The organism is Sinorhizobium fredii NGR234 (assembly GCF_000018545.1).
Lineage (GTDB): Bacteria > Pseudomonadota > Alphaproteobacteria > Rhizobiales > Rhizobiaceae > Sinorhizobium > Sinorhizobium fredii_A.
In genome coordinates, this window is sequence record NC_012587.1 from 3682672 (window position 1) to 3740342 (window position 57671).

General features: G+C 64.2%; 44 protein-coding genes and 3 pseudogenes (1 of these 47 running past the window's edge). 23 read left to right on the plus strand and 24 right to left on the minus strand.

Annotated elements, in window-relative coordinates; genetic code table 11:
- Positions 1 to 126: 126 nt before the first annotated feature.
- The 3 genes from NGR_RS28490 to NGR_RS28500 all read left to right on the plus strand — a co-directional run bounded on the left by NGR_RS28490 (position 127) and on the right by NGR_RS28500 (position 2986).
- Positions 127 to 1518, plus strand: a complete 1392-nt coding sequence (locus tag NGR_RS28490) for a leucyl aminopeptidase family protein (RefSeq protein WP_012709945.1) — start codon at positions 127 to 129, stop codon at positions 1516 to 1518.
- A gap of 263 nt (positions 1519 to 1781) precedes the next feature.
- Positions 1782 to 2126 (plus strand): MarR family transcriptional regulator, encoded by a 345-nt coding sequence (locus NGR_RS28495; protein ID WP_012709946.1) that lies wholly within the window; start codon positions 1782 to 1784, stop codon positions 2124 to 2126.
- An 8-nt stretch (positions 2127 to 2134) separates the two neighbouring features.
- A complete protein-coding gene (locus NGR_RS28500; RefSeq protein ID WP_012709947.1) occupies positions 2135 to 2986 on the plus strand; it encodes an NlpC/P60 family protein in 852 nt (283 codons plus the stop codon).
- 365 nt (positions 2987 to 3351) lie between these two features.
- Here the strand turns inward: NGR_RS28500 and NGR_RS28505 are convergent, their stop codons facing one another.
- From NGR_RS28505 to NGR_RS28525, 5 genes are all read right to left on the minus strand, one after another.
- Entirely contained in the window at positions 3352 to 4311 is a 960-nt protein-coding gene (locus NGR_RS28505) for a 2-hydroxyacid dehydrogenase (RefSeq protein WP_012709948.1), read from the minus strand.
- A gap of 9 nt (positions 4312 to 4320) precedes the next feature.
- Positions 4321 to 5949, minus strand: coding sequence for an ABC transporter ATP-binding protein (locus NGR_RS28510; protein ID WP_012709949.1), 1629 nt, complete (start codon positions 5947 to 5949; stop codon positions 4321 to 4323).
- An 8-nt stretch (positions 5950 to 5957) separates the two neighbouring features.
- Entirely contained in the window at positions 5958 to 7091 is a 1134-nt protein-coding gene (locus tag NGR_RS28515) for an ABC transporter permease (RefSeq protein ID WP_012709950.1), read from the minus strand.
- A complete protein-coding gene (locus tag NGR_RS28520) occupies positions 7091 to 8173 on the minus strand; it encodes a microcin C ABC transporter permease YejB (RefSeq protein WP_012709951.1) in 1083 nt (360 codons plus the stop codon). The genes NGR_RS28515 and NGR_RS28520 overlap by 1 nt, the downstream gene beginning before the upstream one ends.
- Positions 8174 to 8342: 169 nt before the next feature.
- Positions 8343 to 10199: an extracellular solute-binding protein gene (locus NGR_RS28525; protein WP_012709952.1), complete on the minus strand. Its 1857-nt coding sequence runs from the start codon at positions 10197 to 10199 to the stop codon at positions 8343 to 8345.
- Positions 10200 to 10403: 204 nt separating this feature from the next.
- Between NGR_RS28525 and mepA the strand changes: the two genes are divergently transcribed.
- Positions 10404 to 11471, plus strand: coding sequence for a penicillin-insensitive murein endopeptidase (gene mepA, locus NGR_RS28530; RefSeq protein ID WP_012709953.1), 1068 nt, complete (start codon positions 10404 to 10406; stop codon positions 11469 to 11471).
- A 92-nt stretch (positions 11472 to 11563) separates the two neighbouring features.
- On the opposite strand, the pseudogene NGR_RS33285 reads toward mepA, so the two are convergent.
- Positions 11564 to 11854: pseudogene (locus NGR_RS33285) on the minus strand (GIY-YIG nuclease family protein).
- Positions 11855 to 12101: 247 nt separating this feature from the next.
- Here NGR_RS33285 and NGR_RS28540 point away from each other — a divergent pair.
- From NGR_RS28540 to NGR_RS28560, 5 genes are all read left to right on the plus strand, one after another.
- The gene (locus NGR_RS28540; RefSeq protein ID WP_012709954.1) at positions 12102 to 12482 is read left to right on the plus strand and encodes a methylglyoxal synthase; all 381 of its coding nucleotides are present in this window, start codon (positions 12102 to 12104) and stop codon (positions 12480 to 12482) included.
- Between the two features lie 43 nt (positions 12483 to 12525).
- On the plus strand, positions 12526 to 13545 hold the full coding sequence (locus NGR_RS28545) for a glucokinase (RefSeq protein ID WP_012709955.1): 1020 nt from the start codon (positions 12526 to 12528) through the stop codon (positions 13543 to 13545).
- A 368-nt stretch (positions 13546 to 13913) separates the two neighbouring features.
- Complete coding sequence (locus NGR_RS28550) at positions 13914 to 15719, plus strand: ABC transporter ATP-binding protein (protein WP_012709957.1); 1806 nt, start codon at positions 13914 to 13916, stop codon at positions 15717 to 15719.
- A gap of 18 nt (positions 15720 to 15737) precedes the next feature.
- Entirely contained in the window at positions 15738 to 16556 is an 819-nt protein-coding gene (gene dapB, locus NGR_RS28555; RefSeq protein WP_012709958.1) for a 4-hydroxy-tetrahydrodipicolinate reductase, read from the plus strand.
- Positions 16557 to 16584: 28 nt separating this feature from the next.
- On the plus strand, positions 16585 to 17220 hold the full coding sequence (locus NGR_RS28560) for a 2,3-bisphosphoglycerate-dependent phosphoglycerate mutase (RefSeq protein ID WP_012709959.1): 636 nt from the start codon (positions 16585 to 16587) through the stop codon (positions 17218 to 17220).
- A gap of 240 nt (positions 17221 to 17460) precedes the next feature.
- On the opposite strand, the gene NGR_RS28565 is transcribed toward NGR_RS28560, so the two are convergent.
- Positions 17461 to 18333 carry a methylated-DNA--[protein]-cysteine S-methyltransferase gene (locus tag NGR_RS28565; protein ID WP_012709960.1) on the minus strand — a complete coding sequence of 291 codons (873 nt, stop codon included), beginning with the start codon at positions 18331 to 18333 and terminating at the stop codon, positions 17461 to 17463.
- A 64-nt stretch (positions 18334 to 18397) separates the two neighbouring features.
- A complete protein-coding gene (locus NGR_RS28570) occupies positions 18398 to 18895 on the minus strand; it encodes a DUF2244 domain-containing protein (protein ID WP_012709961.1) in 498 nt (165 codons plus the stop codon).
- Between the two features lie 22 nt (positions 18896 to 18917).
- Here NGR_RS28570 and nth point away from each other — a divergent pair, with 22 nt between their 5' ends.
- Positions 18918 to 19694: an endonuclease III gene (gene nth, locus NGR_RS28575; RefSeq protein ID WP_164924547.1), complete on the plus strand. Its 777-nt coding sequence runs from the start codon at positions 18918 to 18920 to the stop codon at positions 19692 to 19694.
- Positions 19695 to 19810: 116 nt separating this feature from the next.
- Here nth and NGR_RS28580 read toward each other — a convergent pair whose 3' ends face one another.
- Positions 19811 to 20404 (minus strand): TetR/AcrR family transcriptional regulator, encoded by a 594-nt coding sequence (locus NGR_RS28580; protein ID WP_164924548.1) that lies wholly within the window; start codon positions 20402 to 20404, stop codon positions 19811 to 19813.
- Between the two features lie 67 nt (positions 20405 to 20471).
- Between NGR_RS28580 and NGR_RS28585 the strand changes: the two genes are divergently transcribed.
- Both NGR_RS28585 and NGR_RS28590 read left to right on the plus strand, forming a co-directional pair.
- Positions 20472 to 20897, plus strand: coding sequence for a VOC family protein (locus NGR_RS28585; protein ID WP_012709964.1), 426 nt, complete (start codon positions 20472 to 20474; stop codon positions 20895 to 20897).
- 165 nt (positions 20898 to 21062) lie between these two features.
- Entirely contained in the window at positions 21063 to 22055 is a 993-nt protein-coding gene (locus tag NGR_RS28590; RefSeq protein WP_012709965.1) for an adenosine kinase, read from the plus strand.
- Positions 22056 to 22236: 181 nt separating this feature from the next.
- Here the strand turns inward: NGR_RS28590 and NGR_RS28595 are convergent, their stop codons facing one another.
- Entirely contained in the window at positions 22237 to 22776 is a 540-nt protein-coding gene (locus NGR_RS28595) for an SH3 domain-containing protein (protein WP_164924549.1), read from the minus strand.
- 303 nt (positions 22777 to 23079) lie between these two features.
- Here NGR_RS28595 and NGR_RS28600 point away from each other — a divergent pair, with 303 nt between their 5' ends.
- Entirely contained in the window at positions 23080 to 24084 is a 1005-nt protein-coding gene (locus NGR_RS28600; RefSeq protein ID WP_012709967.1) for a 2-hydroxyacid dehydrogenase, read from the plus strand.
- 190 nt (positions 24085 to 24274) lie between these two features.
- Here NGR_RS28600 and NGR_RS28605 read toward each other — a convergent pair.
- The 3 genes and pseudogenes from NGR_RS28605 to recF all read right to left on the minus strand — a co-directional run bounded on the left by NGR_RS28605 (position 24275) and on the right by recF (position 26654).
- A pseudogene (locus tag NGR_RS28605) lies at positions 24275 to 24752 on the minus strand (GNAT family N-acetyltransferase).
- Between the two features lie 8 nt (positions 24753 to 24760).
- Entirely contained in the window at positions 24761 to 25522 is a 762-nt protein-coding gene (moeB, locus tag NGR_RS28610; RefSeq protein ID WP_012709969.1) for a molybdopterin-synthase adenylyltransferase MoeB, read from the minus strand.
- A gap of 37 nt (positions 25523 to 25559) precedes the next feature.
- A complete protein-coding gene (gene recF, locus NGR_RS28615; RefSeq protein WP_432654027.1) occupies positions 25560 to 26654 on the minus strand; it encodes a DNA replication/repair protein RecF in 1095 nt (364 codons plus the stop codon).
- Between the two features lie 252 nt (positions 26655 to 26906).
- Between recF and NGR_RS28620 the strand changes: the two genes are divergently transcribed.
- From NGR_RS28620 to NGR_RS28640, 5 genes are all read left to right on the plus strand, one after another.
- Positions 26907 to 27551, plus strand: coding sequence for a DUF47 domain-containing protein (locus NGR_RS28620; RefSeq protein ID WP_012709971.1), 645 nt, complete (start codon positions 26907 to 26909; stop codon positions 27549 to 27551).
- On the plus strand, positions 27551 to 28555 hold the full coding sequence (locus NGR_RS28625; protein ID WP_012709972.1) for an inorganic phosphate transporter: 1005 nt from the start codon (positions 27551 to 27553) through the stop codon (positions 28553 to 28555). The genes NGR_RS28620 and NGR_RS28625 overlap by 1 nt, the downstream gene beginning before the upstream one ends.
- Before the next feature lie 330 nt (positions 28556 to 28885).
- A complete protein-coding gene (locus tag NGR_RS28630) occupies positions 28886 to 29521 on the plus strand; it encodes a DUF1326 domain-containing protein (protein ID WP_012709973.1) in 636 nt (211 codons plus the stop codon).
- Positions 29522 to 29525: 4 nt separating this feature from the next.
- Positions 29526 to 30407, plus strand: coding sequence for a DUF2182 domain-containing protein (locus NGR_RS28635; RefSeq protein WP_012709974.1), 882 nt, complete (start codon positions 29526 to 29528; stop codon positions 30405 to 30407).
- Between the two features lie 239 nt (positions 30408 to 30646).
- Entirely contained in the window at positions 30647 to 31588 is a 942-nt protein-coding gene (locus NGR_RS28640) for an IS110 family transposase (protein ID WP_012707869.1), read from the plus strand.
- Between the two features lie 153 nt (positions 31589 to 31741).
- Here NGR_RS28640 and dnaJ read toward each other — a convergent pair whose 3' ends face one another.
- From dnaJ to NGR_RS28655, 3 genes are all read right to left on the minus strand, one after another.
- Positions 31742 to 32881, minus strand: coding sequence for a molecular chaperone DnaJ (gene dnaJ / locus NGR_RS28645; protein WP_012709975.1), 1140 nt, complete (start codon positions 32879 to 32881; stop codon positions 31742 to 31744).
- A 282-nt stretch (positions 32882 to 33163) separates the two neighbouring features.
- Positions 33164 to 35089: a molecular chaperone DnaK gene (gene dnaK / locus NGR_RS28650; RefSeq protein ID WP_012709976.1), complete on the minus strand. Its 1926-nt coding sequence runs from the start codon at positions 35087 to 35089 to the stop codon at positions 33164 to 33166.
- A 254-nt stretch (positions 35090 to 35343) separates the two neighbouring features.
- Complete coding sequence (locus NGR_RS28655) at positions 35344 to 37563, minus strand: transglycosylase domain-containing protein (protein ID WP_164924551.1); 2220 nt, start codon at positions 37561 to 37563, stop codon at positions 35344 to 35346.
- Between the two features lie 566 nt (positions 37564 to 38129).
- Here NGR_RS28655 and NGR_RS28660 point away from each other — a divergent pair.
- Both NGR_RS28660 and NGR_RS28665 read left to right on the plus strand, forming a co-directional pair.
- Entirely contained in the window at positions 38130 to 39017 is an 888-nt protein-coding gene (locus NGR_RS28660) for a DMT family transporter (RefSeq protein WP_164924552.1), read from the plus strand.
- Between the two features lie 211 nt (positions 39018 to 39228).
- Positions 39229 to 39711 carry a hypothetical protein gene (locus NGR_RS28665; protein WP_012709979.1) on the plus strand — a complete coding sequence of 161 codons (483 nt, stop codon included), beginning with the start codon at positions 39229 to 39231 and terminating at the stop codon, positions 39709 to 39711.
- Between the two features lie 49 nt (positions 39712 to 39760).
- Here NGR_RS28665 and NGR_RS28670 read toward each other — a convergent pair whose 3' ends face one another.
- The 4 genes from NGR_RS28670 to NGR_RS28685 form a co-directional block, all read right to left on the minus strand.
- The gene (locus NGR_RS28670) at positions 39761 to 41053 is read right to left on the minus strand and encodes an IS4 family transposase (protein ID WP_164924553.1); all 1293 of its coding nucleotides are present in this window, start codon (positions 41051 to 41053) and stop codon (positions 39761 to 39763) included.
- 299 nt (positions 41054 to 41352) lie between these two features.
- Positions 41353 to 42300 carry a lysylphosphatidylglycerol synthase transmembrane domain-containing protein gene (locus tag NGR_RS28675; RefSeq protein WP_012709981.1) on the minus strand — a complete coding sequence of 316 codons (948 nt, stop codon included), beginning with the start codon at positions 42298 to 42300 and terminating at the stop codon, positions 41353 to 41355.
- A 294-nt stretch (positions 42301 to 42594) separates the two neighbouring features.
- The gene (locus NGR_RS28680; protein WP_012709982.1) at positions 42595 to 43986 is read right to left on the minus strand and encodes a M20/M25/M40 family metallo-hydrolase; all 1392 of its coding nucleotides are present in this window, start codon (positions 43984 to 43986) and stop codon (positions 42595 to 42597) included.
- 117 nt (positions 43987 to 44103) lie between these two features.
- Entirely contained in the window at positions 44104 to 44547 is a 444-nt protein-coding gene (locus NGR_RS28685; RefSeq protein ID WP_164924694.1) for a MarR family winged helix-turn-helix transcriptional regulator, read from the minus strand.
- A 440-nt stretch (positions 44548 to 44987) separates the two neighbouring features.
- On the opposite strand from NGR_RS28685, the gene polA reads away from it, so the two are divergent.
- Positions 44988 to 48002: a DNA polymerase I gene (gene polA, locus NGR_RS28690; RefSeq protein ID WP_164924554.1), complete on the plus strand. Its 3015-nt coding sequence runs from the start codon at positions 44988 to 44990 to the stop codon at positions 48000 to 48002.
- Between the two features lie 183 nt (positions 48003 to 48185).
- Here polA and NGR_RS28695 read toward each other — a convergent pair whose 3' ends face one another.
- On the minus strand, positions 48186 to 49202 hold the full coding sequence (locus NGR_RS28695; RefSeq protein WP_012709985.1) for a chemotaxis protein CheB: 1017 nt from the start codon (positions 49200 to 49202) through the stop codon (positions 48186 to 48188).
- Between the two features lie 299 nt (positions 49203 to 49501).
- Between NGR_RS28695 and NGR_RS28700 the strand changes: the two are divergent.
- Both NGR_RS28700 and NGR_RS28705 read left to right on the plus strand, forming a co-directional pair.
- Positions 49502 to 52995, plus strand: a pseudogene (locus tag NGR_RS28700) (chemotaxis protein CheB).
- A complete protein-coding gene (locus NGR_RS28705; RefSeq protein WP_012709988.1) occupies positions 52979 to 53365 on the plus strand; it encodes a response regulator in 387 nt (128 codons plus the stop codon). Before NGR_RS28700 ends, NGR_RS28705 begins: the two are co-directional and overlap by 17 nt.
- 23 nt (positions 53366 to 53388) lie before the next feature.
- Here the strand turns inward: NGR_RS28705 and NGR_RS28710 are convergent, their stop codons facing one another.
- From NGR_RS28710 to NGR_RS28720, 3 genes are all read right to left on the minus strand, one after another.
- Entirely contained in the window at positions 53389 to 54021 is a 633-nt protein-coding gene (locus NGR_RS28710; protein ID WP_012709989.1) for a TetR family transcriptional regulator, read from the minus strand.
- 152 nt (positions 54022 to 54173) lie between these two features.
- Positions 54174 to 57320, minus strand: coding sequence for an efflux RND transporter permease subunit (locus NGR_RS28715; RefSeq protein WP_012709990.1), 3147 nt, complete (start codon positions 57318 to 57320; stop codon positions 54174 to 54176).
- A gap of 10 nt (positions 57321 to 57330) precedes the next feature.
- Positions 57331 to 57671, minus strand: the end of a protein-coding gene (locus NGR_RS28720; protein WP_012709991.1) for an efflux RND transporter periplasmic adaptor subunit. It continues 862 nt past the right edge of the window; 341 of the gene's 1203 nt are visible here — the last part of the coding sequence; its start codon lies off the right edge, out of view — the gene reads right to left on this strand; it ends in the stop codon at positions 57331 to 57333.

Consider the following 57671-nt stretch of genomic DNA (forward strand, 5'->3'; position numbering starts at 1 on the left):
CGTCCCAGCAGGCAATTGGCACCGGAACTTTCAACATCAGCGGCGCAACTTTCACTCCAGCAATAATCTGTTAACCCTAACAGAGCGTTAATTGCGATATCGCTTATCCGTCAGTCGAGGACATTCATGGCTCCCTTCCAGTTCATCGAACGGCCGTCGCCGTTCAACACCAGCGCCGGCAAGACGCTCCCTATCTTCGCGGTGACGCCGGCGCATATCGAGACGGGAAGCATCGACCCGATCGCGCTCGACTGGGCGAAGAAGGCGGGCTTCAAGGCGGAATCGGGCGCCGTCCTGCTGGTTCCTTCGTCCGATGGCCATCTCGGCGGCGCTCTGTTCGGTCTCGGCTCGAAGCCGTCGGAGGCCCCGTTCCTGACCGGCAAGCTTGCCCGCACGCTGCCGGCCGGCAAGTGGCATATCGAAACGGCGCCGCTCACCGCCAATCGTCTGGCGCTTGGCTACGGCCTCGGTTCCTACCGCTTCGAGCGCTACAAGTCCGCCAAGCCCGAGGCGCCGACGCTGATGATCCCGGCCGACGCCGACGAGGCCGATATCAAGCGCCAGCTTGCCGGCGTCTTCCTGGCGCGCGATCTGATCAACACGCCGACCAACGACATGGGGCCGGAAGCCTTGGAAGCCGCCTTCCGGGCGCTCGCCGCCCACTACAGGGCGGATGTCTCGGTGATCTCCGGCGAAGCCCTGCTGACCCAGAATTTCCCGCTGGTGCACACGGTCGGTCGCGCCAGTGCCGAGGCGCCACGGCTCCTTGAGATGCGCTGGGGAAAGAAGGGGCACAGGAAGGTGACACTGGTCGGCAAGGGCGTCTGCTTCGATACCGGCGGTCTCGACATCAAGACGGCCGTCTCGATGCATTTGATGAAGAAGGACATGGGTGGCGCCGCCAATGTCATGGGGCTGGCGCTGATGATCATGGACGCGAAACTGAAGGTCGACCTGCGCGTCATCGTGCCGGCCGTCGAGAACTCGATCTCCTCCAACGCTTTCCGTCCGGGTGACATCTACCGGAGCCGCAAGGGCCTGACGGTGCAGATCGACAATACCGATGCCGAGGGCCGGCTGATCCTTGCCGACGCGCTTACCTATGCCGACGAAGAGAAGACCGACCTCCTCGTCGACATGGCGACGCTCACCGGGGCGGCGCGCGTCGCGCTCGGTCCCGACCTGCCGCCCTTCTTCACCGACGACGAGGAACTGGCCCGCGACCTTTGCGAGGCGAGCCTGACGGTCGACGATCCGCTCTGGCGGATGCCGCTCTATATGGGCTACGACAAGGATGTCTCCGCCCGCATCGCCGACCTCACTAATGCGCCCTCGGGCGGCATGGCCGGCTCGATCACCGCGGCGCTGTTCCTCAAGCGCTTCGTGACGAAGGCGAAAAGCTGGTCGCACTTCGACATTTTCGGCTGGGCGCAGTCGGAGCGACCGCACTCGACGATCGGTGGCGAGGCCCAGGCGATCCGGGCGCTGTACCATCACATCGGTCGGATTGCGGGGTAGCCTTTCGTCCGTGTCTGCCCCTCATCCGCCTGCCGGCACCTTCTCCCCGCGAGCGGGGCGAAGGGACAAGCGGCGCGCTCCCCGCCCCGACCGTGTATAGAAGAGAGATGAGCGAGCGCCGCGAATTCCCTTCTCCCCATCAAGATGGGGAGAAGGTGCCGGCAGGCGGATGAGGGGTAGCGCAATCGAGGGCAACCAAAGAAACGCTTGCGTAACGATCGCCTGGCTATGGTGCCTCGACGCGACGTACGCAGGAGTTTGCCGTGCCGGTGGAACTGACACCCTCCAAAGCGCTGGGGCTCTGGCATGCCGTTTCGCTCGAGCAGGTCCGGGTCGACAGCCGCGACCTGACGCTCCGCCAGATGGCGATCCTGCTCGAAATCTATCTGGTGCCGCCGCCGCATACGGTGCGCGGTCTTGCCGCGAGGCTCGGCGTGACGAAACCGGTGATCACGCGCGCCCTCGACACGATGGGCGCCCTCGGCCTGGTCGACCGGGTGCGCGACGAGCGCGACAGGCGGAACGTGATCATCAAACGCACCGTCGAAGGCGCGCTTTATCTTGAAAAATTCGGCGATCTGATCATCAATCAGGGTCGCAAACTGTGAGTCCAGCCATGCCCGATGTACTTGACCGCCGTCTCAATGCCTATCGCGAGGACCTTGCTGAGGAGCGCCTGCGCGGTCTCGTCGAAGCCAAGCGCTTCGTCGGAGGCACGCCGGCCACGGTTTCCGTCCCAGTGGCGCCGCTCAGGAGGGGGCCGGATCTCGCCTGCGGAACCGATACGGAGTTGCTCTATGGCGAAACGGCGCGCGTTCTCGACGTTGCCGACGGATGGGCCTGGGTCAAGTCGGACCTTGACGGCTATGTCGGCTACGTGCCGCAGGATGCAATCGGCGAGCCCGGCGCGCCGGCCACCCATATCGTCGCAGTGCCCCGCACATTCGTCTACCGTGGCGCCGACCTGCGCTTTCCGCAGGCTTTCGCGCTCTCGATGGGCAGCCGGCTCCATGTCGTCGGCGAGGCGGAGACGCGCGGCACGCGCTATTTTCTCCTCGACGGCGGTCTGGCGATTATTGCCAACCATTGCGCGCCGGCCGGCCCGATCGGCGAAGACTATGTGGCGATCGCCACGCGCTTTCTCGAAACGCCTTATCTCTGGGGCGGCCGCTCCGGCTTCGGTATCGATTGTTCCGGGCTCGTGCAATTGGCGATGCAGATGGCCGGCGGGAATGCGCCGCGCGATTCGGATATGCAGGCAAGCGGCCTCGGCACCGTCATCGATCGCAAGGAGCTCACCCGCGGCGACCTTGTCTTCTGGAAAGGGCATGTTGCCCTCATGGAGGATGAGACCACGCTTGTGCACGCCAACGGCCATACGATGACCGTTGCCCGGGAGGGGCTCGAGGATGCGATCCGCCGCATCGGCTGGCTTTACGGGGAGCCCACGGGGTATCGCCGGCCTTAGGTGATTCGGGCTGGATCATCCTCCACACACGCCGTCATCCTCGGGCTTGACCCGAGGATCCAGAGTCAAGACCTCGTCATACTTCGTGCGCAGGGATTGCTTGTGCATGGATCCTCGGGTCAAGCCCGAGGATAACGACGTTTGAGAGTGATGCTCGGTAATATACGGCCGCCTTGCCCGCAGCGGGCTATCTGCATTCGGCCGTTCGATACCGCCAAAATCGGCGCCTTGAAGCGTTTCAGCAGTTTCGCGGCCCGACCGCCGGCCCCAGCCACTCCGTCATCCTCGGCCTGACCCGAGGATCCAAACACGAGCGATCAGGGGTATGCTAACTGCAGCGTCCATGCTCGCTGCCTGCACATAAGTCAATAGCCGGCTACCTTATCCACGACATGCTCCAGAGCCAGCCCGCTTTCGAAGCGCTCGATCTGCTCTTCGACATGGGCAAACAGCGCCTTGACGTCGGAGGAGGCGGCGACGTGCGGCGTCACATAGACGTTCGGGATGTCCCAGAAGCGGCTCTCGCGCGACAATGGTTCTTTTTCGAAGACGTCGAGCGAGGCTCCACCCAGGACGCCCGAATCGAGGCATTCGAGGATGTCGGCCTCCACCTGGCTGCCGCCGCGGCCGGCATTGATGAAGACCGGGGCGCCGAAGGGGCCTTTGCGGCTGAGTTTCTTGAAAAGCGTTGCGTTGAAAATGCCCTTCGTGTCCGCGGTCAGCGGCAGCAGCCCGACCAGAAAATCCGTCCGAGCGAGAAATGCATCGAGGCCGGCGGCGTCGAAGGTCTCGATGCCCTCGACCGCCCGTTTGCTGCGCGACCAGCCGATCACCTTGAAGCCCATCACCGCAAGCTTGCGGGCGGCGTCCTGGCCGAGCACGCCCATGCCCATGATGCCGACGGTGATGTCGGCGGCCTCCGGCTGGCTGAGGTCCCGCCACTCATGCTTCTTGACCAGCGCCTCGTAGGCGCGATGCTGGCGCAGATGCAGGAGGCATTGCATCACCACCCATTCGCTCATCCGCGTCGTCAGCGTCCGGTCGACGAAGCGCACCAGCGGCACGTCGGGCAGGCCCGGCAGCTTCAGGACGTGATCGACGCCGGCGCCGCCGGAAAAGACGACCTTCAAATCCGGCGCCCGCGAGAAGAGATCGGGCGCCGACTTCCACACCACCGCATAGTCGATGCCCGAGAGATCGCGGCCCTTATGGACCGGATCCGCAAGGTTGATTACCTCGCGTCCGGGAAAGGCGCCGTTGAGGGCGGCATCCACTTCCTCCGGAATGAATTTCAGATCGACGATGACGGGGCTTTTGGCGGGCATTCTCGTACTCTACTGACGGATGGCGGACAGGTTGACGGCTTCGAGATTGAAGGCGGCGGCCATCAGCGCCCTGGTGTAGTCTTCGGCGGGCGCCTCGAAGATGCGTTCGGCCGGTCCCTGTTCGACCACCTTGCCGAGCCGCATGACGATCACCTCGTTGGCAAGCGCCCGCACGACCTTCAAGTCGTGGCTGATGAACAGATAGGCGAGGTTGTGCTTGCGCTGCAGGTCGCGCAGGAGGTCGACGACCTGGGCCTGCACGCTCATGTCGAGCGCCGAAGTCGGTTCGTCGAGCATGACGAATTGTGGTTTGAGCACCATGGCGCGGGCAATCGCGATACGCTGCCGCTGGCCGCCGGAGAATTCGTGCGGATAGCGCCAGCGGGTGGCGGGGTCGAGGCCGACCTCCTGCAGTGCTGCAGCAACGCGTGCGTCGCGCGCATCGTCGGAGAGCGTCCTCTCGTGGATCTTCAACCCCTCGCCAATAATGTCGGCAACCGACATGCGCGGGCTCAACGAGCCGTATGGATCCTGGAAGACCACCTGCATGCGGTTCCGGAGCGGCCGCATCTCGCCGAAACTGTAGGCATCGATGTCCTGGCCGACGAAAGCGATCCGTCCCTTCGACGAGATCAGCCGCGTCAGCGCCAGGCCGAGCGTCGTCTTGCCCGAACCGGATTCGCCGACGACACCGAGCGTCTGGCCGGCGCGCAGCGTCAGGTCGATGCCGTCAACCGCCTTCACATGGTCGACGACGCGGCGCAGGAAGCCCGCATTGATCGGGAACCAGACCTTCACGTCCTTCCCCTCGACGACAATCGGTTTCGATTGATCGGAAAGAGGCGGCTCGCCCTTCGGCTCGGAGGCGAGCAGGTGCCGCGTATAGGAATGCTGCGGATTGGCGAAGATCTCGGCGGTCGGGCCGGTCTCGACGATCTTGCCCTTGGTCATCACGCAGACCCGGTCGGCGATCTTGCGGACGATGCCGAGGTCGTGGGTGATGAACAGCATGGACATGCCGTGCTGGTCCTTGAGCGACTTCAGGAGTTCGAGGATCTGCGCCTGCACGGTGACGTCGAGCGCCGTCGTCGGCTCGTCGGCGATCAGGAGCTCCGGCCGGTTGGCAAGTGCCATGGCGATCATCACGCGCTGTCGCTGACCACCGGAAAGCTGGTGCGGATAGGCGCCGAGCCGCTTCTCCGCCTCGCGGATGCCGACCTGGTTGAGAAGTTCCAGCGTCCTGGCGCGCGCCGCCGGTCCTTTGAGATCCTGGTGGAGCTCGAGGATTTCGCCGATCTGCTGCTCGATCGTGTGCAGCGGATTGAGCGACGTCATAGGCTCCTGGAAGATCATGGTGATGTCGTTGCCGCGGACATGGCGCAGTTCGGCGTTGCTGGCCTTCAGGAGATCCTTGCCGTTGAAGAGGATTTCGCCGCTCGGGTGGCTGGCGGCCGGGTAGGGCAGGAGCTTCAGGATGGAGTTGGCCGAGACCGACTTGCCCGAGCCGGACTCGCCGACGAGCGCAACGGTTTCGCCGCGCTTGATGTCGAAGGAGATGTGATCGACGGCGACGGAGGTGTCACCGCCCTGGTGGAAGGCGACGGAGAGGTCGCGCACGGAAAGGAGGGTGTCTGTCATCGTCGCGCTCACCGGAACGTCTTTCTCGGGTCGAAGGCGTCGCGCGTCGCCTCGCCGACGAAGATCAGCAGCGACAGCATGATCGACATGGCCCAGAAGGCCGTCAGCCCGAGCCAGGGCGCCTGGAGATTGGACTTGCCCTGGGCGATCATCTCGCCGAGCGACGGCGAGCCGGGCGGCATGCCGAAGCCCAGGAAGTCGAGCGAAGTGAGCGTGGTGATCGAGCCCGACAGGATGAAGGGCAGGAAGGTCAGCGTCGCCACCATGGCGTTCGGCAGGAGGTGCCGGTACATGATCGTACCATTGCCGACGCCGAGCGCGCGCGCCGCGTTGACGTACTCGAAGTTCCGCGCCCTCAGGAATTCGGCCCGGACAACGCCGACGAAGCCGACCCAGGAAAACAGCAGCATGATGCCGAGCAGGATGAAGAAGCCGGGCGGCAGGATGGCGGCGATGATCAGCAGGATGTAGAGCACCGGCATCGACGACCAGATCTCGATGAAACGCTGGAGAAGCAGGTCGGTCCAGCCGCCGAAATAGCCCTGCACCGCCCCGGCCGAAACGCCGATCACCGCCGAGGCGATGGTCAGCGCCAGGCCGAACAGCACCGAGATGCGGAAGCCGTAGATCATCCGCGCCATGACGTCGCGCGCCTGGTCGTCGGTGCCGAGCCAGTTGAGGTTACCGAGCGAGCAGTTCGGATCGGCCGATCCTTGCGGATAGGCCGAGCAGCGTTCCTCCTCGCTCATCAGCCAGAAGGGCGCGGTCGGCGCCGAATGCGGGATGTTGGAATTGACCGTCTGGTAGGAATAGCGGATCGGCGGCCAGATCATCCAGCCATTCGCCTCGATCTCGTCGCGGATGAACTCGGAGCGGAAGTCGGTCTCGGCCAGGAAGCCGCCGAACTTCTCCTCCGGATAGTCGACCAGAACCGGAAACAGGATCTCGCCCCTGTAGGAGGCGATGATCGGCCTGTCGTTGGCGATGAATTCTGCACAGAGGCTGAGGCCGAAGAGCACGAGGAAGATCCAGAACGACCAGTAGCCGCGCCGGTTCGCCTTGAAGTTCTGCCAGCGTCGCCGGCCGATCGGCGTCAGCCAGCCCTTTTGCGGTGGCGCTGCGTAAGTTGCGACCGCGCTCATCAGACGTCCCTCCGCTCGAAGTCGATGCGGGGGTCGACCCAGGTGTAGATCAGGTCCGAGACGAGGCTGACGATAAGGCCCATCAGCGAGAAGATGTAGAGGGTGGCGAAGACGATCGGATAGTCGCGCTTGACGACCGCGTCATAGCCGAGACGGCCGAGCCCATCGAGGGAGAAGATGTATTCGATCAGCAGTGAGCCGGTGAAGAAGGCGGAGATGAAGGCGCCGGGAAAGCCGGCGATGATGATCAGCATCGCGTTGCGGAAGACATGGCCGTAGAGCACCTTGCGCTCGGTGAGACCCTTGGCGCGCGCCGTCGTCACATATTGCTTCTTGATCTCGTCGATGAAGGAATTCTTGGTGAGCAGCGTCGTCGTCGCGAAGGCCGACAGCAGCAGGGTGATCAGCGGCAGCGTCATGTGCCAGAAATAATCGAGGATCTTCTGGTACCAGGGCAGCGCGTCGAAATTTTCCGAAACGAGGCCGCGCAGGGGGAACCAGTCGAAGAACGAGCCGCCGGCGAAGATCACGATCAGCAGGATGGCGAAGAGGAAGCTCGGCACCGCATAGCCGATGATGATCACGCCGGAGGTCCAGACATCGAAGGTCGAGCCGTCGGAGACGGCCTTCCGGATACCGAGCGGGATCGAGATGAGATAGGAGAAGATCAGGATCCAGACGCCGAGCGAGATCGACACAGGCATCTTCTCGATGATCAGGTCGACGACAGAGGTGTTGCGGAAGAAGCTCTCGCCGAAATCGAAGCGGGCATAATTCCACATCATCGTGAGGAAGCGCTCGAGCGGCGGCTTGTCGAAGCCGAACTGCTTCTCGAGCTTGGCGATGAATTCGGGATCGAGCCCTTGAGCGCCGCGATAGCGGCCGCCCTCTTCGCCGCCGCCCTGCAGCAGGTCGCCACCCGTGCCGGACAGCCGGTCGGAGCCGGCGGCATTGGTGAGATCGGAAATCACCTGCTCCACCGGGCCGCCCGGTGCGAACTGCACGACGGCAAAGGAGATCGCCATGATGCCGACGATCGTCGGGATCATCAGCAGCAGGCGGCGCAGGATATAGGCACCCATCAGGCGAACCCCGGCATGGTGGCACCGCCGGTTATCGCGCCGCTGGTTTGCCGTCTATTTCGTCTCAATCCCACACTCCTTGGGCCGCGTCCGATGCCGCCGGTCATTCCGTATTTTAACTGATTCGTTCCCTGCATTTGGAATCGAGAGCGATCTCAAGCGCAAGCCTTCATTGGCTGGCAGCGCCCTTCAACCACCACACATCGGGAAAACCGATTGCATATTTCGGCAGTTCCGCCGGCCGGCCGAACTTGTCCCAATAGGCGACGTTCGCGGCAAGCTTGTAGTAGAGCGGGATGACGTAATTGTGGGCGAGCAGGACGCGGTCGAGCGCTTTGGTGGCGGCGACGAGGGTGTCGCGGTCCTTGGCGAAGATGACGCGCTCGATCAAGGCGTCGACGCCGGGATCGGATATGCCGGCATAGTTCCGGGACCCCTCGCGCGAGGCGGCCTTCGATCCCCAATAGTCCGCCTGCTCGTTTCCGGGGCTCAGCGACTGTCCCCAGACTTCCCAGGTCATGTCGTAATCGAAGGCGCGCTCGCGGTTCGTGTATTGCGACGGATCGACCATGCGCACGCTTGCTTCGATACCTATTCGTTTGAGGTTCTGTGTAAAGGGCAGCGCCACCCGCTCGAGGGCCGGGCTGCTCACCAGAATCTCGAAGACGAAGGGCTTGCCGGTCGCCTTGTTGACCATGCGGTTGCCCTTGAGTTCGAAGCCCGCTTCCTTCAAGAGCGCAATCGCCTTGCGCAGATTGTCGCGCGCCTTTTCCGGCGTGCCGCCGACCGGATTGGTATAAGGGGTCGTGAACACTTCCGGCGGCACCAGATCCTTGACCTCGTTGAGGATTTTCAACTCCTCGCCCTCCGGCAGGCCCGAGGAGGCGAGTTCGGTGCCGAAGAAGAAGCTGTTCACGCGCTGATACTGATTGTAGAAGATGGTCCGGTTCAGTTCCTCGAAATCGAGTGCATAATTCAGCGCCTGGCGCACGCGCTCGTCGTCGAAGGGCTTGCGGCGCATATTCGGGACCATCGCTTGCATCACGCCCGTCGCCCGGAAGGGATTGGGAATTTCCTCGCGCTTGACGCGGCCGTCTTTCACCGCAGGAAAGTCGAAGCCGGTCGCCCAGCGCATCGCCTGGTTCTCCGTCCAGTAATCCGTGTTGCCGGAACGGAAGGCCTCGAACTCGACCTCCCGATCGCCGAAGAAGGAATAGGTGATCGAGTTGAAATTGTTCTGGCCGATATTGACGTTGAGCGAAGCGCCCCAGTAGTCATCGCGCCGTTCGTAACGGATCGTGCCGCCGGCGGAGAAGGAAGCGATGCGATAGGGACCTGAACCCATGACCGGCTCGAGGGTCGTGCGGGTGATGTCCCGCTGCTTGCCGTCCGGCCCCGTGCCCTCCCACCAATGTTTCGGGACGATCAGGATCTGGCCGAGAATATTCGGCAGTTCGCGATTGTTCTTCTCGTCGAAGTGGAAGGTGACGTCGCGGTCGCCGGTTCTCTCCACCTTCACCACATGCCGGTAGTAGCTTTGATAGAGCGGGTTCAGCTCCTTTGCCTTTTCGAAGCTGAAGACGACGTCTTCGGCCGTCACCGGCTTGCCGTCCTGCCACTTCGCCTCCTGCCGCAAGCGGAAGGTCGCCGACGAGATGTCGTCAGGATAGGAAACGCCCTCGGCGAGCAATCCATAGGCCGTTGAAATTTCATCATCCGCCGGCTTCATCAGCGTGTCGAAGACGAGCGTCAGCCCGACGGCCGCTTCCCCTTTGAGAGCAAGGACAGGGTTGAAGCTGTCGAAGGTCCCTGTCTGAGAAAGCCTCAGGTCGCCGCCCTTCGGGGCATCGGGATTGGCGTAGTCGAAATGCTTGAAACCGGGCGGATATTTAAGCTCGCCGATGAGCGATAGGCCGTGGCGCCAGACCGGTTGCTCCTGAGCCTCTGCCGATGGCGCCAGAATGAGGGACATTGCCAGAAAAGCGGTGGCCAGCGTTCTTCGTCCAATACCGCCAATATCCAGCATCCTGCCGATTCTCCTCGTATTTTCGCTAGTTCTTGTAGATCAGAATAGGCCAAATCAGGGCAATTGACAGGGCTTGCCCAAAATCAGGCGAAATTTTTGAGTCACATCCGGGTGAGTCGCAAGGCTGATGCAACCGCGGCGAATCAGGATAGGGAGCGGGAGACTAAACCGCATGTTTCGCGTCGCTGCCGATGGGGGGATGGAATGGGATTTGACATGCGTGCTGCGCTTCGACGCTCAGGTTCTGCGCTCCTGGCCCTGGCCGTAAGCGCCGGCCTGCTTTCGACCGATGCGGCCTCGGCGGACGGCACGCCCGCCAAGGAACTCTTCGGCGCCAGGGCATTGCCGACCGAGTCGGCGCCCACCTCCTACGGGTTCTATTCGAAGGGGTGCCTCGCCGGCGGCATCGCCATCCCGACCGACGGCCCGACCTGGCAGGCGATGCGCCTGTCGCGCAATCGGCGCTGGGGCCATCCGGAGATGATCGCGCTGGTCGAGCGCTTCTCTCATGACGCGGCCGAGAAGATCGGCTGGCCCGGCCTTCTGCTCGGCGACATCTCGCAGCCGCGCGGCGGGCCGATGCTGTCCGGCCATGCCTCGCACCAGATCGGCCTCGATGCCGACATCTGGCTGACGCCGATGCCGCAGAGGACGCTGACCTATCAGGAGCGCGAATCGATTTCCGCGACCTCCATGCTCGACAAGAGCAGGTTCCTGACGATCGATCCCTCCGTCTGGACGCCATCCCATGCCCGGCTGATCATGATGGCGGCGAGTTACCCCGAGGTCGAGCGCGTCTTCGTCAATCCGGCCATCAAGAAGAAGCTCTGCGACACCTGGCGGGGCGATCGCACGGCACTCGGCAAGGTCCGGCCGATCTATGGGCACGACTACCATTTCCATATCCGCATCAAATGCCCGGCCGGCTCCAAAGGCTGCAAGGACCAGGCGGCGGTGCGCGCCGGCGACGGCTGCGACAAGTCGCTCGCCTGGTGGTTTACCGACGAACCCTGGGCAAAGCCGAAGAAGAAACCCGGCGAGAAGCCGCCGAAGCCGAAGTTTGCCACGCTTGCCGACCTGCCGAAGGCCTGCGCCGTCGTGCTGAACGGTCCGGCCCCGGCATCCGAGCAGCAGGCGACCTACGGCACTGCCTATCGAGCGCCCGCCGCCATTCCCGCCGCGGCGACGAGCATCGAGTCCGTCATTGGTGCAGCGGCCGATGCGCCGCTCGCCAGCGTTCCGGTGCCGCTGCCGCGCCCCGCTCTTCAATAGCCGTCCTCAGGAAAACGCACGGGCTCACCCACTGCGTGGTTCCTTAACTCACCCCTCAATCCGTCATCCTCGGGCTTGACCCGAGGATCCACTCAAAAACCTCGCCGCGGCTTGAGATAAAGATCCCGCCAGTCCGGATTCATCTTTTCGATCAGATCGATCTTCCATTGCCGATACTGGCTTCAGCGATTTCTCGCGCGGGATGGCTGTGCCGATCTGCAGATGCTCCTCGTACCAGACGAGGCGGTTGCATCCGTATTTCAATGCGAAAGCGGGCGTCAACTCCTCCCTGTGTTCAAAGATGCGGCGCTCAAGGTTCGAAGTAACGCTGATGTAAAGCGTTTCTCTCTTTGCTTCGTGACGATCTGGGCGTACCCGGCCATGTGAGCGATGGTGCTTTTGCTTGGATCCTCGGGTCAAGCCCGAGGATGACGGTTAGGGGACGTTGGCAACTATTCTGCACCTCAGGATCGTTTGGTTGTCTTGCAACAGTTCAAAGTGCAGAAAGGGGACGGCGCGTTAGATACCTTTCCAATTCCGCGGCGCTCATGTATAGGCACTCAAATCGATTTAAATGCAGAAGGCCGGTGCTTTCCGCTCCGGTCCTCGTGACCTTGACGGGGATGCCGCATGGCCGATCGCAAATGTCTCGCCCTGATCGCCCATGATCAGAAGAAGAATGACCTCGCCGCCTTCGCCAAGGCGCACGAGGCGACGCTTTCCGGCTGGAAGATCGTCGCCACCGGCACGACCGGGGGCCGCGTGCTGGACGCCTGCCCCGGCCTCGATGTCACGCGGCTGAAAAGCGGTCCGCTTGGCGGCGACCAGCAGATCGGTGCCCTGATCGCCACCGGCGACGTCGATTGCCTGATCTTCTTTGTCGATCCGCTCACCGCCATGCCGCATGACGTCGACGTCAAGGCGCTGATGCGTCTTGCGATCGTCTACGATATCCCGATGGCGCTGAACCGGGCGACCGCCGAGCAGTTGATCGACTTCCGGCGCACCTGATACACATCGGAAAATTTCACGCCGCGATCAGGACGGATGTTCCATGCCCAGTGCGAGTGACCACAGCTTTTCCTTTCCGATCTTGATCGGCGATATCGGCGGGACGAATGCCCGTTTCGCATTGCTCGTCGATGCCGCTTCCGAGCCGACGCAGCTTCCGCCGGTCAAGACCGGGGATTTCGCGACGATCGAGGATGCCCTCCAGAACGGCATTTTCAACAAGATCTCCGTCCGGCCGCGTTCGGCGATCCTTGCCGTGGCGGGGCCGATCAAGAGCGACGAGATCCCGCTGACCAATGCCGGCTGGGTGATCCGCCCGAAGGACATGCTGGCGCGGCTCGGACTGGAAGACGTGCTGGTCATCAACGATTTCGAGGCGCAGGCGCTCGCCATCGCCGCACCGGCCGATCAGGACGTCGTGCAGATCGGCGGCGGCAGCGTCCGGCCGCGAAGCTCCCGCGTGGTGCTCGGCCCCGGCACCGGGCTCGGCGTCGCCGGATTGGTCTTTGCCCAGGACACCTGGATTCCCGTGCCGGGCGAAGGCGGTCATGTCGATATCGGCCCACGAACCGAGCGCGACTTCCGGATCTGGCCGTTCCTCGATCCCATCGAGGGCCGCATGGCGGGCGAGCAGATCCTGTGCGGACGCGGCATCATGAATCTCTACCGCGCCGTCTGCGCGGCCGATGGCGTCGAGCCGCTGTTCAAGGATCAGGCGGAGGTGACGACCAGCGCTCTCTCGGGCGACGATCCGGCCGCAATCGAGACGGTGACGCTGTTCGCTACCTATCTGGGACGTGTTGCCGGCGACATGGCGCTGGTCTTCATGGCCCGCGGCGGCGTCTTCCTGGCCGGGGGGATTTCCCAGAAGATATTGCCGGCGCTGATGAGACCGGACTTCCGCGCCGCCTTCGAGGACAAGGCACCGCACTCTGCGCTGATGCGGACGATTCCGACTTTCGCGGTCGTTCACCCAATGGCGGCGCTTTCCGGGCTTGCCGCCTTCGCACGGGCGCCGAGGGATTTCGGTGTTGCAATGGAGGGACGGCGCTGGAGAAGCTGACGAGGGTCAGGACCTCTTAAATTCATCCATTCTGCGCGGCGGATTTCGTGTTTGACTAGGAGGGAAGATGCAGGAAATGCCGAACATTTTCAAATCTTCCCGACGCAGTCAGGCGCGAAATCCGCCGCGCCCTCCGGGTTCCGGTCCATGGGCCGCCTGATCGAAAACAATGCTCGACAAGACCTTCGGGTCTTGCCTTGCGCTTATTTTCTTCCATCCAATCCCATGGACCGGAACAGAATGGATGAATTTAATAGGTCCTGACCCTAGGCCTGCCGACGCAAAGACTCGCCAAGAAGGCTTCAAACCACTATAGAGCGCCCGACACGTTGGTCGGTAGCCACCATGGGCCAGGGAAGACGGGCTTTTTGAACGCCAGGGACAGACAACAGCGCGCAGTCGACTCCGAGACGATCACCGGAATCCTGCGACGCGTCATCGCCGAAAACGGCCGCGACCATATTCGCGGCTATGCTTTTGCCATCGCCTGTCTCATCGTCGTGGCGGCAACGACGGGCTTCACGGCCTGGATCATGGAGACCGTGATCAACGAGGCCTTCGCCAACCGGCGGGCCGACATCGTCCTTGTGATCTGCGTCGCCATCTTCGGCGCGTTCGTGCTGCGCGGTCTGGCGACTTACGGGCAGGCGGTTGCGCTTTCGAAGATCGGCAACAACATCGTGGCGCGTTACCAGCGCCGCCTTTACGCCCACTTGATGGCGCTCAGCGTCGGCTATTTCCACGAGCATCGTTCGGCGCAGCTCGCCGCCAAGGTCAGCCAGAACGTCAGCGGCATCCGCGACGTACTCAACATGACGGTGACGTCGATCGCCCGGGACTTCCTGACCTTGGTCGGCCTCGTCGGCGTCATGTTCAGCAAGGACTGGCTGCTTTCGCTGATCGTGTTCTTCGTCGCGCCGCCGCTGCTCCTTGGCCTGCGCTACATTTCCAAGCGCCTGCGGCTGGCGACCCGCGAGGCCGTCGAGGTGAACAGCCGCGTTCTCGGGGCGATGCAGGAGACGATCCAGGGGATCACCATCGTCAAGGCCTTCACGATGGAGAACGAACTGCGCCGCAAGGTGGAGACGATCATCGATCGGGCCGAAAACCGGGCGAACCGGATCGCGCGGCTGAGCGAGCGCACCGCGCCGATGACCGAGACCTTTGCCGGCCTGGCGATCTCCAGCGTGCTCGCCTATGCCGCCTTCCGAACGATCTACAGCAATATCCCTCCGGGCGCCTTCTTCGCCTTCGTCACGGCGCTGCTCATGGCCTACGACCCGGCGCGGCGCCTGGCGCGGCTGCAGGTGTCGCTGGAGCGCGCCGCCGTCAACGCCCGGATGATCTACGAGATCCTCGACACGGTTCCGCATCAGCGCGACCGTCCCGACGCGACCGAGCTGAAGCTCGGCGAAGCGACCGTGGAACTGCGCGACGTGCGATTTGCCTACGGCAATGGCGAGGAAATCCTCAAGGGCGTCAGCTTCCGCGCCGAGGGCGGCAAGACGACGGCGCTGGTCGGCCCTTCCGGAGCCGGCAAGTCGACCATCATCAGCCTCATCCCGCGCTTCTACGATCCGGCGGCGGGCCAGATTTTGATCGATGGCCAGGACATCGCCGGCGTCACCAAGCAGTCGCTGCGCAACGGCCTCGCCTATGTCTCGCAGCAGCCCTATCTCTTCGAAGGCTCGATCCGCGACAACATCCGCTATGGCCGGCCGGACGCCACCGATGCGGAGATCGAGGAGGCGGCGCGCCTCGCCTATGCGCATGATTTCATCCTGGCGCAGCCCGAGGGCTACGACACGCCGGTGGGCGAACACGGCGTCACCCTTTCCGGCGGCCAGCGGCAGCGCCTGTCGATCGCCCGGGCGCTGGTGCGCAATGCTCCCATTCTCCTTCTCGACGAGGCGACCTCGGCCCTCGACACCGAATCCGAGGCGGCCGTGCAGAAGGCCCTCGAACAGGCGATGAGCGGGCGTACCGTGATCGTCATCGCCCACCGGCTCTCGACCGTCGTCAATGCTGACAAGATCGTCGTGATGAAGGACGGCACGGTCGTCGAAGAGGGGTCGCATGAGGAGCTTGCGCGGCGGACGGACGGTCTCTACGCTCGTCTCCACAATCTGCAGGGCGGCAGCGCGGACCTGCCCGACGAAGCGAAAATCCTATAGACACGAGGAAATCTGGCGATGAGCGAAACGGACATGAAGCTCGTGGTGGTCGGCGCGGCCGGTCGAATGGGCCAGACACTGATCCGGACCGTTCACGAGGCGGCCGGCGTGCGCCTGCATGCCGCGATCGAGCGCTCGAACTCGCCCTTCATCGGCCGTGACGCGGGCGAACTCGCAGGACTGGGACCGATCGGCGTTCCGATCACCGACAAGCCGCTCGAAGCCTTTGTCGAGGCGGAAGGGGTGCTCGATTTCACCGCACCGGCGGGAACCGTCGAATTCGCCGGCCTGGCGGCGCAGGCACGTATCGTCCATGTCATCGGCACGACCGGATGCTCCGCGGATGACGAGGCGAAGATCCGCGCGGCGGCCCGCCATGCCCGCGTCGTCAAGTCGGGCAATATGAGCCTCGGCGTCAACCTTCTCGGCGTCCTGACGGAGACTGCGGCGCGCGCACTTTCGGCCAAGGATTGGGACATCGAGATTCTCGAAATGCACCACAGGCACAAGGTCGACGCGCCGTCGGGCACGGCGCTCCTGCTCGGCGAGGCGGCGGCGAAGGGTCGCGGCATCGACCTTGCCGATCAGGCCGTCAAGGTGCGCGACGGCCATACCGGGCCGCGGCCGCAAGGCACGATCGGCTTCGCGACGCTGCGCGGCGGCTTAGTCGTCGGCGAGCACTCGGTGATTCTGGCCGGCGAGGGCGAACTGGTGACGCTGTCGCACAGCGCCACGGATCGCTCGATCTTCGCCCGCGGCGCCGTCGCAGCCGCCCTTTGGGGCCGCAGCCAGAAGCCCGGCTTCTATACCATGCTCGATGTTCTCGGGCTCAACTGACACGTCAATCTTTCAAGAGGAGATCGAAATGAGCGGCACTCTCGTCCTCGTCCGGCACGGCCAGAGCGAATGGAACCTGAAGAACCTGTTCACCGGCTGGCGCGATCCGGACCTGACCGAACTCGGCGTCGAGGAGGCGAAGGCCGGCGGCGCGGCGCTTGCCGAATACGGCATCAAGTTCGATATCGCCTTCACCTCGGTGCTCGTCCGCGCCCAACGCACCTGCCAGATGGTGCTCGATGCCGTCGGCCAGTCCTCGCTCGAAACAATCTGCGACCAGGCTCTCAACGAGCGCGACTATGGCGATCTTTCCGGCCTCAACAAGGACGATGCCCGCGCCAAATGGGGCGAGGAGCAGGTCCATATCTGGCGCCGCTCCTATGACGTGCCGCCGCCCGGCGGCGAGAGCCTGCGCGACACCGGCGCCCGCGTCTGGCCCTATTACCTGACCGAAATCCTGCCGCGTGTGCTGGCCGGTGAGAAGGTGCTGGTCGCCGCCCACGGCAACTCGCTGCGCTCGCTGGTGATGGTGCTCGATCGCCTGACCAAGGAGCAGGTCCTGAACCTCAACCTGGCCACCGGCGTGCCGATGGTCTACAAGCTCAAGGCGGATTCCACCGTCGCTTCCAAGGAAGTGCTCGGCGACATGTCGGCCGCGCATTGAGTCGACGAAACTCTATGAGGGCCGAGGGATCACCCCTCCCCAACCCCTCCCCACAAGGGGGAGGGGCTTGGCCGCGGCGCCGTCTCGCCCAACCCGACATCTCGGCAAGTGGCGACGGTTCGGGTCAGGGGGGAGGGTGCAGCACGGGAGTCCCTCCCCCTTGTGGGGAGGGGTTGGGGAGGGGCAGCAACCGTTCCCCGGTTGCGCCGGCTGCGAGGAGGCGGTCATTGCGGCGATTTCTCACCCCTTCCCCGCCTCCCACCCAAGGATAGCCCGCTTTCGCGTCAGACCCCAATGGTAGCCGGTGAGCTCGCCGCCCTTGCCGAGCGCCCGATGGCAGGGGACGACGAAGGAGATCGGATTGCGCCCGACCGCGGCGCCGACGGCGCGCGAGGCGGTCGGTTGGCCGATGTCGCCGGCGATCTTCGAATAGGTCGTCGCCTTGCCGAGCGGAATGTTCAACAGCGCCTGCCAGACCCGGATCTGGAAATCCGAGCCGATCAGCACGATGTTGAGCGGTTCCTCGGCGCACCAGCGCTCCGGGTTGAAGATGCGGGCCGCATAGTGCGCCGTCGCGGCGCTGTCCTCCAGATAAGTGGCGTTCGGCCAACGGCCGGCCATGTCCTCGAAGCTGGCCCGCTCCTCGCCGGCATCGGCAAAGGCAAGGCCGGCGAGGCCGCGGTCGGTCACCATCACCAGTGCCGTGCCGAAGGGCGAGGGGTGGAAGCCATAGCGGATCGTCAACCCGCCGCCGCGGGCCTTCCACTCGCCGGGCGACATCGCCTCGTGGGTGACGAAGAGGTCGTGGAGCCGCCCGGGGCCGGAGAGCCCGACCTCGATGCTGGCCTCGAGCAGCGGCATGCCCTCCTGCCGCAGCAGCCGCTTGGCATGGTCGAGCGTCACCGCCTGCAGGAAGGCTTTTGGCGAAAGGCCGGCCCAGCGGGTGAAGACCTTCTGAAGCTGCGTCGGCGACTGCCGGAGGCGGCGGGCGATCGTTTCGAGCGACGGCTGGTCGCGGTAATCCTCGGTCAGCATCTCGATGACGTGCCGCACCGTGTCGTAATCGGTGCCGTCAGGGGTGATGTCGGTGGGAATGCTTGTCACGACGTTCATGGATCATCTCCTGTCAAGCCTCAGCAAACCATGCGGGGGACCGGATAACCACCCGATTCATGATTCATCTCGATCGGGCCGTCGCGAGCGCGCGGGAGAAGGCGACGGCGAAGGTCTCGCGGTCGTCGCGGTTGAGGAACGAGCCGATATCCGTCTGCCGGCCGCCGCCGCTGATCTTCATCGAGACGATGCCGATCTCCTGGTGGCGCTTGATGCTGAAGCGCGCCCAGAACGGGTTGAAGCGAAGCTCCGTCATCCGGCCGGACGGCGCGAACTTTTTCACCGACACGTCGGTGCGCGAGACGCTGACCTCCTCGCGGGCACGCGCCGAGTGATAGCTGAGCCAGAAGGCGCCGAAGAGCAGCACGAAATCGAGACCGAAGAAGAAGACGATCGGCCAGGCGCCGATGACCAGGAACACGAAGACATGCAAGGCACTCATCGCCCCGGCGGCCATCAGCAGGATCTTGAAACCCCTGAAGCCGAGCGAGCGATGGGGAGTGAGCTCGGCCGCAAAGATCGGCTCGTCGTTGATGCGTGTCTCGGCGTTGCCTTCGGTCATAACCAATGACTATAGATGCAGCATGAAAAACGTGAAGCTCAAATTGTCGCCGGCATCCGTGAAGCCAAAAGGAGCGACGGCTGCCCGCCGAGCCACGCGGCAGCGCAGCGTCTACAGCAAGGCGGATGTCGAGGAGATCTTTCGCCGCTTCTCGGTCCAGCGGCCGGAGCCGAAGGGCGAGCTCGAACATGTCAACGCCTTCACGCTGCTGGTGGCGGTGGCGCTTTCGGCGCAGGCGACCGATGCCGGCGTCAACAAGGCGACGCGGCCGCTCTTTGCCGTCGCCGACACGCCGGAAAAGATGCTGGCACTCGGCGAGGAAAAGCTGCGCGACCATATCAAGACCATCGGGCTCTACCGCAACAAGGCGAAGAACGTCATCGCGCTCAGCGAGAGGCTGATCGCCGACTTCGGCGGCGCGGTGCCGAAGACGCGCGAGGAATTGATGACGCTGCCGGGGGTCGGCCGCAAGACCGCCAATGTGGTGCTGCAGATGGCCTTCGGCCAGTCGACGATCGCCGTCGATACGCATCTCTTCCGCATCGCCAACCGTATCCGGCTGGCGCCCGGCAAGACGCCGGACGAGGTCGAGGCCAAGCTGATGCGCGTCATCCCGCCGAAGTATCTCTACCATGCCCATCACTGGCTGATCCTGCACGGCCGTTATGTGTGCAAAGCGCGCCGGCCGGAATGCGAGCGCTGCATCATCGCCGACATCTGCAAGTCGCCGGAAAAGAGCTGCGACATTCCGGCGCCGCTCGTCGAATTGCCGCCGCAGGTCCTTCCCGTCGCCGGCTGAGCAGCCTAGAGCATCCCGCTTTCAAGTGGAATCACTGAAAGCGGATAAGATGCTCTAGAATCAAAGTGTTAGAGCGTCCTTTGTGCGTTCATTTGAACGCACGGCGCTCTCGCGCTTCATGGATCGATCAAACGATCGATCAGCCTGCCGATCGCATAGGCATAGTCGGCCCGCGCCGCGCCGGCATCGATCTCGAGTGCGGCCCGGTCAAAGGCGGCGGACAGGAGAAAGGCCATCGCCTTGACCGTCTTTTCCTCCAATCGATGGGGTGCCATGGCCGTGCCCAAACCTTCTTCCAGGGTTCTGCCGCCATGCGCTGCGTCGATCACCGCCATCGTGGTGACGCCGAGGACGGCCGGGCCGTCGAGCAGCAGCAGGCGCACCCGACCGGGAACCGCCATCGCGTCGAAATAGGCGGCTGCCCCGGCGAGCAGCGCCTCGCGAGGCGGGAGGGCATCGGGAGCGGACCGTTCGATCGCCGCCGCGACTTCGCGCGACTCCCCTTCTATCACCGCGCGAAACAGGGCCTTCTTGTCCTCGAAATGGTGATAGAGCGCTCCGCGCGTCAGCCCCGCCGCGGCGACGATGTCCGGCGTTGCAGTGTCCGCATAGCCTTTGGCGACGAAAAGTTCGCGCGCCGCATCGAGGATGGCGGCGCGGGTCGTGTCCGAGCGTTCGCGATTCGAGCGTCGGGGCTTTTCCTGTTGCATGCATACAGCCTGTATGTTAATTACAGATACATACAGATTGTATGAAAAAGATCGATGGAGGGAAAGCATGAAATCGACGAGCTACTATCCGGTGATCATGACGGCCGATGTGCGGGCGACCGCCGACTTCTACATCAAGCATTTCCGCTTCGAGGCGCTTTTCGTCAGCGACTGGTACATGCATCTGCAGTCGACGGAAGACGAGCACGTCACGCTTGCCGTTCTCGACTACCGTCACGAGACCGTGCCGGAGCGCCACCGAGTTCCGGTTCAAGGCCTTCTCCTGAATTTCGAGGTGGACGATCCCGACCGCCTCTACGCCGAGCTGCGAGATGCCGGTCTTCCGATCCTCAAGGCGCTCTGCGACGAGGATTTCGGCCAGCGCCATTTCATCACCGCCGATCCGAACGGCGTGATGATCGACGTCATCAAGCCGATCTCGCCGAGCGCCGAGTTCGCCGGCGCCTATGAGGAGAAGGCGCTGCCGGCGTGATCGCCGGTATTTTCTGAGCATCCCGCGTGCCGGGCGCCCTACAGCGCGCGCGCCTTATCCGGCGCGCAAAGGTCGCTGTAGCACTTTTGAATTGCTGCATGTCTTCCAAATGGCCGGAAAACCGCTATTAACGAACACCGGCCATTCAGGAACCGGACGGAGCTCATGACGAAATTCGATGTACTGACGATCGGCAATGCGATCGTCGATATCATTGCGCGCTGCGATGACAGTTTTCTCGTGCACAACGGCATCATCAAGGGCGCGATGAACCTCATCGATGCGGAGCGGGCGGAACTCCTCTATTCGCGCATGGGGCCGGCGGTCGAAGCCTCCGGCGGCAGCGCCGGCAACACCGCGGCGGGTGTGGCGAGCCTCGGCGGCCGGGCCGCCTATTTCGGCAAGATCGCCAACGACCAGCTCGGCCAGATCTTCACCCACGACATCCGCGCTCAAGGCGTGCATTTCCAGACGAGGCCGCTCGACAGCCTGCCGCCGACCGCCCGCTCGATGATCTTCGTCACCGAGGACGGCGAGCGCTCGATGAACACCTATCTCGGCGCCTGCGTCGAACTCGGTCCGGAGGACGTCGAGGCCGACGTCGTCGCCCAATCCAAGGTCACCTATTTCGAGGGCTATCTCTGGGATCCGCCGCGCGCCAAGGACGCGATCCGCGAGGCGGCGCGAATTGCCCATGCCCATGGCCGCGAGACGGCGATGACGCTGTCGGACAGTTTCTGCGTGCATCGCTACCGCGACGAATTTCTCGACCTGATGCGCTCCGGCACAGTCGACATCGTCTTCGCCAACAGGCAGGAGGCTTTGGCGCTCTACGAGACGGAGGATTTCGATCTCGCACTTAAGATGCTGGCGAAGGACTGCAAGCTCGCCGCCGTGACGCTGAGCGAGGAAGGCTCGATCGTCGTGCGCGGCGAGGAACGGGTGCGGGTCGGCGCGACCGCGATCGAGCAGGTGGTCGACACGACCGGCGCCGGCGACCTTTATGCGGCCGGCTTCCTCTATGGCTACACGACCAACAGATCGCTGGAAGATTGCAGCAAGCTCGGCAACCTGGCGGCCGGCATCGTCATCGGCCAGATCGGCCCAAGGCCGATGATATCGCTCGCCGGCGCTGCTAGGGACGCCGCGCTCGTCTGATGTACATCACGAACTAGAACGAGGTAGGACGCCCCTCACCCTAGCCCTCTCCCCGTAATGACGGGGAGAGGGGACTGCTGTCGGTGCGGCTGGTCCCTTCGCCCCGCTTGCGGGGAGAAGGTGCCGGCAGGCGGATGAGGGGCTGATTCCCACCACAAACGAGTCGTCGCCGGCCGGGCGCTTATTTGAACGCTTCGCCCGGATAGGCGCCCCAGATTTCGCCCTGGGCGATCCAGCCTTCGACGCCTTGCGTCTCGGCATGGCACCAGTCGCCATTGCATTCGCCGATATGCAGCAGCACGCCCGGCTGCATGCGGGCGACGATCGGTGCGGTACCCTGCGGATCGCGTCTCAAATTGACGAAGATGCCTTCGCCCTTGCCGCGCATCCACGGTGCGGCAACGGCAGTGCGATCGCCGGAGAGCAGCGCCTGGTTGACCCAGCCCTCCGTTCCGTCGGCGTCGCGGATGCGGCGCCAGTTGTCGTATTCCTGGATGATCTCGACGGGAACGCCGGTTTTAAGATAGCGGAAGGCCACCGCGTAATCGAGGCTCGGCCCGATCCTCAGGTTGACGCTCCTCGACTTGAGACTGACGAAGCGGGGGAGTGGCAACCCGCTTGGGCCCTTGGCCGCCTGGGCAAGGGCCGCGGAATTCATGATGGCCGTCGCGAGGAACACAGCCAGCAACAATTGAGAGGCTTTGGAAATGAAGTGACGCATGACGAAGCCCGTATCCGATCGTAAGCGAAGCCTTGCGGCGTCTCCACTGCGCGCTCCTTCGCCGTCTCGGACGCGCAAAGGCCGCTGTAGCACTTTGAATTGCCGCATGTTTTAATCCCTGGGTCGTCTTCGATCCAAGGAAAGCACGCAGAAGCGCTCTGGCCGAACGCCCGCCGCGAATCCTGAACCCGGACAGCGACTTTCAATTGTCTTCCACACCGGGTCTGGTAGAAATTGCGGCTATAGGGAGAAACTATTACCCACCTTGGTTAAGGACCCGTCAACGAGGGCCGCTCACAGGAAATGACAAGCAAGAAGAAGCCAACCGTCTACATCACCCGGAAACTGCCGGATGTCGTCGAAACCCGGATGCGCGAGCTTTTCGACGCAGAACTCAACATCGACGACACGCCGCGCAGCCAGCCGGAATTGGTCGCCGCGGTGAAAAGGGTCGATGTGCTGGTGCCGACGGTGACCGACCGCATCGACGCCGCGCTGATCGAGCAGGCGGGGCCACAATTGAAGCTGATCGCAGCCTTCTCGAACGGCGTCGACAACATCGACGTCGATACGGCCGCCCGCAAGGGAATCACCGTCACCAACACCCCCAACGTGCTGACGGAAGACACCGCCGACATGACCATGGCGCTGATCCTGGCGGTGCCGCGCCGGCTCGCCGAGGGCGCGCAGGTGCTCACCGACCGCAAGGGCGAATGGGCCGGCTGGTCGCCGACCTGGATGCTGGGCCGGCGCATCGCCGGCAAGCGCATCGGCATCGTCGGCATGGGGCGGATCGGCACGGCTGTCGCCCGCCGCGCCAGGGCCTTCGGGCTGTCGATCCACTACCACAACCGTCACCGCGTCAAGCGGGAGACCGAGGAGATGCTGGAGGCGACCTATTGGGACAGCCTCGACCAGATGCTTGCCCGCGTCGATATCGTCTCTGTCAATTGCCCGTCGACGCCCGCCACCTATCACCTGCTCTCGGCACGGCGGCTGGCGTTGATGCGCCCCGACAGCTACATCGTCAACACCGCGCGCGGCGACGTGATCGACGAGACGGCAATGATCAAATGCCTGCGGGAGGGCAAGATCGCCGGCGCCGGCCTCGACGTCTTCGAGAACGAGCCGGCCGTCAATCCGAAGCTGATCAAGCTTGCCGGCGAAGGCAAGGTCGTGCTCTTGCCGCATATGAGCTCGGCGACCCTCGAAGGCCGCATCGACATGGGCGAGAAGGTGGTGATCAACATCCGCACCTTCTTCGACGGCCACCGCCCGCCGGACCGGGTTCTGCCGGGACGGGATTAGTCGGCCTTTAAAGACCCCTCCCCAACCCCTCCCCACAGGGGGGAGGGGCTTACGATGCCGCGCCGTCCTGCAGCAATCCTACGCTCAGCGGCAACGGTCCAATTTCAATGCGACGGCTGCCGCGGAGAAGCCCCTCCCCCTTGTGGGGAGGGGTTGGGGAGGGGTTTGGCGTTGAAACAGCTTGGCTTTTCTAGCTCGTCCGAAGCACTTTCCGCATGTCGATCGAGGTCGGCCGTGAAAAGCCGGGATGGGCGGAGCGGCTCGTCTCGACGAAGCCCCAGGCCGCGAAGGCGGCGTGGTTCTCGGTGAGTTCGATTCGCGTCTGCAGTCTCAGCGCCGGCAGGCCGAGGCTTCGGGCGGTCTCCTCCGCGGCGGCCAGCAGCCGGCGGCCGAGACCTTTGCCTTGATGGGCGGGATCGATGGCGAGCTTGCCGATATAAAGGCAGTCCGGCTCGGGCTTTAAGAACACGCAGCCGAGCAGGTCCCGGCCGGCAGCAACCACGAAGCCGATCTCGTCCTTCGATTTCTTGACGCAGCGACTCGACCGTCAGCGCCCGGGCGGAGGAAGGCGGATCGATCCGCCCGTTCATATAGGCGAAGGATTTCAGGATCAGCGCCAGGAGTTCCTCGTAGCGATCGAAGCTCGGGTCGAGCCGGAGCAGCTCCATTCCGTCCCTCAACGCTTGCCGCGCCGGTAACGGATCGTGTTGAAGGCGGCGGCGAGACCGTCATAAAGCAGCAGCCGCCCGATAAGCGGCTCGCCGATGCCGGTGATGAGCTTGATCGTTTCCATCGCCTGCAGCGTGCCGATGACACCGGTCAGCGCTCCGACCACGCCGGCTTCGGCACAGGCCGGCACTGCGCCCGGCGGCGGCGGCGTCGGGAAGAGATCGCGATAGGACGGATTGGGATGGCCGTCGGCGTCCGCCTCGTAGGGTTTCAACACGGTGACGGAGCCGTCGAAGCGCCCGACGGCGCCGGTGACGAGAGGGACCCGTGCCGCCTCCGCCGCATCCGCCGCCAGATAGCGCGTCTCGAAATTGTCCGATCCGTCGACGACGAGCTCGTATTGCCGGAAGATCGCTTCGGCGTTCTCCGGTGCAAGACGCAGCGCGTGCGGCACGACTTCCACATGCGGGTTGAGGTCCGCGATTGCGACGGCGGCGCTTTCGACCTTCGGCCGGCCGATATCGCCGGTGGCGTGAATGACCTGGCGCTGCAAGTTCGACAAGGAGACGACGTCATCATCGACGATGCCGAGCCTGCCGACGCCTGCCGCGGCAAGATATTGCAGCACCGGGGCGCCGAGCCCGCCTGCACCGATGACCAGCACGCGCGCGGCCTTCAGCTTCTGCTGTCCGGCACCGCCGATCTCCGGCAGCACGATATGGCGCGCGTAGCGCGCGATTTCCGATGAGTCGAGGGCCGTTGTGGTCATCTTCGTCTCCGTGGGATGCCGGTGGTCGGGCCGGATGTCACTCCGAAACGCGGCCGTTTGCAACCGTCAGATAGCAGGCCCGTTCGCCGAGCGCCGTAAACATCGCCCGGTCCGTCCCGGTCATGAAGGCCTGGCCGCCGAGTTCGTCGACGCGGTCGAAGAGCGCCGCCCGCCGTCCCTGATCGAGATGGGCGGCGATCTCGTCGAGCAGCAGGACCGGAGCGTGCCCGGTCATGTCGCCGACGAGCCGCGCATGGGCGAGCACGAGGCCGACGAGCAGCGCCTTCTGCTCGCCGGTCGAGCAGCGTTCCGCCTCCATGTCCTTTTCCCGGTGGCGGATCAGGAGATCGCTGCGATGCGGCCCGTCGAGCGTTCGGCCCGCCGCCGCATCGCGGCCGCGGCCGTCTGAAAGCATTGCCAGATAGCGCTCTTCGAGATCGTAGGCGGGCAGGCCGTGACAATCGTCGAGAAAGCCGGCGAGCGATAGACCGGCGGACGGGAAGCTGCCGCCCTGGCTGCGCTCCACGAGCGCCGTCAGCAGGCCGAGCATTTCCAGACGGGCAAGCGCCATAGAGACGCCCAAGCCGGCCATCTCCCGCTCGATGGCGGTCAGCCAGGCCGGATCCGGCCGGAATTCCGAGAGCAGCCGGTTGCGGCTGCGCATGGCCCGGTCGAACTCGCTGGCACGCCGGCCATGTTCCGGATCGAGCGACAGCACCAGCCGGTCGAGAAACCGCCGCCGGTCGGAGGACGGGCCCGTGAACAGGCCGTCCATTGCCGGGGTCAACCACAGCACGCGCAGATGGTCGGTGAGCTCGTCGACGGTGCGGGCCGGCGTGCCGTTGAGCCTGAGGCGGCGCGATTGGCCTTCTTCGGCGCCCGCCGTACCCGTGCCGATCTCCACCGGCCCGTCCATTCCCTCGACCGCCGCGAAAACCGAAAAGCCGTCCGTCGCGCCCACCCGGGCGACATCCGCGTAAGCCGCGCGGCGCAGCCCGCGGCCCGGCGACAGAAAGGAGATCGCCTCCATCAGATTGGTCTTGCCCGCGCCGTTCTCGCCGGTCAGTACCACATGGCGCTGGTCGAGCTCGAGCGACAGCGCCGCATAGTTGCGAAAGTCGGTGAGTTTCAAGCGAGTGAGAGAGACCTTGTGGGGCATTGCGGGTCCGAATTCGACGTGCCTGTCAGGTAAGACGAAAGCCGGGCCAAGGCAAGGCGAAAGGCCTCCCCCGAGGGGCAACCCCGCCACGTTACCCGTGCCAAGTACGCTCCCAGCCGAAACCGCTGTGGGAAAGCCCCGATTTTCCGCCACTTGGGAACTTTTCACGCGCTTGCAGGTACAATATGACAGCCGCATGACAATCGACAACCGTATGGATCGCTGATGCTCGGCCTGTTTCGCAAGCTCCTCCCCCGTGAAGACCGGTTCTTCGATCTCTTCGAACAGCATTCGCGCACCGTCATGGGGGCGGCCGAGGCGTTGAACGCGCTGCTCGCCGGCGGAGACGACCTCGAACGCCATTGCGATCGCATCGTGGAACTCGAGAACGAGGCCGACGAGATCACCCGGGAGGTGCTGCTGGCGGTACGCCGCAGCTTCATCACGCCCTTCGACCGCGGCGACATCAAGGATCTCATCCAGTCGATGGACGATGCGATCGACATGATGCACAAGACGGTGAAGACCATCCGGCTCTATGAGCAGAAAAGCTTCGATCCAGGCATGCAGGCGATGGGTGCCGCGGTCGTCGAGGCTGCTCATCTCGTCGCCGAGGCCATTCCGCTGCTCAACCGGATCGGCGTCAACGCGCATCGCCTGAGCACGATCGCCGAAGAGGTCACCCGCGTCGAAGGCCGTTCCGACGAGTTGCACGAACAGGGCCTGAAGGACCTGTTCAAGCGTCACGGCAACACCGATCCCATGGCCTACATCATTGGCAGCGAGCTCTATGGCGAACTGGAAAAGGTCGTCGACCGCTTCGAGGATGTTGCCAATGAAATCAGCGGCATCGTGATCGAGAACGTCTGATGGACGCGACCCTCGCCTTCCCGCTCCTTGTGGGCCTCATCGGGGTTGCCCTGTTCTTCGACTTCTTGAACGGATTGCACGATGCGGCCAATTCGATCGCGACGATCGTTTCGACGCGGGTGCTCAGGCCGCAATATGCCGTCCTGTGGGCGGCGTTCTTCAACTTCATCGCCTTCCTGTTCTTCGGCCTGCATGTGGCCGAGACGCTCGGCAAGGGCATCATCGATCCCGGCATCGTCACGCCCCAGGTCATCTTTGCGGCGCTGATCGGCGCGATCGTCTGGAATATCCTGACCTGGGTCTTCGGCATCCCGTCGAGTTCCTCGCACGCGCTCGTCGGCGGCCTCGTCGGCGCAGGCCTTGCCAAGGTCGGCTTCAGCTCCATCGTTTGGGCCGGCCTTTTGAAGACCGCCGGCGCCATCGTCATGTCGCCGGGGATCGGCTTCGTGCTGGCTCTCTTGCTGGTGCTGATCGTCTCCTGGCTGTTCGTGCGCCAGACACCGTTTGCCGTCGACAACACCTTCCGGGGCCTGCAATTCATTTCCGCATCGCTCTATTCGCTCGGCCATGGCGGCAACGACGCCCAGAAGACCATGGGCATCATCGCCGTGCTTCTCTTCTCTCAGGGCTATCTTGGGCCGGAATTCCACGTGCCCTTCTGGGTGGTCATCACCTGCCAGGCGGCGATCGCGCTCGGCACGCTTTTCGGCGGCTGGAGGATCGTCCACACGATGGGATCGAAGATCACCAAGCTCAATCCGATGCAGGGCTTCTGTGCCGAGACCGGCGGTGCGATCACGCTGTTCGCCGCGACCTGGCTCGGCATTCCGGTCTCGACGACCCATACGATCACCGGCGCCATCATCGGGGTCGGCTCGGCCCGGCGCGTCTCGGCCGTGCGTTGGGGCCTTGCCGGAAACATCGTCATCGCCTGGGTGATCACGCTGCCGGCCGCGGCGCTGATTGCGGCTCTCTCCTACTATGCGGTCGGCCTCTTCGGCTAAAGCGGGAAGAGGAAAAGTGCGCGCGGTTTTCCGCCCGCATCCCGCTCCAACCTTTTCGGGTCAATCACGATGATTTTGGGTCGATCAGACCCAAAGTCATCGTGATCTAAAGCGGCGGCCCTCCATCCGACTCGCCCGAAAATGGTGAGGGGCGTGGGCGACGCCGCGCCGTTGGCAGCGTTACTGGCGGGGTGTATATTTCCATGGTCTGAGGAATTGTCTCTACAGAGCCGCGCGCTTCATCAGGCGCGCAAAGGTCGCTGTAGCACTTTGAATTTCTGCATGTCTTTTCCTTGGTCGATTTAAGGAGGCATGCGGTAGGAGGGGACGATGACGGACGTCAAGTGGACGATCAAGGGCCGCGAATTCATCCATTGCAACTGCGCCTATGGCTGCCCCTGCCAGTTCAATGCCTTGCCGACGCACGGGCATTGCAGCGCGGTGGGGGTGATCGAGATCGAGGAAGGCCATCACGGCGACATCCGCCTCGACGGCCTGAGGTGCGGGATGATCGTCGCCTGGCCGGGCGCCATCCATGAGGGCAGGGGCGAAGTCGTGCCGATCGTCGACGAACGCGCCTCGGACGCGCAGCGCGAGGCCCTGCTGCGCATCATGAGCGGGCAGGACACCGAACCCGGTGCCACCTTCTTCCAGGTCTTCTCGACGACCTTCGAAACGTTCCACGATCCGGTCTTCGCGCCAATCGGCTTTGAGGTCGATGTCGAGAAGCGGACGGCGCGCGTAAGCGTACCGGGATGGATGGAGGCTCGCGGCGAGCCAATCGTCAATCCGGTGACAGGTCATGAGCACCGCGCCCGGATCAATCTGCCGGACGGCTTCGAATACGACACCTGCGAAATGGGCCGCGGCTGGGCCGACACGACCGGTGTCCTGCCGCTCTCGCTGGCGGACTCGCATGCCCATTTCGCCAGGATCCACATGACCGAACGCGGCGTGGTGCATTGACGCCATGACAGGCACGACGCTCGAATCCCTGTTGCGCCGCGACCGGGCAATCGTCGCTGCGGCGATCGCTACTCTCGCGGCGGTCGCCTGGATCTACATCCTCTGGCTGGCCGCCGGCATGGACATGACCGAGATGGCGATGCCCGAGGCGGGCAGCGCCGGAGCCATGCCCATGGAGTCCGGCATGCACATGGATATGGACATGGGAGGCCGGACGGGCATCGGCCCGCTCGACTCGTTACTGGGAATTTCGCCGCGTCCCTGGGGTGCCGCCGAGGCCGCCTTCACCCTGACCATGTGGGTGGTGATGATGGTCGGCATGATGCTTCCTTCGGCGTCGCCGATGATCCTTCTCTATGCCCGTGTCGGACGGCAGAGCCTCCGTGATGGCAAGCCCTTCGCTTCGGCCGGCTACTTCACCGGCGGCTACCTCATGGCGTGGACCGGCTTCGCGCTCGCCGCCACGCTCGGACAATGGCTGATCGAAGGCGCGCTGCTGACCCCGTCGCTGGGGAGCGCCAACCGTGTCTTCAGCGGTATCGTGCTGATCGTGGCGGGGCTGTACCAGTGGACGCCGCTCAAGGACGCCTGCCTGACACAGTGCCAGGCGCCCATCGTCTTCCTGCAGCGGCACGGCGGCTTCCGAAGCGATCCGCGCGGCGCCCTCAGGCTCGGTTTTCGCCATGGTCTCTATTGCGTCGGCTGCTGCTGGGCGCTGATGGCTCTCCTGTTCGTCGGCGGTATCATGAATGTGCTGTGGATCGCCGCGATCGCTGTCTTCGTGCTGGTCGAGAAGCTGCTGCCGGCGGGCCGGCTCCTGTCGCGTACCGCAGGCGCGGCGCTCATTGCCTTTGGGCTTTGGCAATTGGCCGGAGCGGTAGCATAAGATGAGCAGGACGGGGAACCGGCGATCCGGGCGCCTCGAACATGCCCCTTGTGTGTCGCGAATCAGCGATTGTGTTTCCGTCACGGAGCGCAGGCGCGCCTGCGCTCCGTGACGGCGGCCGAGAGCCCGTCGCCCCTCAGGAGCCTAACCCGTGGATGAGCTGGGGCCCGACCGCCTTCTTTTAGAACCCGAACAGTTGCAAGGGGCAAGGCCCCCGAACCGCAAGGATGGGACGAAAGATGGTCGAAGACGGTCTGGTGGTTGGAATCGATGTTGCCAAGGGATGGCTGGACGTTGCCGTGCTGCAAACCGGCGAGAGCTTTCGCGTCGATAACGACGCGGCCGGCTGGGCGGAGCTTGTTAAGCGGTTGAAGCGCCGCCAGGTACGGGCGGTCGGGCTGGAGCCGAGCGGCGGCTACGAGCGCGGCCCGAAACAGGCGTTGCAAAAGGCTGGCCTACCGGTCAGGAACGTCAACCCGCACAAGCTGCGTCACTTCGCTCGTGCGCTCGGCAGGCTGGCCAAGAACGACCGCCTCGATGCGGCGGTCATCGCCCGCTACACCGCCGACATGCCGACGCGGGAGATGCGCGTCGATCCGTTGCGCGAGCAGCTCGCCGAACTGGTCGGCGCCCGCCGGCAGCTCAGCGACGACAAGGTCAGCCTCAAGAACCAGCTCGATCAGGTGCGCGACCCGGTGGTCCGGCGCATTTTTACCCGCCGCCTGCGCAGCATCGAGGCCAACATCCTGTTGCTGGAGAAGCGCCTGGCCGAGCTCGTCGCCAGCGATGCCGGGCTGGCCGAAAAGGATCGGCTGATCCAGTCCTTCAAGGGTGCCGGGCCGGTTCTCAGCCACACGCTGCTGGCGCTCGCCCCGGAGCTCGGCCAGGCATCAAGGCGCGAGATCGCCGCGCTTGTCGGTCTGGCGCCCTATGACCACGACACCGGCGTCTTCCGCGGCCGGCGCAGCATCTGGGGCGGCCGTGCCGAGGTGCGCGGCGTGCTCTACATGGCGGCCCTGACCGCCTGCCGCGCGAATCCGCTGCTCAAGGCATTCCACCAGCGCCTGCTTGCTGCCGGTAAGAAGCCGAAGGTCGCACTCATAGCCATCGCCCGCAAGATCCTCACCATCCTCGGCGCCATGCTGCGCAACGGCCAATCGTGGCAGCCTACGCTTAGCTAAAAAACACAGTTGCTCATCCGGCCTGCAGGCCACCTTCTCCCCGCAGGCGGGGCGAAGGGACTCGCGGCGGACGCTTAAATCCCCTCTCCCCGCATGCGGGGAGAGGGTTAGTCCTCGGGTTAAACCCGGGGAGAGGGGCAAATCTGAGAGAGATTACTCGCTCAGCGTATCGAAGAAATCCTTCATGCGGGAGAAGAAGCCCGTCGATTGCGGGTTGTTCTCCTTGGACGAGATTTGTTCGAACTCCTGCAAGAGTTCGCGCTGCCGCTTGGTGAGCTTCTGCGGCGTCTCGATCTGGATCTGGATATAGAGGTCGCCCGTCTGGTTGGAGCGCAGCACCGGCATGCCCTTGCCCTTCAGGCGGAACTGCTTGCCGGCCTGGGTGCCTTCCGGCACGGTGACGCGCGATTTCGTGCCGTCGAGCGTGGTGACGTCGAACTTGCCGCCGAGTGCCGCCGTCGTCATCGAGATTGGCACGCTGCAGTAGAGATCGGCCCCGTCACGCTGGTAGAACTCGTGTGGCTTGACGGACAGGAAGATATAGAGATCGCCGGCCGGACCGCCGCGCAGGCCGGCTTCGCCCTCGCCGGAGAGGCGGATGCGCGTCCCGTCCTCGATGCCGGTCGGAATGTTGACCGAGAGCGTCCGCTCCTCGGTGACCCGGCCCTGTCCATGGCATTTCGTGCAGGGATCGGTGATCGTCTGGCCACGGCCGCCGCAGGTCGGGCAGGTGCGTTCGATCGAGAAGAAGCCCTGGGCGGCGCGGATGCGGCCGGAGCCCTGACAGGTGGCGCAGGTCTTCGGGCTGGTGCCCGGCTTTGCGCCCGAGCCGGTGCAGACGTCGCAGGTGACCGACGTCGGCACGCGGATCTGCGCCGTCTTGCCGGAATAGGCCTCCTCGAGGGTGATCTCCATGTTGTAGCGAAGGTCCGCACCGCGTTCGCGGCCGCCCGACGAGCGGCGCTGCCGCCCACCCATCATCTCGCCGAAGATGTCCTCGAAAATATCCGAGAAGCCGCCGGCGCTGCCGCCCGCAAAACCATTGCCGAAGCCGGCGCCCATGCCGCCCTGCTCGAAGGCTGCGTGGCCATAGCGATCGTAGGCGGCCCGCTTTTGCGGGTCCTTCAGCGTCTCATAGGCCTCGTTGATTTCCTTGAAGGACTTTTCCGCTTCCTGGTCCCCGGGATTGCGGTCCGGGTGATATTTCATCGCCAGTTTACGGAAGGCGCTTTTCAGCTCCTTCTCGTCCGCGTTTTTTTTTACGCCAAGCGTTTCGTAAAGATCACGTTTCATGCTTCAAAGATTGTCCAGTTGACAAGGCTTGCCAGCGCGATCCGACCCTGCCCGTTTATCTTGCCACAGGATTTAGTAAACCTTGAAGCGCGATACCATAGCCAAGACAGGCGACCGAGTGCTTTTTTGTCGGAAGAATGACCTTCCAGCACCACTTGCCGCAACTTTCCCTTGCGTCATCCTTCGCAATGATCGCCGCGCGCCTGCACCGGGGCCACTGCGACCGCACAACAGAAAAGCCCGGGAGCGGTCCCGGGCTTCGCTGGATCCATCGACGAGTGCTTACGCCGACCGCTTGCGATCGTCCTCGTCCTTGACTTCCTCATAGTCGGCATCGACGACATCGTCGCCGTCGCGCTTGGCATCGGCGGCGGCATCGGCATGCGCCGCTTCGGCCTGCTGGGCTTCATAGATCGCCTGGCCGAGCTTCATGGAGACCTCCATGAGCGTGTTGGACTTGGCCTTGATGCCCTCGGCGTCCGGCTCGGACGCTTCGACGGCGGTCTTCAGCGCCGCGATCGCGTCGGAGATCGCCTTGCGGTCCGTCTCCGAAACCTTGTCGCCATATTCCTTCAGCGACTTCTCCGAAGAATGGATCAGGCTTTCGGCCTGGTTCTTGGCTTCGACCGATTCGCGCCGCTTCTTGTCGGCCTCGGCATTGGCCTCGGCGTCCTTGACCATCTTCTCGATGTCGGCGTCGGAAAGCCCGCCGGAGGCCTGGATGCGGATCTGGTGCTCCTTGCCGGTGCCCTTGTCCTTGGCCGAGACCTGCACGATGCCGTTGGCGTCGATGTCGAAGGTGACCTCGATCTGCGGCATGCCCCGCGGTGCCGGCGGGATGCCGACGAGATCGAACTGGCCGAGCAGCTTGTTGTCGGCCGCCATCTCGCGCTCGCCCTGGGAGACACGGATCGTCACGGCGGACTGGTTGTCGTCGGCCGTCGAGAAGACCTGGCTCTTCTTGGTCGGGATCGTCGTGTTGCGCTCGATCAGGCGGGTGAAGACGCCACCGAGCGTCTCGATGCCGAGCGACAGCGGCGTCACGTCGAGAAGCAGGACGTCCTTGACGTCGCCCTGGAGCACGCCGGCCTGGATGGCGGCGCCCATGGCGACCACTTCATCCGGGTTGACGCCCTTGTGCGGCTCCTTGCCGAACAGCTGCTTCACGGTTTCCTGGACCTTCGGCATGCGGGTCATGCCGCCGACGAGAACGACTTCGTCGATCTCGGCCGCCGAGACACCGGCGTCCTTGAGGGCTGCCTTGCACGGCGCGATGGTCTTCTGGATCAGGTCCTCGACGAGGCTTTCGAACTTGGCGCGCGACAGCTTCATCGTCAGGTGCTTCGGGCCGGAAGCGTCGGCCGTGATGAACGGCAGGTTGATCTCGGTCTGCTGCGAGGACGACAGCTCGATCTTGGCCTTTTCGGCAGCTTCCTTGAGGCGCTGCAGCGCAAGCTTGTCGTTCTTGAGGTCGATGCCCTGTTCCTTCTTGAACTCGGCGGCCAGGTACTCGACGAGACGCATGTCGAAGTCTTCACCGCCGAGGAAGGTGTCGCCGTTGGTGGACTTCACCTCGAAGACGCCGTCGCCGATCTCGAGCACGGAAATGTCGAAGGTGCCGCCGCCGAGGTCGTAGACGGCGATCGTCTTGCCTTCCTTCTTGTCGAGGCCGTAGGCAAGTGCTGCAGCGGTCGGCTCGTTGATGATGCGCAGCACGTCGAGGCCGGCGATCTTGCCGGCGTCCTTGGTGGCCTGGCGCTGGGCGTCGTTGAAGTAGGCCGGAACGGTAATGACGGCCTTCTCGACCTTCTCGCCGAGATAGGACTCGGCAGTTTCCTTCATCTTCTGAAGGATCATCGCGGAGATCTGCGACGGGGAGTAGCTCTTGCCGTGCGCCTCGACCCAGGCGTCGCCATTGTCGGCCTTGACGATCTTGTAGGGGACCATCCCCTTGTCCTTCTGGGTCGTCGGGTCCTCGAAGGTGCGGCCGATCAGGCGCTTGATCGCAAAAAGGGTGTTTTCCGGATTGGTGACGGCCTGGCGCTTGGCCGGCTGGCCGACGAGACGTTCGCCGTCGTCGGAGAAGGCCACCATCGACGGAGTGGTGCGCGCCCCTTCGGCGTTTTCGATCACCTTCGCGTCCTTGCCGTCCATGACGGAGACGCAGGAGTTGGTCGTTCCGAGGTCAATACCGATAACTTTAGCCATGTCGTTCTCTCCTTGCAGCGGACTGTCGGAACCCGGTCAGGCATTCATGGACAGCCCCTAACGGGATGGTCTTTGGATTTTGATCGCAGCCGGCAGGCTACGTCGATGCGGCGTATATAAGGACCGGCGTTTCGGACTGCAAGGCATTCTGCGGCGCGAGCGGGACCAAATGCAAGCCGTCTGCGGCTGTCGCACGCGCGCGATACTTGCGCCGTTGATCGGCCGCCGGCGATCCGTCGCTGGATGTGCCCTGTTCAGCCGCCCGTCAACAGTTCGAAAAGCGTCGTACGGCGGGTCGCGCCGGTCGTCTCGCCGACGCCGGCCGGCGGCACCGGGCCGTCCGTCGGCTCTCCTGCCGGGCGGCTCTGATCGACGGCGACAGCGCCGTCCATGGCTGCCGGCCGTTCGGGGAAGGCTGCGGGATCGCCGAAGCCGTCGGGGAGAGCTTCGGCCCCGGCGACGGGGCTCCCCTCGTCGAAGACCGGCTGGACGCCGGTCGTGCCGAAAAGCGGCGAGGGCGAAAGCCCCTCATGCGCGGCCGCCATGAAATCGTGCCAGGCCTTGGCCGGCAGCCCGCCGCCGGTGACCTTCTTCATCGACTTGCCGTCGTCGTTGCCGAACCAGACGCCGGTCGTCAGGTTCGATGTATAGCCGACGAACAGCGCGTCACGGAAGGATTGCGTCGTGCCGGTCTTGCCGGCCGCCTCCCAGCCGGGCAGGCGCGCCTTCTTGCCGGTGCCGTCCGTCAGCACGCGCACCATCATCTGGTTCATCTCGCTGACGATCGCCGGATCGAGCACGCGCGGCGGGTTGTCATAGGTGTTCTCGTAGAGCACCGTGCCATCGGCCGTGGAAATGCGGCGGATGACGTGTGGGGTCGCCTTGAAGCCGCCATTCATGAAGGGCGCGTAGGAGGAGGTGAGCTCGACGAGCGACACCTCGGAGGTGCCGAGAGCGATCGAGGCGTTCGCCTGCATCTCGGAATCGATCCCGAGGCGATGCGCCAGCTTGACGACGTTCGGCGGTCCGACCTCCATGACGAGCTGGGCGGCAATGGTGTTCAGCGAATTGGCCAGCGCATCGGCAAGCGTCACCTCGCCGCGATATTTCTGGTCGTAGTTTTCCGGCGTCCAGTTGCCGATCCGGACGGGCGCGTCGTTGCGCACCGACATCGGCGTGCGGCCGATTTCGAGCGCTGCCGCATAGACGAAGGGCTTGAAGGCGGAGCCCGGCTGGCGCTTCGCCTTCGAGGCGCGGTCGAACTGGCTCTCCGCATAGTCCCGGCCGCCGACCAGCGCCCGGATCGCGCCGGTGCCGTCGATCGAGACGAGCGCCGCCTGCGAGGCGTTGAGCTTGCCGCCGTCGCTGTCGAGCGTCGCGGCGATCACCTCTTCGGCCTTTTTCTCGAGCGTCAGGTCGATGGTGGTATCGACGATCAGGTCCTGCTTGATCTCGCCGATCATGCCGGGGAGCTGGTCCATCACCATGTCGGCGACATAATACTCGGCGCCCGACCAGAAGCTCTTGGCCCTGGTCGGCGTCTGCGACATCGCCGTCTTGATCTCGGCATCGGAGATGAAGCCTTCCTCGCGCATGGTGCCGAGCACCACCTGGGCGCGCGCCTCGGCAGCTTCGGGATCGCGCGCCGGCGACAGCCGCGACGGCGCCTTCAGCAGCCCGGCGAGCACCGCGGCCTCGCCGAGATTGACGTCGCGCGCCGACTTGTTGAAGTAGCGCCGCGACGCCGCTTCGACACCGTAGGCGTTGGAGCCGAAGAAGACGCGGTTGAGATACATCGCCAGGATCTGGTCCTTGGTGTATTTCTGCTCCAGCCAGAAGGCCAGCAGCACTTCCTGCACCTTTCGCTCGAGCGTGCGCTCCGGCGACAGGAACAGGTTCTTGGCAAGCTGCTGCGTCAGCGTCGAGCCGCCCTGGACCATGCGGCCGGTCGTCAGGTTGGTCAGCATGGCGCGCGCCAGCCCCAGCGGGTCGACGCCGAAATGCGAGTAGAAGCGGCGGTCCTCGATGGCGATCACGGCCTGCGGGATGTAGGGAGACATGTCCTCGAGCGCCAGCGCCTCGCCGCCGGTGGCGCCGCGATTGGCGACGATGTCGCCGTTGACGGCAAGGATCTTGACGTTCGGCGGGCGCTCGGGAATCGACCAGCTCGTGGCGCTCGGCATGCGCGCACCATAGTAAAGCACCAGGCCGCCGACGCCGATCGCCCCCCAGATGCCAAGCACGACGCACCAATAGGCAAGCCGCCGCACCGGCCCGAAGAAGCCGCCGGACCCGCCGCCGCGGCTGCGCCGGCCGCGCGTCTGGCGCTTGGCTTTGCCGCTCGGCCGCGCCCGTTTGGCCTTGCCTCCGCCGCCGCCTAGGCGGTCGCTCGCCTCGACGCGCAGATCGTCGTCGTCATCGTGGTCGCCGCCGAAGGAAGGCTCGATCCGCTGTCCTGATTTTCTGCTCGCCATGCCGGAAGGATCTGTCCCCTGAAGCCGGACCGGTTGATGATCGCTCTCAGGCGATACCGGCGGCGCAATTGTCGTGCGGGCCCGGTCTCCCGTCCCGCTCATGCCGATCCCTCGACTTTAAATACGGCAATTTAAGGGGAAGTTAAGAATGGGATCGGGGAAAAACCCAGCGCCTTCAGAACCTTGGCATAGTCGCGTCCCGCCTCGCCACGGACGGTGTGGATTGCAGAGGCTCGAATGACGACTCGGGCGCGGGTAGGTCATGATCCGCCCGCCTTGCATCCACTGCAATGCTGCGATGCAACATTGGCAATATTAAATCAGCCGGAATGACTTATGATCATCCTCATCGAAGCGCTGCACCTCCTCCCGCGGCGCCCGATGCGGGTCGGTTTCACTCCTCCTCCCAGGAACCGGCCAAGTTTGAAGACCCCGACGCCACCTCCTCCCGGCTCGGGGTCTTTTTCTGTCAACGCACCCGCTTCTCGGTGCCGCTGCGGCGCGGCCGCAGACAAAGCTCGAGAAAATCGTGGTCTCAGCCGCTGGACGCGTGTATCGACGGGCGCATGGCATCCAAGGCAAACGGCTACGTCTTCGCGCTCCTGGCGATCGTCATCTTCTCGATTCAGGACGGGCTTTCCAAACATCTCGGCGCCAACTATCCGCCGGTCTTCGTGGCGATGATCCGCTACTGGGCCTTCGCCGGCTTCGCCATCACCCTGGCCTGGCGGTCGCCGGCCGGGCTCAGCGCCACCGCGGTGACGAAAAGGCCGCTGCTGCAGGTGCTGCGCGGCGTCCTGCTGCCGGCCCAGATCGTCGTCGTCATCACCGCCTTCACCGTCGTCGGGCTTGCGCATTCGCAGGCGATCCTTGCAGCGACGCCGATCTTCGTCGCGTTGCTGTCGATGCCGCTGCTCGGCGAGCGCGTCGGCTGGCGCCGCTGGTCGGCGATCACGGCCGGTCTCGTCGGCGTGCTGTTGATCCTGAAACCGGGCGAGGGCACCTTCGAGATCGACTTTCTCCTGCCGCTCACCGGTGCCCTGATGTTCGCGGTCTATGCCATCGCGACGCGGCTTGTCAGCCGCGAAGATTCGGCGATGACGAGCTTCTTCTATACGGGCGTCGTCGGCGCCGCGGCGATCAGTCTCGTCGGCCCGTTCTTCTGGGTGACGCTGTCGGGGCCGGACTGGGTGTGGATGCTCCTTCTCTGCGTCACCGGCAGCCTGAGCCATTATTTCCTCATTCGCGCCTATGACCTGCTCGATGCCGTCGCGGTGCAGCCGCTCACCTATCTGCAACTCGTCTTCGCCTCGATCATGGGTGTGACGATCTTCGGCGAGACCTTGACGGCCAACATGATCATGGGATCGCTGCTGGTGGTTGCGGCAGGGATCTTCACCGTCTGGCGCGAGCGTGTCGTCGCAAGGCGCAAGGCGGGCCTGCCGCCGGGCTAAAGCGCCTCGCGCTCGCTCGTGCTCACGCGGCGCCCTTTAGGCCTTTGTTTTGTGCATGTCGTCATCCCAAAACCGCTGCACACTTTTGGGCGACATGCACAAGCCGATTTCATCGTTTCAACGCAAAATCGTCGTCATCGTGCCCAATCGTACCGACCTCCGGTCGGCGATTCGGGTCGGCCTTGATCATCCGCTCGAAAGGGGGAGACGAATGAGGATCGGCTCGATAATCCTGGCAGCCCTGTCGGCGTTGAGCGTCGCGGGCCGGGCGCAGGAATCCGCCCCTTACCTCGACGACCGTTCCGACGGCGCGGCACTCGTCCGCTCGCTCTATAACGCCATCAATCGCAAGGAATATGCCCGGGCCTATGCCTATTTCGGCGACAAGAAGCCGGTCGGCGAGTTCAAGGCCTTTGCCGACGGTTACGCGAAAACCGAATCGGTCGAGGTCCGGATCGGCGAGGTGACCACCGAGGGTGCGGCCGGCAGCATCTATTCGGCCGTGCCGGTGGCGATCAAGTCCGTCGAGCAGGAAGGCAGGGTCCGCTTCTTTTCCGGCTGCTATGTCGCGCGAATCATCAACCCGTCGCTGCAGGTGCCGCCGTTCACACCGTACCAGATCGAGACGGCGCGCCTCGAAGAGGCGGAGGGACCGATCGACAAAGCGATTCCGGGAGAGTGCAACGCGCCTTGATGCTTGGCAATAGATTGCCCCTCACCCTAACCCTCTCCCCGTAAAGACGCTAAGGCATATACACATCGCGCAGCGCCCATCCGTCGGCGCAGGCTCTGAAGTAGGCCAAGCCATTGAAGAAGGTGATCGGTCCGGGCGGTTTTGAGGATGCGTAGCCGTTCCAGCCGCCGAGCTTGGCGATGATCCAGGCGGCCCAGGCGAGCGAGCCCATTGGATGGGGATTGGCTTGAAGGCGGGTCTTGCCCTTGAAGCGCTGCTGCAGGGCGGTGAGCGTGTCGATCTCGCTTGGCGTGAAGACCAGGCTGGCCGACTGCCGGTCCTGACCGCTGCGGGCCTGGACGAGCTGCATGACGATGACGGCGGCCTTGGCGGCGATGGCGACGAGCTTTTCCAGCCGTGCCGCCGACTGCAGCTGGCTATCCTCGACCTTCAGGCCCTGTTGCTTCATCACCCGGAAGAACTGCTCGATCACCCAGCGTTGCTTGTACCAGGCGACGATCTGCCAGGCATCGGCGAACGTCGCCACCGCATGCGTCGTCAGGATCAGCCAGCTGAGCGGCTCGACGCCGGCGGGCGGGGAGGGCTCGACGACCTCGACCCAGCGCAGCGTCACGCCGTCCGGCAGGGCAGCCGCTTCGAGGTTTTGCGGCCGCCGGATCGTCGCCTCGCCGAAGCGCAAGGATAAGTCCGCCTGGCGCGCCGGGCGGTCGGCCCGCTCGCGCAGCTCCACCGTCCGGCTGTCGCAAAACGCCACCTCGGCGGCGGCCCGGCGCAGCGTGCCGCCGCCGCTGAGGGCATGATCGTGCATCACCCGCGACAGCAGATGGAAGCGCTCCTCGGGCAGCCGTGCCCACATCACGAAGAAGTCCCCTTCCCGATCGGTGATGGCGGTGACCCGCGTGGCGCTCGCCAGAACCGCCTTGGCGGCCTCGGCCGTCTCGACCCAGCGACGCGATTCCTTGGCGCTCAACGGCCGGCTGGCATGCGGCGGCAGCGCCTCCGTCCCGCGCGTCCACACCCGGCCGCCCACCAGCCCCAGGCAGCTGCCGGTCTCGGCATCGAGCGCCAGCATCGGATGCAGCAGCAGCCCCCAGCAATTGCCCTTCTTGATCTTGCCCAGATCGCGCCGGTTGTCCGGCGTCGTCTGAAACCGGATCTCGCTGGTGTCCTGCAGCGCCAGCACGTGTCGGCCGGCCACCGCCGCCCCGGTCGGCTCCCCCCAGCCGGCGATGATCCACTCCACCGTCACCGCATCGTTGCCGAGAAAACGGCCGAAGCGGATTTCCTGCGAATGGCTGCCCGCCGCAAGCCGGCGCAGGCAGACCGTTTCGCGCAGCACCATGCCCTGGAGCAGCGCCGCCCCCCTTTATCGAGACGACGATCTCCAAATCCGCCCAGCGACCAGTCCTGGCCTATCTCCATCGGTGACGCTCCCGCAAATCAAAACGTCACCAAAGGAATCATACACGCCGCTCCCGCGAAATCCGATCCTCACAACCGAGTCAATCCGTCGCACCACTTGTGTATATGCCCTAGCGTAAAGACGGGGAGAGGGGACTGGTGCCGGTGCGGCATAGTCCCTTCGCCCCGCGTGCGGGGAGAAGGTGGCCGGCAGGCCGGATGAGGGGGACGGCTCTACACCTACGATCCCTTCGCGTCCCTCTGTTCCAGGAAGCGCGAATGCTCGAAGACGAAGATGACGACGAGCGCCAGGACGAACGGGATCAGCAGGTAAAGCAGACGGAAGATCGCCAGCGCCGCCAGCACGTCGGCCGGGTCCATCTCCGGCAGCGCGGCGATGAAGACGAGTTCGAGCACGCCGAGGCCGCCCGGGGCGTGCGACAGCAACGCTGCCGAGAAGGAGGCGAGGAAGATGCCGAGAATGACGACAAAGCCGGGATTGCCCGCCTCGGGCAGCGCGAAATAGATGATGCCGGCGGCGCCGATAAGCTCGACGGGGGCGATGACCAATTGCCGCACGACGATCGAGGGCCGCGGGTAATGAAGCTGGAACCATCGGGTGCGCAGCGGCCGAAGGCCCACCCGACTTCCGAGGATGTAGAGGCAGATAAATGTCAGGAGCAGGCCGCCCGTCGTCAGTGACATCTCGATCGGCAGCACCTCGGCGAATCGCTCGATGATGTCAGGCTTGGCAAGCAGGACGATTGCCGAGAGCATCAGCGTGCCGAGCGTGAAGGTGAAGGAGCAGAAGGCGACGAGGATGCCGATCTCGCCGGGCGTCAATCCTTTCGAGCGATAGGCGCGGTAGCGTACCACGGCGCCGGAAAACACCGAGGCACCGAGATTGTGCGACAGCGCATAGGTCGTGAACGAGCAAAGCGTGATGAACCAGATCGAAATGCGGTGGCCGAGATGGTCGAGCGCCAGCTTGTCATAGGCGGCAAGCGCCGCATAGGCGACGAGCGTCGCGGCGATTGCAAGCACCCAGCTCTCGACCGAGATCGCCTGGAAACTGGCGATGAACTCGTTCAGCGACAGCCCGCGCAATTCATGGATCAGCGCACGGACCGAAAAGACGATCGCCGCCAGCCCGACGGCAGGCCAGAAATATGCCTTGAGCCGTTTCATGCTGGCGCCAGCGAGACGGATCGACCGCGGCTTGTCCGGGAATGGAGGGCGCCAGGGCGGCCATATCCGCCATTGCAGAAAGAATCGCGCCTGAGACGCGATGCCTCGATACTCGCCCTTGCCAACGGCCCGTTCCCATTCCGTGCGTTTTCAAAAAGGGAAGCATCCCGCAGCGGTGAGGTCAAGCAGCGATGACCGTTAGAGCCATGAAAAGGCTTCAATCTTCCCGGCCGACGCCTACAGCGACCTTTGTGCGTCTGAAAAGACGCACGGCGCTGTAGGTCCCGAGCGATTTCAATCGGCAAGCGCGTCCAGGATGCGGATCCACGAACGGATGCCCTTGTGGAAGGACGTCAGCTCGTATTTCTCGTTGGGCGAGTGAATACGGTCGTCGGCAAGACCGAAGCCGACGAGCAGCGATTCCATGCCGAGCATCTTCTGGAAATCGCCGACGATCGGGATCGAGCCGCCCATGCCGATGACGATCGCCGGTTTCGGCCATTCGTCCGAGAGCGCCGCCTTGGCGGTGGTCAGAAGCGCCGAATCGTAAGGCAGATGGATAGCCGGCGAAGCACCATGGGCGTGGAACTCGACCGAGCAGTCGGCCGGGATCTTCGAGCGCACATAGGCGCGGAAGCTGTCGCGGATTTTCGCCGGGTCCTGGTCGCCGACGAGGCGGAAGGAGACCTTGGCGGAGGCCTGTGCGGCGATCACCGTCTTGAAGCCTTCGCCGGTATAGCCGCCGGTGATGCCGTTGACCTCCGCGGTGGGACGCGCCCAGGTCAGTTCCAGCACCGAGCGGCCCTTCTCGCCGGCGGGTATCGAAAGCCCGACATCGCCGAGGAACTTCTCGGCGGTCCGGCCGAGCGTCTCCCAGCTTGCCTTGATCTCGGTGGGCGTCTCCTCGACGCCATCGTAGAAATTGTCGAGCCTCACCCGGCCGGTCTCGTCGTGAAGCCCGGCCAGGATGCTGGTGAGGATATGGATCGGATTTGCCGCCGCCCCGCCGAAAAGGCCGGAATGCAGGTCGCGGTCGGCCGCCGTGACGATGATTTCCTCGCCGACGAGGCCGCGCAGGCCGGCCGAGATCGCCGGCGTCTCGTGGTCCCACATGCCGGTGTCGCAGATCAGCGCATAGTCGGCCTTGAGCTCGGCGGCATTCGCTTCGAGGAAGGGCTTCAGCGACGGCGAGCCGGACTCCTCTTCGCCTTCGAAGAGAATGGTGATGCGGCAGGGAAGTGCCTCATGCGTCTCCTTGTAGGCCCGCACCGCCTCGACGAAAGTCATCAGCTGCCCCTTGTCGTCGGAGGTGCCGCGGCCGGTGATCACTTTCCGGCCAGGCTCGAGCTCCTTGATCGCCGGTTCGAACGGAAGCGCGTCCCAGAGGTTCAGGGGATCGACCGGCTGCACGTCGTAGTGACCGTAAAAGAGCAAGTGGGGCGCGCTGGCCTTTTCGGCGGCATGATGGGCAACCACCATCGGATGGCCGGGCGTGTCGCGTAGCGAGGCTTCGAAGCCGAGGGCTTTGAGTTCAGCCACCAGCCATTCGGCCGCCTTGCGGCACTCGGCCTTGTAGGCCGGGTCGGTGGAAATGGACTGGATGCGGACGAGATCGAAAAGCCGCTCGAGGCTTGCGGGAAGGTTTGCGTCGGCGCGCTCGAGCACGGGAGTGATGTCTGCCATCATGCGAATCCTTTGTGGGTTTCGCGGGCGAAACTAGAGCCTAAAGCCGGCGGCTTTAAGCAAAATCTTTTGATGCAACGATAAAGTGCGTCTGAACAGACGCACTGCGCTGTATGGCAATCAGGAAGGCTCGCCGCCGCGTGCCGCATTGGCGAGCGCCATGCGCATATATTCGAGCATGAGCTCCTTCTCGAAGCGCCGGAAGCCTGAGAGCAGCGATTGCTCCGCCGCCTGCGCTGCCTCCTTGGCCGCCGCTTCCATGTCCCGGGCCCGTTCCGTCAGGAAGATCTGCTGCGAGCGCTTGTCGTTCGGGTGCTGGCGGCGCACGACGAGGCCGTCGCGCTCCATGCGGGAGAGCGTGTTGGCCATCGTCGCCTGTTCGATGTCGAGGCGGTCGAGCAACTGTTTCTGGGTCAGCCCGTCCTCGCCCCAGAGTTCAAGCAGCACGGGAAATTGCCCGGGGGCGAAGCCGAGCTTCTGGGCCCGCTCCTGCAGGGCGCGCGAGAAGCTTCTTGCCAGCAGGCTGGCCAGATAGGTCGCCGAGTCCATCCGATTGAAGGCCATGGCCCATGCGTAGGCCCGAATCGGCATGAAGACAAGTTCCAATGCAGGCGATGGATTGGCAGGGGATTGGATCATCATGCAAACAAAAACCGCTACGGCGCGGAGGCGGCGCCGTAGCGGCTTCGTGAAAGCGGGACAAAGGCCCGGAGAGGGGGATGAGGCCTTTGTCCACATCTGGTGCGGGCGGGGGACAGGCCAATCACCAGACGACGGCATCGTTTGAGTGCCGCTCACCCTGATTTGAGGATTTAAATGTGGCTTTTCAAGGATTGCCCGGCCGACTCGCACATTACAAATGCGTAACGTTTCCGTGAGGGATAAAGACCCGCAAAATGCTGGGCGCGAGGAGCGGAAGCCGGCTTGGAAATGGGCATCGCGGCCAAACTTTGCAAGCAAAACCGCGATGGACCTTTGTCTCCCCCCGCGCTATCCATGGCCGCATGAAAAACGGTGATCATCTCTTCCTCGTCGACGGCTCGGGCTTCATCTTCCGGGCGTTCCACGCCATCCCGCCGCTCAACCGCAAGTCGGACGGACTTCCGGTCAATGCGGTGGCCGGCTTCTGCAACATGCTCTGGAAGCTTCTGACCGATGCGCGCGACACTTCGGTCGGGGTGACGCCGACGCATTTCGCGGTGATCTTCGACTATTCCTCGAAGACCTTCCGCAATGCGCTCTACGACCAGTACAAAGCGAACCGCACGGCGCCGCCGGAAGACCTGATCCCGCAATTCGGGCTGATCCGCCACGCCACCCGCGCCTTCAACCTGCCCTGTATCGAGAAGGAGGGCTATGAGGCCGACGACCTGATCGCCACCTATGCGCGGCTGGCCGAGGAGGCGGGCGCCGGCGTCACCATCGTTTCGTCCGACAAGGACCTCATGCAATTGGTCACCCCCAATGTGTCGATGTACGACAGCATGAAGGACAAGCAGATCGCCATTCCCGACGTGATCGAGAAATGGGGCGTGCCGCCCGAGAAGATGATCGATCTCCAGGCGATGACCGGCGATTCGACCGACAACGTGCCGGGCATTCCGGGCATCGGCCCGAAGACCGCGGCGCAGCTCCTCGAAGAGTATGGCGACCTCGACACGCTGCTTTCGCGGGCCGGCGAGATCAAGCAGCAGAAGCGGCGCGAGGCGATCATCGCCAATGCCGAGCTGGCGCGCCTGTCGCGCGAGCTCGTCACCCTGAAGAAGGACACGCCGCTCGACGTGCCGCTCGAGGATCTGCGGCTCGATTCGCAGGATGGTCCGAAGCTCATCGCCTTCCTGAAGACGATGGAATTCACCACGCTGACGCGCCGCGTCGCGGCGGCGACCGATACGGATGCGGAAGCGGTCGAGCCGGCGCCTGTGCCGGTCGAATGGGGTGCCGCCGCGCACGGGCCGGATCTCGACGTCGGGGAGGCCGCCGGACCGCCGCCGACACCGGCCTCGTCGAGTGCCGCGCCGCCGCGCGGCAATGCCGCCAAGGCGGCGGTTTCCTTCCTGACCGGCAAGGGCGACGCGGATGCCACCGGCGCCACGCCGCAGGGGCTGGCGCAGGCGCGCGCCGAGCATTTCGCCAAGGCACCGTTCGACCATTCGGCCTATGCGACGATCCGCGATCTCGCGACCCTCGACCGCTGGATCGCGGAGGCGCGCGAAGCGGGCCTCTTCGGCTTCGATACGGAGACGACGTCCCTCGATCCGATGCGGGCCGACCTCTGCGGCGTCTCGCTGGCGATCGCCGACTACAGCAACGATCCCATGGGCGGCACCATCCGCGCCGCCTATGTGCCGCTGATTCACAAGAACGGCGTCGGCGACCTCCTGGGTGGCGGCCTGGTGGAAAACCAGGTGCCGATGCGCGAGGCGCTAAGCCGGCTAAAGAACCTGCTTGAAGACCCGTCCGTGCTGAAGGTCGCCCAGAACCTGAAATACGACTATCTCGTCATGAAGCGGCACGGCATTGCCATGCAGAGCTTCGACGACACGATGCTGATGTCCTATGTGGTCGATGCCGGCAACGGCATGCACGGCATGGATTCGCTCTCGGAACGTTGGCTCGGCCACACGCCGATCCCCTACAAGGACATTGCCGGCACCGGCAAGGCGTCGGTGAGCTTCGACTTCGTCGACATCGACAAGGCGACCACCTATGCGGCCGAGGACGCCGACGTCACGCTCCGCCTCTGGCACGTCCTGAAGCCGCGGCTTGCCGCCAAGGGTCTGACGCGCGTTTATGAACGGCTCGAAAGGCCGCTGATCGCCGTGCTCGCGCATATGGAGGAGCGCGGCATCACCGTCGACCGGCAGATTCTCTCGCGCCTCTCCGGCGAGCTGGCGCAGGGGGCCGCGGCCCTCGAGGACGAGATCTATCGGCTGGCCGGCGAGACCTTCACCATCGGCTCGCCGAAGCAGCTCGGCGATATTCTGTTCGGTAAGATGGGCCTTCCCGGCGGATCGAAGACGAAGACCGGCCAATGGTCGACCTCCGCTTCGGTGCTCGAGGATCTCGCCGCCGTCGGCCACGAGCTGCCGCGCAAGATCGTCGACTGGCGGCAGCTCACCAAGCTCAAATCCACCTATACGGACGCGCTGCCGGGCTACGTTCACCCGGAGACGAAACGCGTTCACACCGGCTACGCGCTTGCCGCGACGACGACGGGGCGGCTTTCCTCGTCCGAGCCGAACCTGCAGAACATTCCGGTCCGCACCGCCGAGGGCCGCAGGATCCGCACCGCCTTCATCGCGACGCCCGGCCACAAGCTGGTCTCGGCCGACTACAGCCAGATCGAGCTCAGGGTGCTGGCCCATGTGGCGGACATCCCGCAGCTTCGCCAGGCTTTCGCCGACGGCGTCGACATTCACGCGATGACCGCGTCGGAAATGTTCGGCGTTCCGGTCGAAGGAATGCCGAGCGAGATCCGCCGCCGCGCCAAGGCGATCAATTTCGGCATCATCTACGGCATCTCCGCCTTCGGCCTTGCCAACCAGCTGTCGATCGAACGCTCGGAAGCCGGCGACTATATCAAGCGCTATTTCGAGCGCTTCCCCGGCATTCGCGACTACATGGAAAACACCAAGGCCTTCGCCCGCGAGCATGGCTATGTCGAGACGATCTTCGGCCGCCGCGCCCACTACCCGGATATCCGCTCCTCCAATCCGTCGATGCGGGCTTTCAACGAGCGTGCCTCGATCAACGCGCCGATCCAGGGCTCGGCCGCCGACATCATCCGCCGCGCCATGGTCAAGATGGAACCCGCGCTGGATGAGGCGAAGCTCGCCGCCCGCATGCTGCTGCAGGTGCACGATGAACTGATCTTCGAGGTCGAGGAAGGCGAGATCGAGCGCACCCTTCCGGTGATCGTTTCGGTGATGGAAAACGCGGCAATGCCGGCGCTCGACATGCGCGTGCCGCTGAAGGTCGATGCGCGTGCCGCGCAGAACTGGGACGAGGCGCACTAACGCTGACGGCCAGCGCAATTTGCTCCTCCCCACAGGGGACCCACAGGGGGGAGGGGCTTCAGAGCCCGCGGCAATCGCCTACCATTTCCGATCCTCGCGTCAGGCGTAAGGATCGAACATGAAGGTAAGACGGCGCCCGGCCGGATTAGCTCCTCCCATCTGTGGGGAGGGGTTTAGAGGTACCTACTCCGCATCCTCGACCTTTTCCGCGGCCGCGTTTTCGGACTTGCCGAGAATGGCGCGACGCAGAGTTTCGGCATGCTGGCGGCCTTCTTCGGCCCGTCTTCCGTTAGCGGCAGCCGCCGCGCCGAGACCGTTGCGGCGGGCATCGTCCGCCATCTTTTCGCTGAGAGTCACCCTTTCTTCGATGATCCGGAGCGCGACCCGCATCGCCTCGTCGACAGCGCCTTCCGAGTCGGCCACCAGTGTCTCGGACGTATAGGCATGCCCGACCTGACACCGGAACCTGAGCGGCGGCCGGGCCTTGATCTGTGACAGTACGCCGCCGCAGGCCGGGCACGATAATGGCACGGCATCGGCAATCTCCGCGAGAGTGGCCGAATCGATCTTTCGACCGAGGGCGATGTCGATTTCCAGCGTGATGTCGGGAGGGATCGCGACCGGCAGACCGGCCTCCTCCCTCGTAAGCTGGCAAAGCAGCGCCGGCAGGTCGGCGAGCGGAGCGCGATAATCGACTTCGCTGGCCTTCAAAGCGCCGATCGGCATGTCCGACGCGACCGCGTCGCTCGGATTCTGCACGACCGTCACGCTGCCGCATTGCTTTGCGTCGGCGAGACCGGCCGCCCCGTCATTCAGCATCCCGGTCAGAACGACCGCGATTGCCCGCGGCCCGTAATGTGCGCCGACAGAGCGGAACAGCGGATCGATGGCTGGCCGGGACAGGTTTTCGCGTGGGCCACGACCCAGGTGGATGACGTCGTCGATGACGAGCAGATGGTGGTCCGCGGGGGCAACATAAACGTGGCCGCGTTGAACGCGCTCGCCGTCGATCGCGGTGGTGACAGGCAGGTGGGCGCCATGGCCGAGGACATCGGCGAGCAGGTCGTTTCCACGCACACCGACATGGATGACGACAAAAAGGACGGCAGGAAAGTCGGGAGGAAGACCGCGAAGCAGATGCTTCATCGCACCGACCGCTCCCATCGACCCCCCGATGGCTATTACGTCGCGGTGGCCCATGACATCTCCGTTCCACCTACAACGCGCCGCGACCCAATTAGTTCGACGCGGCACCGGGCCGTCCTTCGGGGCGCTTTTTTGAGCATACGGCGACAAGGGGCGGAGAAATAAAGCAAAATTTCCCGGGCACGCTCTTGGCCGTGGAACATCGCCTGCTATAAGATCGCTGGGCCGGAGGGTCGAGTTCGGTGTAAAATGTCCGCCTCTTCGGCGACTATATTTCGCCAGGAATCCCGGCAGACTCAGCGCGCCTGAACAGCGCTCGCGGCCGCCCAGAGATATGTCAGGGAGGCAAGAGCATGGATCAGCATTCAGATCCGCCGATTGTCGGAATCGGAGCTTCGGCAGGGGGCGTTCAGGCACTCCAGACCTTCTTTGCCAGCATCCCAACCGACACCGACGCGGCTTTCGTCGTCATCGTTCACCTCGATCCGGATGCCAGGAGCGAGCTCGCCAGTATTCTGGCCTCGCGGACGCAAATGCCGGTCACGCAAGTGGATGACGAAGCCCGGCTGGAAGGCAATCACGTCTACGTGATTGCGCCGAACCGTCGGCTGAAGATTGCCGACGGCACCATCGCGGCGCTTCCCTTCGAGGAATCGCGGGCGCATCGCGCGCCGATCGATCTGTTTTTTCGGTCGCTTGCCGAACAGCAGGGTAGCGGGTTCGCGATCGTTCTCACCGGTGCAGGCGCCGATGGCGCCATCGGCGTCAAGGCGATCAAGGAGGCGGGCGGCATCGTCCTCGTCCAGGATCCGAGCGAGGCGGAATATGCCTCCATGCCCCGCAGTGCCATCGCCACCGAGGTTGCGGATTTCGTCCTGCCCATTCGCGAGCTCACCGATCAGCTGGCGGAACTGCTGGCGAGCCCCGCCAACCTGGTCTCGCCCCTTATACGCCCGAACGACGAGGATACGCTCGGCCGGATCCTGGCCCATGTGCGCGTCCGCACGGGGCACGATTTCTCGCAATACAAGCGTGCGACGATCCTGCGCCGAATCAGCAGGCGTGCGCAGGTGACAAGGAAGGAATCGCTTCCGGAATATTACGCCTATCTGCGCGACAACGTGGAGGAGGCGCAGGCGCTCTTCAGCGACTTCCTGATTTTTCGGTCACCACCTTCTTTCGCGATCCGGCAGCATTCAAGTCATTGGCCGAAAACGTCATACCGCAACTGTTCAACGGCGATGCGGCGGGCGACAGCATCCGGGTCTGGGTGCCCGGCTGCGCCACCGGCGAGGAGACCTACACGATCGGTATCCTTCTGCTCGAGGAGGCGGCGCGTCGTGATCTCGCGCCGGAAATCCAGGTCTTCGGCTCCGATCTCGACGTCGGTGCGCTCGCGATAGCCCGTGAGGGGCGGTATCCGGCAACGATTGAAAGCGATCTGTCGGAGGAACGGCTGCGTCGGTTCTTCCAGCGGGAGGGTGAACACTACCGCGTGCGCCGCGAACTGCGTGACGTGGTGCTCTTCGCCAGCCACAGCCTGCTGAGAGACCCGCCCTTCTCGCATCTCGACATGATTTCCTGCCGCAACCTGCTGATCTATCTCGACCGGCAGCTCCAGCAGCAGGTTTGCAGCACCTTCCACTATGCGCTCAATCCTGGCGGCGTCCTGTTCCTCGGTTCGTCGGAAAGCGCCGACCATCCCGCAGGGCTTTTCCGCACTGTGGATCGCGAGGCGCGTATCTACAGGTCCGTGGCAGGCACCGGCGAGCGGCGCCCGGCGCTGCCCGTGCTGCTCGGACCGAACCAGGCAGCGGAAAGGGCACCGGTGCTCGCCCGGCCGCAATCGCTGGCCAGCAGCGTCAGCGATGCGGCCCTGCATCGCCAGATGCTCGAGAAGATCGCGCCGCCTAGCATGCTCATCGATGAAAGCCATCGGGCCATCCATCTTTCCGAGAATGCCGGCCGCTTCCTGAGACCCTCGGGCGGCCCGGTCAGCACGGACGCGACGGATCTCGTGCGCGAGGAATTTCGCTTCGACCTGAGGGCGGCACTGCATCGCGCCTTCGAGCGCAACGAGGCAACGCTGAGCATGCCGATCCTCGCGCAACTCGACGGGCAGCCACACCGTGTCTACTTGCAAGTCAAACCGGTTCTGCAGGGGAGTGACCCGACCCGCCACGCGCTGGTGCTGTTCATCGAAGGCGAGGCGGTCGACAAGTCGGCGGAGATGACCTCCGAGACGCTTGATGGGCGCCCCGCGACGAACCAGACCATTCGGCAACTGCAGGAGGAACTGCAACTCGCGCAGAATCGGCTTCGGGTGACGCGGGAAGAGTCGGAGGCCGCCAACGAGGAACTGCGTGCCGCCAACGAGGAACTCCAGTCGATGAACGAGGAATATCGTTCGACGGCGGAAGAGCTCGAAACGAGCAAGGAGGAATTGCAGTCGATCAACGAGGAACTGCAGACCGTCAACAACGAGCTCAAGCTGAAGCTTGAAAGCGTGTCGCGCGCCCACAGCGACCTGCAGAACCTGATGGCCGCGACCGATGTCGCGACGCTCTTTCTCAACCCTTCGCTGCGCATCAAGCGCCTCACCCCGCGCCTGATGGAAATCTTCAACGTCACGATGAACGACGAGGGGCGGCCGATCACCGACTTCACCCACCAACTCGAATATGAGGGTTTGGCAGAAGACGCGGATTCGGTCCTGGAACACCTCACGCCGATCGAACGGGAGGTGAAGAGCCGTCGTGACGGCTGGTATCTGGTCCGCATGCGTCCCTATCGCACCATAGACGACAAGATCGATGGCGTTGTGGTGACCTTCGTCGACATTACCGAGCGTCGGCATGCCGAGGTGGCGGCCAAGGAAAGCGCACAGCGCCTCGACCAGGAAACGCGGCTCGTGGAGCTGTCGCGCTCGCCGATCTTCGTCTGGGACTTCGACGACGGCATCAAGCAGTGGAACCGCGGCAGCGAGGAGCTCTACGGCTATTCGCGCGAGGAAGCGGTCGGAAAGCAGAAGGAAGACCTGCTCAAGACCACCGTCCCCGGTTCTTCGTTCGAGAAACTCAGGCAGGTGCTCCTCGAAAAGGGCCGCTGGAGCGGCGAATTGCACCACACGACGAAAGACGGCCACGTGCTGACGGTCGAGAGCCAGATCGAGCTCGTGCCGCTCGGGGATCGGCGCCTCGTTCTCGAAAGCACGCGCGATGTCACCGACCGCAAGCGCTGGGAGAAGCGCCGGCAACTCTTGGTCAACGAGCTCAGCCATCGGGTAAAGAATACGCTTGCGGTCGTCCAGTCGCTGGCGCGGCAGACGCTGCGCACCACCGATTCCGGCGAGGATTTCGTCGAGCGCTTCGATGGCCGCCTGGCGGCGCTGGCAGGTGCCCACAAGCTGCTTGTCGAATCGGAATGGGCCGGCGCGGAGCTTGGAGCCTTGGCGTTCGACCAGCTTCGTGCCTATTCCGGCGGCGACCCGGGGCGGCTGCAGTTCGAGGGCGACCGGGTCTTGCTGTCTCCCGACATCGCCACGCCCTTCGGCCTTGTTCTCCATGAACTTGCGACCAATGCGGCAAAATACGGCGCATTCTCTACGTCCAACGGACAGGTTGGGTTGCGTTGGAAATTGGGGAACAATGGGAGGCGACTGACCGTTACTTGGACAGAGCGCGGTGGTCCGCCGGTCCAGCCGCCCGGGGCGCAGGGCTTCGGCGGCGTGCTCATCGAAAAGAGCCTGCCGGGGGCCAAGGTGCATCGCGATTTTCAGCCGGATGGCGTCGTCTGCACGATCGACATCGAGCTTCCGGAGTTCCCGCAAAATGGAGCGGAAAGCTAACGAGAACCAACTTCTTTGCGGCGCCAGGGTGCTGATCGCCGAAGACGAGGTTCTGATAGCGCTCGACATCGAAGCTGCCTTCCGGGATGCCGGCGCAGAGGTTCTCAGCCCATGCATGACGTTGTCGGCCGCATTGGACGCAGCCAGGAACGAAGCGGTTTCCCTGGCGGTGCTCGACGTGCGTCTCGGGAGAGAAACGACCGAGGACGTCAGCGACGTGCTCGCCGAGCGCGGCATCCCCTTCCTGTTCTATAGCGGCCAAAGGCTGCCTGCGGAAATGCAGGAGAAATGCCGCGACGCCGTCATGGTCGACAAGCCGGCCTCGCAACAGGATTTGGTCGACGCTGCCGCAAAGCTGCTGGCGGCTTAAACCGACCAACCCACGTCAAGCCTTCAGGCGACCGACACCGCAGGAATCGTCTGCCGGAAGCTTTCGAAGAGGCGCCTGAGAGCGTCGCGCCCCTCGGCGGCGAGATCGAAGCGGCGGCCGAAAATCAGCCAGTCGGTACAGAGTCCCATCATCATCCAGTGCAGGGCGCGCACGGCGGCAGCCGGTGTCCAGTTTTCCCGCAACTGCCCGCGCTCCAGGGCGCGGGCGAAGGCGAGTTCGAGCATGGCGGTGTGGCGCTCCTCCATCTCCTTCTGCCGGTCGAGCACGGTGGACATCTCGTTGTCATAGTCACAGCGGAGCATGATCGCGAGGATGCGCTGCCGCTGCTCGTCCGCGGCAAGCATATCGAGCCAGTCGCCGGTCGCTGCCTCGACGATCGCCAGCGTGTCGAAGGCTTCCGTCTCGATCTCGCGGGCGATCATGTCTTCCTGCGGCAGCGGCACCGCATCGTAGAGCGCCAGGAAAAGATCGGTCTTGTTGGCGAAGTGCCAGTAGATCGCGCCACGCGTCACGCCGGCTTCGCTTGCAACCTCATCGAGGGTCGTGCCCGAGACACCCTTCTTGTAGAAGACGCGCTCGGCGGCGCTCAGGATCTTCCTTCGGGTTTCCGCGGCATCGGCCTTGGTTCGGCGCATCGTTTTCTCCTTCCTACAGCGCCGTGCGTCTTATCAGACACGCAAAGGTCGCTGTAGCGCTTTAAAATCGCTGCCTGTTTCCTAAAATCGACGCCGATTTTAGGAAACAGGCGGAAGACGGCCCGCCGGGGAGGGCGGGCCGTTATTGCATGTTACTCGGCGGGCGTAGCGCTTTCGGATGCGGCCTGCGGTGTCGCCCCGGCCGCTTTTCTTCGTCCGAAGATCTTCATGACGAACACGAAAAACACCGGCACGAAGAAGATCGCCAGCACCGTCGCCGAGATCATCCCGCCCATGACGCCGGTGCCGATGGCGCGCTGGCTGCCGGAGCTTGCGCCGGTTGCGATCGCCAGCGGCAAGACGCCGAGCGTGAAGGCGAGCGAGGTCATCAGGATCGGCCGGAATCGCAAGTGCACGGCTTCGAGCGTCGCGTCGATCAGCGACTTTCCCTGTTCGCGCAGTTCCTTGGCGAACTCGATGATCAGGATGGCGTTCTTCGCCGAGAGCCCGATGATGGCGATCAGGCCGACCTTGAAATAGACGTCATTCGGCATGTCGCGCATCATCACCGCCAGCACCGCGCCGATGACGCCGAGCGGCACGACCATGATGACCGCGACCGGGATCGACCAGCTCTCGTAAAGCGCCGCCAGGCACAGGAAGACGAGCAGGCAGGAGAGCCCGATCAACAGCGGCGCCTGCGAGCCCGACTGGATTTCCTGCAGCGATTGCCCGGTCCACTCATAGCCGAAGCCCGGCGGGAGCTGGGCTACCAGCCGCTCCATCTCGGCGATCGCATCGCCCGAGGAATAGCCGGGCGCCGCCTCGCCGCTGATGCGCACCGCCGGGTAACCGTTATAGCCGACGGTCTGCGTCGGCGCCTTGACCCATTCGATATCCGCAAAGGCCGACAGCGGAACCATGCCGCCGTTCGAATTGCGGACATTGAGGTTCAGGAGATCGGCCGTCTGCATGCGTTGGCCCTCGTCGGCCTGCACCGTGACGCGCTGCATGCGGCCCGCATTCGGGAAGTCGTTGACATAGGAGGAGCCGAGATTGGTGGAGATCGTCGAGTTGATGTCGGCGAAGGTGACCCCGAAGGTGTTGGCCTTCTCGCGGTCGATGTTGACGCTGACCTGCGCCGCATCGGGCATCCCCTCGAAGCGGACGCCGGCCACCACCTTGCTTTGTGCGGCAAGGCCGAGAAGCTGGTCGCGCGCTTCGGCCAGTGCCGTTTCCCCGAGCCCGGCGCGATCCTGCAGGCGGAAGGAGAAGCCGCCGGTGGTGCCGAGGCCCTGAATCGCCGGCGGCGACAGCGCGAAGCTTATCGCGTCCTTGATCTGGCTCATCGCCATCGTCGCGCGGCCGGCGATCGACTGGGCGGCGTTGTCCGCATCCCGCTCGCTCCAGTCCTTGAGCGTCACGAAGGCCAGCCCCGCATTCTGGCCGGTGCCGAAGAAGGAGAAGCCGTTGATCGCCACGATCGTGTCGACCGCCTGCTCCTGGCCGAAGATGGACTCCGCCTGTTCGATGACCTCGGTCGTCCGGTTACCGGTGGCTTCGGACGGCAGCTGCATCATGACGATGACGAAGCCCTGGTCCTCGTCAGGCAGGAAGGACGACGGGAGCTGCATAAAGGCCCAGGCGAGGCCGCCGAGCAGCGCCAGGTAGATGATCATGAAGCGGCCGGCCCGCGTCACCAGGCGCCCGACCACGCCGGTATAGCCGCGCGACGTCCGGTCGAAGCTTCGATTGAACCAGCCGAAGAAGCCGCGCTTGGCGTGGTGGTGGCCCTTCGGGACCTGCTTCAGGAAGCTGGCGCAAAGCGCCGGCGTCAGCGACAGGGCAAGGAACGCCGAGAACAGGATCGAAACGACCATGGTGAGGCTGAACTGGCGATAGATTACGCCGACGGCGCCCGGGAAGAAGGCCATCGGAATGAACACCGAAGCGAGCACCAGCGTGATGCCGATGACCGCGCCGGTGATCTGCTTCATCGCCTTGCGGGTCGCCTCCTTCGGCGTCAGCCCTTCCTCCGACATGATGCGCTCGACGTTCTCGACGACGATGATCGCATCGTCGACGAGGATACCGATCGCCAGCACCATGCCGAACATGGTGAGCACGTTGATGGAGAAGCCCATCGCCAGCATGACCGCGCAGGTGCCGAGAAGCGCAACCGGCACGACCAGCGTCGGGATGATCGTGTAGCGGATGTTCTGCAGGAACAGGAACATCACCAGGAAGACCAGCGCGACGGCTTCGACCAGCGTCTCGACGACCTTCTGGATCGAGACGGCGACGAAGGGAGAGGTGTCATAGGGGATGGAATATTCGAGCCCCGGCGGGAAGAACTCGGCGAGTTCATCCATCCGCGCCTTGATCGCCTCCGAGGTCGAGATCGCATTGCCGCTCGGCGACAGCTGCACGGCGATGGCCGCCGAAGGCTTGCCGTTGAGCCGCGTCGAGAAGGAATAGCTCTCACCGCCGATCTCGATGCGGGCGACATCGCGCAGCCTGACGGCGGAGCCGTCGGCGTTCGCCCGAAGCACGATGGCGCCGAATTCCTCGGGCGAGGACAGCTGGCCCTTGATCACCACCGGGGCGCTGATCTGCTGGGTGATCGGATTCGGCTGGGCGCCGATCGAGCCCGAGGCGATCTGGGCGTTCTGCGCCTGGACCGCCGCGGTCACGTCGGCGGCGGTCAGGTTGAGGCCGAGCATCTTGTCCGGATCGAGCCAGACGCGCATCGAGCGCTCCGTCGCGAACATCTGGGCGCGGCCGACGCCCTGCACGCGCTGGATTTCGCTCAGGACGTTGCGGCTCAGATAATCGCCGAGGCCGATTGCGTCCATCGACCCGTCGGTGGAGGTGAGCGAGATGATCAGCAGGAAGCCGGAACCGGCCTCGTCCACTTGGACGCCCTGCTGCTTCACCGAGTCGGGCAGCCGCGGCTCGACGCGCTGCACCCGGTTCTGGATGTCGACGGAGGCCTGGCTGGGGTCGGTGCCCGGGGCGAAGGTGGCGTTGATCTCCACCGAGCCGGAGGCGCTCGAGGTCGATTCGAAGTAAAGCAGGCCTTCGACGCCGTTCAGCTCATCCTCGATCAGCCGCGTGACGCTCTGATACGTGTCCTGCGACGAGGCGCCGGGATAGGTGGTGTTGATCGAGATCTGCGGCGGCGCGACGTCCGGGTATTGCGACACGGGCAAGAGCGGAATCGCAATGATGCCGGCGACCATGATGAATATCGCCACCACCCAGGCAAAGATCGGCCTGTCTATGAAGAAACTGGGCATGGGTAGGCTCTCACTTCACTGCGGTAGCGGACTTGTCGCCGGCCGCGGCACTCTGTTGTTCGGTGTCGGGCTTGGCGCCCGGCTTCCAATCGGTGGGTTCGACCGGGGCACCGGGACCGATCTTCTGGAAGCCCTCGACGATGACCTTTTCGCCGGCCTTGAGACCGGCCGTCACCTGCCACCGCTCGCCGACAGTCCGGCCGAGCGTGACGTTGCGGAACTCGACCTTCTTGTCGGCGGTGACGACATAGACCTGTGACTGACCGGCGTTGTTGCGCTGCACGGCCTGCTGCGGAACGGTGATGGCGTCCTTCTCCAGCCCCTGCTGGATCTGCACGCGCACATACATGC

Coding starts and splice junctions, on each gene's coding strand:
- NGR_RS28510 (WP_012709949.1), bottom strand. CDS start 5,949: ATGACAGACACCCTCCTTTCCGTGCGCGACCTCTCCGTCGCCTTCCAC.
- NGR_RS28570 (WP_012709961.1), bottom strand. CDS start 18,895: ATGACCGAAGGCAACGCCGAGACACGCATCAACGACGAGCCGATCTTT.
- NGR_RS28675 (WP_012709981.1), bottom strand. CDS start 42,300: ATGAAACGGCTCAAGGCATATTTCTGGCCTGCCGTCGGGCTGGCGGCG.
- polA (WP_164924554.1), top strand. CDS start 44,988: ATGAAAAACGGTGATCATCTCTTCCTCGTCGACGGCTCGGGCTTCATC.
- NGR_RS28635 (WP_012709974.1), top strand. CDS start 29,526: ATGACAGGCACGACGCTCGAATCCCTGTTGCGCCGCGACCGGGCAATC.
- NGR_RS28655 (WP_164924551.1), bottom strand. CDS start 37,563: ATGGCGAGCAGAAAATCAGGACAGCGGATCGAGCCTTCCTTCGGCGGC.
- NGR_RS28590 (WP_012709965.1), top strand. CDS start 21,063: ATGACGAAATTCGATGTACTGACGATCGGCAATGCGATCGTCGATATC.
- NGR_RS28710 (WP_012709989.1), bottom strand. CDS start 54,021: ATGCGCCGAACCAAGGCCGATGCCGCGGAAACCCGAAGGAAGATCCTG.
- dnaK (WP_012709976.1), bottom strand. CDS start 35,089: ATGGCTAAAGTTATCGGTATTGACCTCGGAACGACCAACTCCTGCGTC.
- NGR_RS28670 (WP_164924553.1), bottom strand. CDS start 41,053: ATGGTGCTGCGCGAAACGGTCTGCCTGCGCCGGCTTGCGGCGGGCAGC.
- NGR_RS28640 (WP_012707869.1), top strand. CDS start 30,647: ATGGTCGAAGACGGTCTGGTGGTTGGAATCGATGTTGCCAAGGGATGG.
- moeB (WP_012709969.1), bottom strand. CDS start 25,522: ATGACCACAACGGCCCTCGACTCATCGGAAATCGCGCGCTACGCGCGC.
- NGR_RS28525 (WP_012709952.1), bottom strand. CDS start 10,199: ATGCTGGATATTGGCGGTATTGGACGAAGAACGCTGGCCACCGCTTTT.
- NGR_RS28600 (WP_012709967.1), top strand. CDS start 23,080: ATGACAAGCAAGAAGAAGCCAACCGTCTACATCACCCGGAAACTGCCG.
- NGR_RS28540 (WP_012709954.1), top strand. CDS start 12,102: ATGGCCGATCGCAAATGTCTCGCCCTGATCGCCCATGATCAGAAGAAG.
- NGR_RS28620 (WP_012709971.1), top strand. CDS start 26,907: ATGCTCGGCCTGTTTCGCAAGCTCCTCCCCCGTGAAGACCGGTTCTTC.
- NGR_RS28665 (WP_012709979.1), top strand. CDS start 39,229: ATGAGGATCGGCTCGATAATCCTGGCAGCCCTGTCGGCGTTGAGCGTC.
- NGR_RS28695 (WP_012709985.1), bottom strand. CDS start 49,202: ATGGGCCACCGCGACGTAATAGCCATCGGGGGGTCGATGGGAGCGGTC.
- NGR_RS28560 (WP_012709959.1), top strand. CDS start 16,585: ATGAGCGGCACTCTCGTCCTCGTCCGGCACGGCCAGAGCGAATGGAAC.
- NGR_RS28520 (WP_012709951.1), bottom strand. CDS start 8,173: ATGGGTGCCTATATCCTGCGCCGCCTGCTGCTGATGATCCCGACGATC.
- NGR_RS28545 (WP_012709955.1), top strand. CDS start 12,526: ATGCCCAGTGCGAGTGACCACAGCTTTTCCTTTCCGATCTTGATCGGC.
- NGR_RS28500 (WP_012709947.1), top strand. CDS start 2,135: ATGCCCGATGTACTTGACCGCCGTCTCAATGCCTATCGCGAGGACCTT.
- NGR_RS28505 (WP_012709948.1), bottom strand. CDS start 4,311: ATGCCCGCCAAAAGCCCCGTCATCGTCGATCTGAAATTCATTCCGGAG.
- mepA (WP_012709953.1), top strand. CDS start 10,404: ATGGGATTTGACATGCGTGCTGCGCTTCGACGCTCAGGTTCTGCGCTC.
- NGR_RS28515 (WP_012709950.1), bottom strand. CDS start 7,091: ATGAGCGCGGTCGCAACTTACGCAGCGCCACCGCAAAAGGGCTGGCTG.
- NGR_RS28595 (WP_164924549.1), bottom strand. CDS start 22,776: ATGCGTCACTTCATTTCCAAAGCCTCTCAATTGTTGCTGGCTGTGTTC.
- NGR_RS28490 (WP_012709945.1), top strand. CDS start 127: ATGGCTCCCTTCCAGTTCATCGAACGGCCGTCGCCGTTCAACACCAGC.
- NGR_RS28585 (WP_012709964.1), top strand. CDS start 20,472: ATGAAATCGACGAGCTACTATCCGGTGATCATGACGGCCGATGTGCGG.
- NGR_RS28580 (WP_164924548.1), bottom strand. CDS start 20,404: ATGCAACAGGAAAAGCCCCGACGCTCGAATCGCGAACGCTCGGACACG.
- NGR_RS28660 (WP_164924552.1), top strand. CDS start 38,130: ATGGCATCCAAGGCAAACGGCTACGTCTTCGCGCTCCTGGCGATCGTC.
- dnaJ (WP_012709975.1), bottom strand. CDS start 32,881: ATGAAACGTGATCTTTACGAAACGCTTGGCGTAAAAAAAAACGCGGAC.
- NGR_RS28625 (WP_012709972.1), top strand. CDS start 27,551: ATGGACGCGACCCTCGCCTTCCCGCTCCTTGTGGGCCTCATCGGGGTT.
- NGR_RS28630 (WP_012709973.1), top strand. CDS start 28,886: ATGACGGACGTCAAGTGGACGATCAAGGGCCGCGAATTCATCCATTGC.
- NGR_RS28680 (WP_012709982.1), bottom strand. CDS start 43,986: ATGATGGCAGACATCACTCCCGTGCTCGAGCGCGCCGACGCAAACCTT.
- dapB (WP_012709958.1), top strand. CDS start 15,738: ATGAGCGAAACGGACATGAAGCTCGTGGTGGTCGGCGCGGCCGGTCGA.
- NGR_RS28685 (WP_164924694.1), bottom strand. CDS start 44,547: ATGGCCTTCAATCGGATGGACTCGGCGACCTATCTGGCCAGCCTGCTG.
- NGR_RS28715 (WP_012709990.1), bottom strand. CDS start 57,320: ATGCCCAGTTTCTTCATAGACAGGCCGATCTTTGCCTGGGTGGTGGCG.
- NGR_RS28565 (WP_012709960.1), bottom strand. CDS start 18,333: ATGAACGTCGTGACAAGCATTCCCACCGACATCACCCCTGACGGCACC.
- NGR_RS28705 (WP_012709988.1), top strand. CDS start 52,979: ATGGAGCGGAAAGCTAACGAGAACCAACTTCTTTGCGGCGCCAGGGTG.
- nth (WP_164924547.1), top strand. CDS start 18,918: ATGAAAAACGTGAAGCTCAAATTGTCGCCGGCATCCGTGAAGCCAAAA.